General features: G+C 65.1%; 52 protein-coding genes and 4 pseudogenes (2 of these 56 running past the window's edge). 22 read left to right on the forward strand and 34 right to left on the reverse strand.

All coding sequences use genetic code 11. The features are described from left to right. Both ACVWW1_RS25870 and ACVWW1_RS25875 read right to left on the reverse strand, forming a co-directional pair. On the reverse strand, positions 1–85 hold the beginning of the coding sequence (locus ACVWW1_RS25870; protein WP_456657879.1) for a propionyl-CoA synthetase. The gene continues 1,826 nt to the left of window position 1, outside the view; 85 of the gene's 1,911 nt are visible here — the first part of the coding sequence; it begins with the start codon at positions 83–85; its stop codon lies beyond the left edge, outside the window. 124 nt (positions 86–209) lie between these two features. Then, complete coding sequence (locus tag ACVWW1_RS25875) at positions 210–992, reverse strand: hypothetical protein (RefSeq protein WP_456660678.1); 783 nt, start codon at positions 990–992, stop codon at positions 210–212. 148 nt (positions 993–1,140) lie between these two features. On the opposite strand from ACVWW1_RS25875, the gene ACVWW1_RS25880 reads away from it, so the two are divergent. Beyond that, positions 1,141–2,685 (forward strand): cation:proton antiporter, encoded by a 1,545-nt coding sequence (locus ACVWW1_RS25880; RefSeq protein ID WP_456657880.1) that lies wholly within the window; start codon positions 1,141–1,143, stop codon positions 2,683–2,685. A gap of 16 nt (positions 2,686–2,701) precedes the next feature. Here ACVWW1_RS25880 and ACVWW1_RS25885 read toward each other — a convergent pair whose 3' ends face one another. From ACVWW1_RS25885 to ACVWW1_RS25900, 4 genes are all read right to left on the reverse strand, one after another. Further along, complete coding sequence (locus ACVWW1_RS25885) at positions 2,702–3,508, reverse strand: SDR family NAD(P)-dependent oxidoreductase (protein WP_456657881.1); 807 nt, start codon at positions 3,506–3,508, stop codon at positions 2,702–2,704. A 119-nt stretch (positions 3,509–3,627) separates the two neighbouring features. After that, a complete protein-coding gene (locus ACVWW1_RS25890) occupies positions 3,628–4,041 on the reverse strand; it encodes a DUF1850 domain-containing protein (RefSeq protein ID WP_456657882.1) in 414 nt (137 codons plus the stop codon). Continuing rightward, positions 4,002–6,110 carry a TRAP transporter permease gene (locus ACVWW1_RS25895; protein ID WP_456657883.1) on the reverse strand — a complete coding sequence of 703 codons (2,109 nt, stop codon included), beginning with the start codon at positions 6,108–6,110 and terminating at the stop codon, positions 4,002–4,004. Before ACVWW1_RS25895 ends, ACVWW1_RS25890 begins: the two co-directional genes overlap by 40 nt. A gap of 194 nt (positions 6,111–6,304) precedes the next feature. After that, positions 6,305–7,252: a TAXI family TRAP transporter solute-binding subunit gene (locus tag ACVWW1_RS25900; protein WP_456657884.1), complete on the reverse strand. Its 948-nt coding sequence runs from the start codon at positions 7,250–7,252 to the stop codon at positions 6,305–6,307. 147 nt (positions 7,253–7,399) lie between these two features. On the opposite strand from ACVWW1_RS25900, the gene ACVWW1_RS25905 reads away from it, so the two are divergent. Next, a complete protein-coding gene (locus ACVWW1_RS25905) occupies positions 7,400–8,686 on the forward strand; it encodes an MFS transporter (protein ID WP_456657885.1) in 1,287 nt (428 codons plus the stop codon). Positions 8,687–9,036: 350 nt separating this feature from the next. Then, positions 9,037–10,251 (forward strand): EAL domain-containing protein, encoded by a 1,215-nt coding sequence (locus ACVWW1_RS25910; RefSeq protein ID WP_456657886.1) that lies wholly within the window; start codon positions 9,037–9,039, stop codon positions 10,249–10,251. 14 nt (positions 10,252–10,265) lie between these two features. Here ACVWW1_RS25910 and ACVWW1_RS25915 read toward each other — a convergent pair whose 3' ends face one another. Together ACVWW1_RS25915 and ACVWW1_RS25920 are read right to left on the reverse strand one after the other, a co-directional pair. Next, complete coding sequence (locus ACVWW1_RS25915) at positions 10,266–11,168, reverse strand: HpcH/HpaI aldolase/citrate lyase family protein (protein WP_456657887.1); 903 nt, start codon at positions 11,166–11,168, stop codon at positions 10,266–10,268. Between the two features lie 19 nt (positions 11,169–11,187). Then, a complete protein-coding gene (locus tag ACVWW1_RS25920; protein ID WP_092126210.1) occupies positions 11,188–11,667 on the reverse strand; it encodes a hypothetical protein in 480 nt (159 codons plus the stop codon). Positions 11,668–11,873: 206 nt separating this feature from the next. On the opposite strand from ACVWW1_RS25920, the gene ACVWW1_RS25925 reads away from it, so the two are divergent. After that, entirely contained in the window at positions 11,874–12,173 is a 300-nt protein-coding gene (locus ACVWW1_RS25925) for a hypothetical protein (protein ID WP_456657888.1), read from the forward strand. 115 nt (positions 12,174–12,288) lie between these two features. Here the strand turns inward: ACVWW1_RS25925 and ACVWW1_RS25930 are convergent, their stop codons facing one another. Further along, positions 12,289–13,485, reverse strand: coding sequence for a hypothetical protein (locus tag ACVWW1_RS25930; protein ID WP_456657889.1), 1,197 nt, complete (start codon positions 13,483–13,485; stop codon positions 12,289–12,291). Between the two features lie 370 nt (positions 13,486–13,855). Next, positions 13,856–14,485 (reverse strand): NUDIX hydrolase, encoded by a 630-nt coding sequence (locus ACVWW1_RS25935; RefSeq protein ID WP_456657890.1) that lies wholly within the window; start codon positions 14,483–14,485, stop codon positions 13,856–13,858. Positions 14,486–14,577: 92 nt separating this feature from the next. Here ACVWW1_RS25935 and ACVWW1_RS25940 point away from each other — a divergent pair, with 92 nt between their 5' ends. The 3 genes from ACVWW1_RS25940 to ACVWW1_RS25950 all read left to right on the forward strand — a co-directional run bounded on the left by ACVWW1_RS25940 (position 14,578) and on the right by ACVWW1_RS25950 (position 16,346). Then, complete coding sequence (locus ACVWW1_RS25940) at positions 14,578–15,003, forward strand: PaaI family thioesterase (protein ID WP_176528937.1); 426 nt, start codon at positions 14,578–14,580, stop codon at positions 15,001–15,003. Positions 15,004–15,015: 12 nt separating this feature from the next. Then, entirely contained in the window at positions 15,016–16,026 is a 1,011-nt protein-coding gene (locus tag ACVWW1_RS25945) for an aldo/keto reductase (protein WP_456657891.1), read from the forward strand. A 119-nt stretch (positions 16,027–16,145) separates the two neighbouring features. Then, positions 16,146–16,346 carry a hypothetical protein gene (locus ACVWW1_RS25950; protein WP_456657892.1) on the forward strand — a complete coding sequence of 67 codons (201 nt, stop codon included), beginning with the start codon at positions 16,146–16,148 and terminating at the stop codon, positions 16,344–16,346. Positions 16,347–16,464: 118 nt separating this feature from the next. On the opposite strand, the pseudogene katG reads toward ACVWW1_RS25950, so the two are convergent. Next, positions 16,465–18,631: pseudogene (gene katG / locus ACVWW1_RS25955) on the reverse strand (catalase/peroxidase HPI). Positions 18,632–18,749: 118 nt separating this feature from the next. Between katG and ACVWW1_RS25960 the strand changes: the two are divergent. Next, positions 18,750–19,707 (forward strand): annotated as a pseudogene (locus ACVWW1_RS25960) (LysR substrate-binding domain-containing protein). Between the two features lie 332 nt (positions 19,708–20,039). Here ACVWW1_RS25960 and galU read toward each other — a convergent pair. After that, positions 20,040–20,915 carry a UTP--glucose-1-phosphate uridylyltransferase GalU gene (galU, locus tag ACVWW1_RS25965; protein ID WP_456657893.1) on the reverse strand — a complete coding sequence of 292 codons (876 nt, stop codon included), beginning with the start codon at positions 20,913–20,915 and terminating at the stop codon, positions 20,040–20,042. Between the two features lie 137 nt (positions 20,916–21,052). Further along, positions 21,053–22,354, reverse strand: a complete 1,302-nt coding sequence (locus ACVWW1_RS25970) for an NADH:flavin oxidoreductase/NADH oxidase family protein (protein WP_456657894.1) — start codon at positions 22,352–22,354, stop codon at positions 21,053–21,055. 90 nt (positions 22,355–22,444) lie between these two features. Between ACVWW1_RS25970 and ACVWW1_RS25975 the strand changes: the two genes are divergently transcribed. From ACVWW1_RS25975 to ACVWW1_RS25985, 3 genes are all read left to right on the forward strand, one after another. Continuing rightward, the gene (locus tag ACVWW1_RS25975; RefSeq protein ID WP_456657895.1) at positions 22,445–22,864 is read left to right on the forward strand and encodes a MerR family transcriptional regulator; all 420 of its coding nucleotides are present in this window, start codon (positions 22,445–22,447) and stop codon (positions 22,862–22,864) included. A gap of 134 nt (positions 22,865–22,998) precedes the next feature. Continuing rightward, positions 22,999–24,378, forward strand: coding sequence for a lytic murein transglycosylase (locus ACVWW1_RS25980; protein WP_456657896.1), 1,380 nt, complete (start codon positions 22,999–23,001; stop codon positions 24,376–24,378). 326 nt (positions 24,379–24,704) lie between these two features. After that, positions 24,705–26,438, forward strand: a complete 1,734-nt coding sequence (locus tag ACVWW1_RS25985) for an SGNH/GDSL hydrolase family protein (protein WP_456660679.1) — start codon at positions 24,705–24,707, stop codon at positions 26,436–26,438. Between the two features lie 169 nt (positions 26,439–26,607). Here the strand turns inward: ACVWW1_RS25985 and ACVWW1_RS25990 are convergent, their stop codons facing one another. Next, the gene (locus ACVWW1_RS25990) at positions 26,608–26,982 is read right to left on the reverse strand and encodes a CsbD family protein (RefSeq protein WP_176528928.1); all 375 of its coding nucleotides are present in this window, start codon (positions 26,980–26,982) and stop codon (positions 26,608–26,610) included. 59 nt (positions 26,983–27,041) lie between these two features. Then, the gene (locus ACVWW1_RS25995) at positions 27,042–27,776 is read right to left on the reverse strand and encodes an SDR family NAD(P)-dependent oxidoreductase (protein WP_456657897.1); all 735 of its coding nucleotides are present in this window, start codon (positions 27,774–27,776) and stop codon (positions 27,042–27,044) included. Positions 27,777–27,970: 194 nt separating this feature from the next. On the opposite strand from ACVWW1_RS25995, the gene ACVWW1_RS26000 reads away from it, so the two are divergent. Both ACVWW1_RS26000 and ACVWW1_RS26005 read left to right on the forward strand, forming a co-directional pair. Continuing rightward, positions 27,971–28,750, forward strand: a complete 780-nt coding sequence (locus ACVWW1_RS26000; RefSeq protein WP_207834939.1) for an SDR family NAD(P)-dependent oxidoreductase — start codon at positions 27,971–27,973, stop codon at positions 28,748–28,750. A gap of 101 nt (positions 28,751–28,851) precedes the next feature. Further along, the gene (locus ACVWW1_RS26005; RefSeq protein ID WP_456657898.1) at positions 28,852–29,739 is read left to right on the forward strand and encodes a TauD/TfdA dioxygenase family protein; all 888 of its coding nucleotides are present in this window, start codon (positions 28,852–28,854) and stop codon (positions 29,737–29,739) included. Between the two features lie 130 nt (positions 29,740–29,869). Here the strand turns inward: ACVWW1_RS26005 and ACVWW1_RS26010 are convergent, their stop codons facing one another. Further along, entirely contained in the window at positions 29,870–30,553 is a 684-nt protein-coding gene (locus tag ACVWW1_RS26010; RefSeq protein WP_456660680.1) for a YqgE/AlgH family protein, read from the reverse strand. Positions 30,554–30,666: 113 nt separating this feature from the next. Between ACVWW1_RS26010 and ACVWW1_RS26015 the strand changes: the two genes are divergently transcribed. After that, positions 30,667–31,503 (forward strand): protein-disulfide reductase DsbD domain-containing protein, encoded by an 837-nt coding sequence (locus ACVWW1_RS26015; RefSeq protein WP_456657899.1) that lies wholly within the window; start codon positions 30,667–30,669, stop codon positions 31,501–31,503. 259 nt (positions 31,504–31,762) lie between these two features. After that, complete coding sequence (locus ACVWW1_RS26020) at positions 31,763–33,154, forward strand: oligosaccharide flippase family protein (protein WP_456657900.1); 1,392 nt, start codon at positions 31,763–31,765, stop codon at positions 33,152–33,154. Between the two features lie 114 nt (positions 33,155–33,268). Here the strand turns inward: ACVWW1_RS26020 and ACVWW1_RS26025 are convergent, their stop codons facing one another. The 12 genes and pseudogenes from ACVWW1_RS26025 to cysG form a co-directional block, all read right to left on the reverse strand. Further along, positions 33,269–34,057, reverse strand: a complete 789-nt coding sequence (locus ACVWW1_RS26025; RefSeq protein ID WP_092118875.1) for a 3-hydroxybutyrate dehydrogenase — start codon at positions 34,055–34,057, stop codon at positions 33,269–33,271. Between the two features lie 12 nt (positions 34,058–34,069). Further along, positions 34,070–35,254 (reverse strand): DUF3734 domain-containing protein, encoded by a 1,185-nt coding sequence (locus ACVWW1_RS26030; protein WP_456657901.1) that lies wholly within the window; start codon positions 35,252–35,254, stop codon positions 34,070–34,072. Positions 35,255–35,416: 162 nt separating this feature from the next. Next, entirely contained in the window at positions 35,417–35,914 is a 498-nt protein-coding gene (locus tag ACVWW1_RS26035) for a CAP domain-containing protein (protein ID WP_076860877.1), read from the reverse strand. Positions 35,915–36,213: 299 nt separating this feature from the next. Continuing rightward, complete coding sequence (locus ACVWW1_RS26040) at positions 36,214–37,263, reverse strand: sulfate/molybdate ABC transporter ATP-binding protein (protein WP_456657902.1); 1,050 nt, start codon at positions 37,261–37,263, stop codon at positions 36,214–36,216. Beyond that, positions 37,253–38,215: a sulfate ABC transporter permease subunit CysW gene (gene cysW / locus ACVWW1_RS26045; RefSeq protein WP_456657903.1), complete on the reverse strand. Its 963-nt coding sequence runs from the start codon at positions 38,213–38,215 to the stop codon at positions 37,253–37,255. Before cysW ends, ACVWW1_RS26040 begins: the two co-directional genes overlap by 11 nt. A gap of 8 nt (positions 38,216–38,223) precedes the next feature. Then, positions 38,224–39,030, reverse strand: a complete 807-nt coding sequence (gene cysT, locus ACVWW1_RS26050; protein ID WP_176534823.1) for a sulfate ABC transporter permease subunit CysT — start codon at positions 39,028–39,030, stop codon at positions 38,224–38,226. Positions 39,031–39,093: 63 nt separating this feature from the next. Next, positions 39,094–40,083 carry a sulfate ABC transporter substrate-binding protein gene (locus ACVWW1_RS26055; protein WP_456657904.1) on the reverse strand — a complete coding sequence of 330 codons (990 nt, stop codon included), beginning with the start codon at positions 40,081–40,083 and terminating at the stop codon, positions 39,094–39,096. 196 nt (positions 40,084–40,279) lie between these two features. Beyond that, positions 40,280–41,008: a phosphoadenylyl-sulfate reductase gene (locus ACVWW1_RS26060; RefSeq protein ID WP_456657905.1), complete on the reverse strand. Its 729-nt coding sequence runs from the start codon at positions 41,006–41,008 to the stop codon at positions 40,280–40,282. Beyond that, positions 41,005–41,520 (reverse strand): DUF934 domain-containing protein, encoded by a 516-nt coding sequence (locus ACVWW1_RS26065; protein WP_229172086.1) that lies wholly within the window; start codon positions 41,518–41,520, stop codon positions 41,005–41,007. The genes ACVWW1_RS26060 and ACVWW1_RS26065 overlap by 4 nt, the downstream gene beginning before the upstream one ends. Continuing rightward, positions 41,507–43,162 carry a nitrite/sulfite reductase gene (locus ACVWW1_RS26070; protein WP_456657906.1) on the reverse strand — a complete coding sequence of 552 codons (1,656 nt, stop codon included), beginning with the start codon at positions 43,160–43,162 and terminating at the stop codon, positions 41,507–41,509. Before ACVWW1_RS26070 ends, ACVWW1_RS26065 begins: the two co-directional genes overlap by 14 nt. Positions 43,163–43,189: 27 nt before the next feature. After that, positions 43,190–43,507 (reverse strand): DUF2849 domain-containing protein, encoded by a 318-nt coding sequence (locus ACVWW1_RS26075; RefSeq protein ID WP_456657907.1) that lies wholly within the window; start codon positions 43,505–43,507, stop codon positions 43,190–43,192. Further along, positions 43,504–44,956: pseudogene (gene cysG, locus ACVWW1_RS26080) on the reverse strand (siroheme synthase CysG). The gene ACVWW1_RS26075 and the pseudogene cysG overlap by 4 nt, the downstream one beginning before the upstream one ends. A gap of 248 nt (positions 44,957–45,204) precedes the next feature. On the opposite strand from cysG, the gene cysD reads away from it, so the two are divergent. The 4 genes from cysD to ACVWW1_RS26100 all read left to right on the forward strand — a co-directional run bounded on the left by cysD (position 45,205) and on the right by ACVWW1_RS26100 (position 51,004). After that, positions 45,205–45,999, forward strand: a complete 795-nt coding sequence (gene cysD, locus ACVWW1_RS26085; protein ID WP_207834927.1) for a sulfate adenylyltransferase subunit CysD — start codon at positions 45,205–45,207, stop codon at positions 45,997–45,999. A 24-nt stretch (positions 46,000–46,023) separates the two neighbouring features. Further along, complete coding sequence (cysC, locus tag ACVWW1_RS26090) at positions 46,024–47,943, forward strand: adenylyl-sulfate kinase (protein WP_456657908.1); 1,920 nt, start codon at positions 46,024–46,026, stop codon at positions 47,941–47,943. Between the two features lie 161 nt (positions 47,944–48,104). Continuing rightward, a complete protein-coding gene (locus ACVWW1_RS26095; RefSeq protein WP_456657909.1) occupies positions 48,105–48,683 on the forward strand; it encodes a hypothetical protein in 579 nt (192 codons plus the stop codon). A 158-nt stretch (positions 48,684–48,841) separates the two neighbouring features. Further along, entirely contained in the window at positions 48,842–51,004 is a 2,163-nt protein-coding gene (locus ACVWW1_RS26100) for a malate synthase G (protein WP_456657910.1), read from the forward strand. Between the two features lie 504 nt (positions 51,005–51,508). Here the strand turns inward: ACVWW1_RS26100 and ACVWW1_RS26105 are convergent. The 3 genes from ACVWW1_RS26105 to ACVWW1_RS26115 all read right to left on the reverse strand — a co-directional run bounded on the left by ACVWW1_RS26105 (position 51,509) and on the right by ACVWW1_RS26115 (position 53,377). Beyond that, complete coding sequence (locus ACVWW1_RS26105) at positions 51,509–51,664, reverse strand: Thivi_2564 family membrane protein (RefSeq protein WP_061880958.1); 156 nt, start codon at positions 51,662–51,664, stop codon at positions 51,509–51,511. A gap of 115 nt (positions 51,665–51,779) precedes the next feature. Further along, entirely contained in the window at positions 51,780–52,409 is a 630-nt protein-coding gene (locus ACVWW1_RS26110) for a DUF2865 domain-containing protein (protein WP_456657911.1), read from the reverse strand. Between the two features lie 125 nt (positions 52,410–52,534). Continuing rightward, positions 52,535–53,377, reverse strand: a complete 843-nt coding sequence (locus ACVWW1_RS26115; protein WP_456657912.1) for a L,D-transpeptidase — start codon at positions 53,375–53,377, stop codon at positions 52,535–52,537. Between the two features lie 211 nt (positions 53,378–53,588). On the opposite strand from ACVWW1_RS26115, the pseudogene ACVWW1_RS26120 reads away from it, so the two are divergent. Both ACVWW1_RS26120 and ACVWW1_RS26125 read left to right on the forward strand, forming a co-directional pair. Next, positions 53,589–54,702 (forward strand): annotated as a pseudogene (locus ACVWW1_RS26120) (AI-2E family transporter). 76 nt (positions 54,703–54,778) lie between these two features. After that, complete coding sequence (locus ACVWW1_RS26125) at positions 54,779–55,150, forward strand: DUF883 family protein (RefSeq protein ID WP_456657913.1); 372 nt, start codon at positions 54,779–54,781, stop codon at positions 55,148–55,150. Here the strand turns inward: ACVWW1_RS26125 and ACVWW1_RS26130 are convergent. Then, complete coding sequence (locus ACVWW1_RS26130; RefSeq protein WP_456657914.1) at positions 55,147–55,269, reverse strand: hypothetical protein; 123 nt, start codon at positions 55,267–55,269, stop codon at positions 55,147–55,149. The genes ACVWW1_RS26125 and ACVWW1_RS26130 overlap by 4 nt on opposite strands. Here ACVWW1_RS26130 and ACVWW1_RS26135 point away from each other — a divergent pair. Beyond that, positions 55,269–55,718 (forward strand): hypothetical protein, encoded by a 450-nt coding sequence (locus tag ACVWW1_RS26135; RefSeq protein WP_176528906.1) that lies wholly within the window; start codon positions 55,269–55,271, stop codon positions 55,716–55,718. The two genes, ACVWW1_RS26130 and ACVWW1_RS26135, sit on opposite strands and share 1 nt — an antisense overlap. A 183-nt stretch (positions 55,719–55,901) precedes the next feature. On the opposite strand, the gene ACVWW1_RS26140 is transcribed toward ACVWW1_RS26135, so the two are convergent. Continuing rightward, positions 55,902–56,294, reverse strand: coding sequence for a hypothetical protein (locus tag ACVWW1_RS26140; protein ID WP_173643741.1), 393 nt, complete (start codon positions 56,292–56,294; stop codon positions 55,902–55,904). Between the two features lie 342 nt (positions 56,295–56,636). Continuing rightward, a protein-coding gene (locus ACVWW1_RS26145; RefSeq protein WP_176528905.1) for a hypothetical protein crosses the window boundary here: on the reverse strand, positions 56,637–56,803 show its 3' portion. Its footprint extends 7 nt past the window's final position; only the last 167 of its 174 coding nucleotides appear in the window; the start codon falls outside the window, past its right edge; its stop codon occupies positions 56,637–56,639.

Raw genomic sequence — 56,803 nt, forward strand, 5'->3', positions numbered from 1 at the left:
GCGCCGCCTCCGTCCAAAAGCCCTCGGGGTCTCGAAGCGAGCGGGCATACACCTCATGATACCGGCTCTTCTGCTGGACGTTCATTGCGCTTCTCCCTCGCCTCCATCGTCGCGGTCGAGCATGACGACTTCGGATGGTTGGCTCTCTTTGGCGGCCATTGTCATGGACGCGACCGATAATTCAAGCCAGAAACTTACCGACGTTGGCACTAGTAGCCGTCGACGCCGTTGATCTGCCGCAACCGCTCGCGCATCGCCTTTTGCAGGTCATAGGCAGGCGTGCCGAATTCCGCGTTGCGGCGGGCGATGAACTGATCCTGCTCGCGCTGCAGCTCGCGCGCCTGGCGCGGATCCTTTGCCTCGCGCACGGCGCGAAAGGTCGATGCGCCGATCTCGCGATCGAGATCGGCAAGCTCGGGATTGGCGCAGATCGCCTTCTCCACCGGCCGGCGCGCCTTGCGGCAATCGAAGCTCGGCTTGCCGGCGACCGCCATCATGGCGCCGATCCGCTCCAGTTCCAGCGACAGCGATTTGTAGTTGGCCTTGGCGGCGGCGTGGTCTGGATTGAGCTTGACGGCGGCGCCGAAATCCATGATCGCCTTTGGCCGGTCGCCCTTGCGGCGCCAAAGCTCGCCGCGCGCATTGTGGGCGTCGGCAAGCGAAGGATCGAGCCGGAGCACGGTGTCGTAATCTGAGATCGCGCGATCGATCATCTGCTTGCGGTCATAGGCGCTCGCGCGTGCCATCAGCGCCTTGACGCGATCCGGCTTGGCCGCCTTCTCATTGTCGATCAGCGCGCCGCAAGCCTCGATGGTCTTGTCGTCATCCGTTGCCGCAGCCGCAGCGATGCAGGACCCGGCATCGGCCTGCACATCCTTGCCGGGCTCGCTGCCGGCCGCGCGCGCAACGCCTGACGTCAGCGCGACCGACAGCCAAACGCACAGCAGCGCCAGAACCAGATTGAAGGCCAGGTTTGCAGCTTTTCGTCGCATTCCGATTGCCGACAAGACATCCCTCTCCCGCACCCGAACCACCGGCCCCTGATATCCAGCAGCGCGCCCATTTGCCGCAAAACCACATGCTGGATTATACGTCAATTGCGACGATCGGCTGCACTTGGAGCCGTACTTGGGGGTTCGCGTGCTGACATTCGAATGGATCATCGGCCTGCTGCTCGCGGCGGTGGCGCTGTCGGCGCTGGCGCGGCGGATCAAGGTGCCCTACCCCACCTTTCTTGCGCTCGGCGGCGTGCTGCTGACCCTGCTGCCGTGGGCGCCGACCTGGGCCCTCGAACCGAAACTGGCGCTGGCACTGTTCGTAGCACCAGTGCTGCTCGATGCGGCCTACGACACCTCGCTGCGCGATCTCCGCAACAACTGGCTGCCGGTCTCGACGCTGGTGGTGGTCGCGGTCGGCGTCACGACGGCAGCCGTCGCCGTGGTCGCGCACTGGCTGCGCCCGGACATGCCCTGGCCGGTCGCAATCGCGCTCGGTGCCATCGTGGCGCCACCGGACGCGGCTGCGGCCACCGCGATCCTGCGCCAGGTCAACCTGCCGTACCGGATCCAGAAGATCCTCGAAGGCGAAAGCCTGCTCAACGATGCCTCCGCGCTGTTGATCTATCGCGTCGCGGTCGGCCTGGTTGCCGCCGAGCACATGAAGATTCGCGAATTCGTGCCGTCGATCACGGTCGCGCTGGTCGGCAGCCTCGCCGCCGGCTACCTGTTCGCGCAGGTCTGGATGATGATCACGCGCCGCATCACGGAGGCGCCGAGCGCGATCATCACGCAATTCGGCGGCACCTTCATGGTGTGGATCGTCGCCGAGCATCTCGGCCTGTCCGGCATCCTGACGATCATCGCCTATGCGATCACCATCGCCCGCACCGCGCCGGCCCGCACCTCGGCGCGGCTGCGCGTATCGTCCTATGCGGTGTGGGAAACCGTCGTCTTCGTGCTCAACGTGCTCGCCTTCATGCTGATCGGCCTGCAACTGCGCCCGATCTGGTCCGAGCTCGACGACGAGGTGCGGTGGAAATATTGCAGCTTTGCCGCCGCGATCCTCGCCGTCGTGATCCTCGCCCGCATCCTCTGGGTGATGCCCTACGGCGCGCTGCTGCGCACGCTGAAGGCGCGCAATTGGCTTCCCGCCCATGTGATGGAGGCCGTGCCGACCCTGAAGCGCGGCTTCATCGTGTCGTGGTGCGGCATGCGCGGCATCGTTACGCTGGCGGCCGCGTTTGCGCTGCCCGAGTATTTCCCATATCGCGATCTGATCCTGCTGACGGCGTTTGCCGTGGTGCTGGGCTCGCTCGTGATCCAGGGACTGACCCTGCGGCCACTGATCCTGGCGTTGAATTTCGATGACGACGACCCGGTCGGGCGCGAGGCGGCCCATGCCCGCGGCGTGGTCTTTCGCGCAGCGCTCGAGGAAATCGACGCGGACCCGTCGGAAGAAGCCGAGATCCTCCGGCTCGAATACCGCGCCGTGCTGCTGCGCGCCGAGAATGACCCGGATGGCGGCCTGACCTCACGCGAGCTGCCGTCGGATCCGCTACGCCGCCGCGCCATCGCGGCCGCGCGTCAGGCGCTGCTCAATCTGCGGCGCACCGAGACCATCGGCGACGACGCGTTCCATCTGGTCGAGGAGGAGCTCGACCGCGCCGAGCTCAGCGTCGAGGCCTAGTTCCTTCAGCGACCTCTCAAGCGCCCGACTTCGAGGTAATGCCGCCGTCGACCACCAGCTCGATGCCGGTGACATATTTCGATTCGTCCGACGCCAGGAACAGCGCGGCATTGGCGACGTCCCAGGCGTCGCCCATGTGCCCCATCGGCACCTGCGCGTCGCGGGCGCGCCACATCGCCTCCACATCGCCCTTGGCATAACTCTGCGCCAGCCCCGCCGAATGTTCGACCATCGGCGTCTTCATCAACCCCGGCAGGATCGCGTTGACGCGCACATGTTTGGAGGCGAACTCGACCGCGGTCGAGCGCGTCATCTGGTTCATCGCCGCCTTGCTCGCATTGTAGCTGACATAGGAAATGCCGACATGGCGGATCGAGGCGATCGAGGAGATGTTGATGATCGAGCCGCCCCCCTGCTTGATCATCACCGGAATGACGTGCTTCATCGAGAGATAGGCGCTCTTGAGGTTGACCGCGAAGACGCGGTCCCAGTCGGCTTCCGCGACTTCGACCACGCTGCCGACCTCGGCGATGCCGACATTGTTGTCGAGCACGTCGATACGGCCGTAAGTCTTCAGGCAGGCCGCGACCATCGCCTCGACCTCGCTGGCGCGCGAGACATCAGCGGTGAATGCGGCCGCCTTGCCGCCCTCGCCGGTGATGATCTTGACCGTCTCCTCGGCCGCGGCGTCGTTGCGATCGACGCAGAACACGCTGGCGCCCTCGCGCGCGAAGGTGACGGCGGTCGCCTTGCCATTGCCCCAGCCGGGCCCGATCGAGCCCGCGCCGACCACCATCGAAACCTTGCCCTTGAGCCGATCCATCGTTTGTTCTCCCGTTTGTTGTTCTTGCAGCTTGACGTAATCCGTAGCCCGGATGAAGCGAAGCGCAGTCCGGGAACACTGGCCCCGGATTACGCTGGCGCTCCATCCGGGCTACGGAGCTACGGATCCTCGCAAACACTCATCGTTGTGACATTAGCACCGATCGGATGGCCGAAGATCTCCGATAGCTTCTGGCAGCTTCCCGCGTGGCACAGGTGCCATTCGCCCGCCGCGCCGGAATTGCCAAGCACGACCTCCGCCCTCGGCACAGGCGGCGGCGACCATTGAAACCAGCCGTCAGTGAGGCGCGCTTCCGGCGGCGGCTCCATTCCGGCGCCAGTGCCCTTGATGCGCGCCTGCTGCAGCGTCAGCCCGGCCGGCGTGACCAGCCAGTCCTCCTGCCACGCGGTCTTCTCGATCGAATGCGTCCAGGCGAGCGTGAAGGCCGCGATCGACAGCGCCTTCACGACACCCGCGGATGCAAGGCAGAGGCTCAAGCCGCCGCCACCGCATTGCGCGGGCGCTGACGCCATTGCCACAGCACGACAGCGGCGGCGAGCGTGAACCCCGCCGTATCCGAGAAGCGGAAATCGCCAAGCAGGCAGAGCGCGGCGCCGAAGGCGACCACGATCTCGATCAAGGTCAGCCGCGTGAACAGGAAGCCGATCGCGACGATGCCGAACAGGGCGATCGCCACCAGCGCCTTGAAGGTCGCCAGCGCCACCGCGCCGTAGAAGCCGAGCTGGGCGGCCATCGGATCATTGCCTTGCAGCATCAGTGCCGGCGAGTAGACGAAGATGAAGGGGATGACGTAGCCGGCAAGCGCGATCCGCATCGCCTCCCAGCCGATCTTGTCCGGATTCTCCTTGGCGATCGGCGCCGCCGCCAGCGCCGCGAGCGCGACCGGCGGCGAGAGGTCGGCCATGATGCCGTAGTAGAACGCAAACATGTGGCTTGCGATCAGCGGCACGCCGAGCTTGGCGAGCGCAGGCGCGGCGAGCGCCGCGGTGATGATGTAGGTCGGGATCGTCGGAATGCCGGTGCCGAGCAGGATCGACAGCAGCATGGTCATGATCAGCGCCAGGAACAGGCTCTTGGCGCCGAGCCCGATGATCCAGCTGCCGAAGATGGTGCCGACGCCGGTCTGCGTCATCATGCCGATGATGGTGCCGACGATGGCGCAGGCCATGCCGACGGTCAGCGCCGACTTGGCGCTGTCGGCAAGCGAGTCACGGCAGGCTCGGAGCGTTGCGCGACCTCCACGGGTGATCGCCGCAATCACGATCAATCCTGCGACGACGCTGGCGACCGGGACGATCTCGAGCCCGTGGCGCGAGACCGCGGCAACCACCAGCGCAAGGCCGATCCAGAAGATGTAGCGCACGACGGTGTTGGAGAAGCCGAGCGTGATGCTGGCGCCGAGGATCAGCGCGACCGTCAACGCAAGCCCCATGCTGCCGGCATAGAGCGGCGTGAAGCCCTCGAACAGCATGTAGACCAGCGCCGCGAGCGGCAAGACGAGATACCAGCGGGCGACCAGCGCCTTCCAGGCGCTCGGGATCTCCGAGCGCTTCATGCCGACAAGGCCATGCTTGCCGGCTTCCAGGTGCACCATCCAGAACGCCGAGGCGAAATACAGGATCGCCGGAATCACGGCAGCCTTGACGATCTCCGAATAGGGAACGCCAAGCGTCTCGGCCATGATGAAGGCGACCGCGCCCATCACCGGCGGCATGATCTGGCCGCCCATCGAGGCGGTGGCCTCGACGCCGGCGGCGAACGCGCGGCGATAGCCGAACTTGATCATCAAGGGAATCGTGAACTGGCCAACGGTTACGACGTTGGCGACGCCGGAGCCGGAAATCGTGCCCATCATGCCCGAGGCGAACACCGCGACCTTGGCCGGGCCGCCACGGGTGCGGCCGAACAGGCCGAGCGAGACGTCGGTGAACAGCTGGATCATGCCGGCACGCTCGAGGAATGAGCCGAACAGGATGAACAGGAAGATGTAGGTGGCCGAGACATAGATCGGCACGCCGTAGAAGCCTTCGGTGCCGAACGAGAGATGGGTGACGATCTGGTCGAAGTCATAGCCGCGATGGTTGAACGGCGACGGCAGATATTGTCCGAAGAACCAGTAGAGCAGACAGGCGCCGCACATCAGCGGCAGCGCCGCTCCCATCAGCCGCCGCGTGCCCTCGAAGATCAGGATCGCGAGCAGCGTGCCGACCGCAAGGTCCATATTGGTCGGGTCGCCGTCGCGGGCGATCAGGTCGGCATAGAAGATCCACTGATAGAGCCCGCAGAGGAAACCGGCGGCGCCGACGATCCAGCTCACCGCACGGCCGAAATCGGTCCTGGCGGTAAAGTTGCCGATCAGGCCGAAGGTCAAGAGGATCAGGAAGCCGACATGGACGCCGCGTACCACCTGGCTCGGCAAATAATTGAAGGCCGCGACATAGAGCTGGAACACCGCAAAGGCGAGACCGATGGCATAGGCCAGATGGCCCCAGGCGCCCGGACCGAAGCCTTCCGGAAAGCCGTGCTCGAAATTGTCGAATTCAACCTTGATGGGCTGCTCGCCCGCAACCTGCTGCTGCATATGATTAGTCCCCCGCCGTGCCCGCGACGCTTATAGCATTTGGGCCGCCGCCCAATACGTCATGGCCGGGCTTGTCCCGGCCATCCACGTCTTTGAGCGACCGTTGCCCAAGAACGTGGATACCCGGGACATCTGCGCGAAGACGCGCTTCGCGCTTTCGCCCCGGGCATGACGGCGAATATGTCTTTCGAGCCCTACTTGATCAGGCCCTTTTCCTTGTAATAGCGGATCGCGCCGGGATGCAGCGGCACCGGGCTGCCGGTCGCGGCGGCCGCGAGCTTGATCTCCTTGCCCGCGGCGTGGGCATTGGCGAGTTCCGGCAGCGATTCGTAGACCAGCTTGGTCATCTGATAGGCCAGATCGTCCGACACCGCGCTCGAGGTGACGAGGTAGTTCACGACCGCCGCGGTCGGCACGTCCTTGTCCTGGCCGGTATAGGTGTTGGCCGGAATGATCACGGAGACGAAGGGCGGGCCGATCTTGTCGACGGTCTCCTTCGGCACGGCGACCACGGTGATCTCGCTGGAGGTCGAGAGGTCCTTCAGCGAGGCGACGCCGAGGCCGGCAGATTGCAGCGTGGCGTTGAGCTGGCGGTTCTTCATCAGGTCGACCGATTCGGCGAACGGCAGATACTCGACCTTGCCGAGATCCTTGTAGCTCATGCCGGCGGCCGCGAGGATCGCGCGCGAGTTGAGCTCGGTGCCGGACTTCGGCGCGCCGACCGACAGGCTCTTGCCCTTGAGATCGGCGAGCGTCTTGATGCCGCTTTCGGCGGTGGCGACGATCTGGATGTAATTCGGATAGATCGCGCCGATGGTGCGCAGCTTGTCGAGCTTGTTCTTGAAGCCGGCCTCGGCGTCGCCTTCCCAGGCGGCCTTCAGCGAATCGCCGAGCGTGAAGGCGATCTCGCCGCGGCCCTGCTGCAGCAGCACTAGGTTCTCCACCGAGGCCTTTGTCGCCTGCACCTGAGTCTTCACATCAGGGATCTTGTCGCCGTAAATCTTCCCGATCGCGACGCCGAGCGGATAGTAGACGCCCGAGGTGCCGCCGGTGAGCACGTTAATGAACTGCTGGGCCTGTGCGACAGGCGCGGACAAAACACTGGCGGCCACGATCGCGGCGGCCATCAACCTTGAATTCATGAGTATTATTCTCCCCTAAGCCGGGCCGGAAATTGGCCGCACGCCCCTGCCAGGTCAACCCATCCAAATGACGCATGCAGGGCCGAAATCCCTGATAGCAGCGCCACTTTACCTGCACGGGAACTCTGCGCGCGCCGCCGGGTTGAGATGCGCAATCTCGCCGCGAGGTATCACTTGCAGCCGTCCGGGACGCCCGTTGAGCGCGCGCTTGATGCGTTGAACTTCTTCCTCGCCGACGTGCGGGACGGGCTCGGCCCTTATCTGGCGATCTACCTTCTGACCGAACGGAGGTGGGACGAGGCTTCGATCGGGTCGGTGATGTCGATCGCGGCGATCGCCGGGATCGTCGCCCAGACACCGGCCGGCGCCCTGATCGACCGCAGCCGCGCCAAGCGCGCGTTGATGATCGCAGCCGCGCTCGCCGTGACCGCCGCCTGCCTGCTGCTGCCGCTGCTCGACCGGTTCGCGCTGGTCGCCGCGACCCAGGCGCTTGCGGCCGCATCGGGCTCGGTGTTCGCGCCGGCGATCGCCGCGGTGACGCTCGGCATTGTCGGCCCCAGGGCATTCGCGGCGCGGACCGGCCGCAACGAGGCCTTCAATCATGCCGGCAACGCGGTGGCTGCGGCGATCGCCGGCGGCACCGCCTACTGGTTCGGTCCCGTCGTCGTATTCTGGTTGCTCGCGGCAATGGCGCTCGCCAGCGTCGCCGCGACGCTCTCGATCCCACCCGCGGCGATCGATCATCAGATCGCGCGCGGGCTCGACGATAGCGCGGAGGAGCATGGCACGCTGCATGACCGACCATCCGGCTTTCGCGTGCTGCTGACCTGCAAGCCGCTGCTGATCTTCGCGGCCGCGACCGTGATCTTTCATTTTGCCAATGCCGCGATGCTGCCGCTGGTCGGACAGAAGCTCGCACTGGTCAACCGCAACCTTGGCACATCGCTGATGTCGGTCTGCATCATCGCGGCGCAACTGGTGATGGTGCCGGTTGCGATGCTGGTCGGACGCAAGGCCGACGTCTGGGGCCGCAAGCCGATCTTTGCTATGGCGCTCGCGGTGCTGGCTGTTCGCGGCGCGCTCTATCCGTTGTCGGACAACCCGTACTGGCTGGTATCGGTGCAATTGCTCGACGGCATCGGCGCTGGAATCTTCGGCGCGCTGTTCCCGCTCGTCGTCGCCGATCTCACGCACGGCACCGGACATTTCAACGTCAGCCAGGGCGCGATCGCCACCGCAACCGGCATCGGCGGCGCGCTGAGCACGGCGGTCGCCGGGTTCATCATCGTCCACGCCGGCTACGGCGCCGCCTTTCTGTTCCTTGCGGCCGTCGCTTGTGCCGGGCTGATCGGCTACTGCGCGTTGATGCCGGAGACGTTGCGAGCGCCAACGACGACATCACGCACGACTGCATTGGCATCACAGAACGGATGATCTGATTCGCGGTTGGTGCTCGGCGGCAACTCGATTTGATGTCCGACAATGGTGCAATTCCGCTTCGGCATCGACCCGACACCACAGTCATTAACGTCGTCTCGCGATGACACACGCGCACAATGTTTCCGGTGCGGTGCAAAGTCAGACACGATTACTCTCATGAACGCCAGATGACGCATTTGTTGCGCATGTAACCGCGGCAAGACGCGGCGATTCCGGGATCATTTGAGTCGAATTGAATCTTTTAAGGTTAGCGAACCAATCAATGTATGAACCAGAAATTTCCATGATTGCCGCCGCTCATGGATGTACGAGTCAGGCCGGGGTAATTACGGATAAGGCGGGGCATGAACCACATCAGTCACATCGGACAAACGCGAGCCGGCTGGTTCGGACATCGCAAGCTGACCCCACGCGCATGCATTGCGGACAGCAAAAAACACCTTCGGACCTTCCTCGCGGAGGCGCTGGAAGACCTCGGCTTCATCACCAGTGAATGTGGCCAGGCTTTGGAACTCGACACCGTGCTGGACGCGGAACGGCCCGATCTTCTGGTGCTCGGCGTGTCCGTGGACGGCATCGAAGTCAGTAAAATTCTCGAGACTTTGGTGAGAAAGGACTACGGCGGCAAGGTCCTCGTCATCGGCCAGCCGGACTCCATCATCGTAAAAGCGGTTCGGCAGATCGGCGATGAGTACGGCATCGCCATGCTGCCGGCCCTCTCCACCCCGTTCAGCGCCGGAACCCTTCGTGACAGTCTTGCGTCATTGATGCCGCTCGAGCCCGCACCGAGCCCGGCAGTGGATGTGCCCGAAGCGCTGAAGGCCGGCTGGCTTGAGCTGTGGTATCAGCAGAAAATTCATCTCCGGACATTGGTTCCGAGCGGCGCCGAGGCGCTGATCCGGATGCGCCATCCCGCATGGGGCGTCGTGCCGCCTGCCTACTTCATCCCCGACGAAAGCGACCCGCATTTTCATGCGCTGTCCGAGTTCGTGATCGAGCGCGCCATCGAAGACTGGCGCTATCTGCTCGAACAGATCGGACCGGTCGATCTCTCGATCAACCTGCCGATCTCGTTTCTCGCCGACGATGCTGCGGTGCGCGAGCTTTGCTACCGGATTCCGGATCATGCCGCCTTCGCCGGCCTGCTGATCGAGATCGACAGCGCCGAGGTGGTCGACAATCTCGATTTGGCGATCGATGTCGCCCGGCGCGTTCGCCTGCACAATATCGGCATCTCGATCGACAATGTCGGCGCGAACTGGCCATCCTTGCTGGGATTGCCGAACTTTCCGTTCGTCCAGCTGAAGGTCGACCATCAATACGTCACCGGTTGCGCGGATCAGCGCCTGAAGCAGACGGTGTGCCGGCGTATCGTCGAGCTCGCACACGACGCGGGCGCGCAGGTTATTGCGCAGGGGGTCGAGACGCGCGCGGACTTTCTTGCCGCGCACGAGATGGATTTCGATCAGGTCCAGGGCTACCTGTTCGGCAAGCCGATGGGCGTCAAGAAGTTCGCCCGCTCGCGCATGCACTTCTCGGAGAAACAGCCGGCGTCCTGAGGCATGCCCTTCGGTCAGGCTCGAGCGTTGTGATCGATCGCGCGCAGCGCTTCGCCGCGCGCGATCAGGCGCTTTGCGTTGGAATAGGTCGGGACTTCCAGCAGCGAGCCGTCAAGTTCGACGCGCCCAAGGCCCTGTGCCCGCGCCGCTTCGAACGCCGCGACGATCCTGGCCGCCTGCTGCAACTCATCATCGCTCGGCGTGAGGACGCCGTTGACGATGGCGGCATGCGCAGGATCGACCAGGCTCTTTGCAGTGTAGCCCAGCCGTCGCGCCCAGATCGTGTCGCGTTCGACGCCGGCGACGTCGCTCCAGGTGTAGGGACAGTCGACCGCGACGACATTGGCGGCGCGACATTCGACGATGAAGCGCTGCCGCGCGTAAGCGAGCTCCAGGCCATCGCTGCCGCGCTCGGCGCCGAGATCGGCGGCGAGGTCTTCGGAGGCCATCAGGCAACCGATGGTGCGCCGGCTCGCCGCAGCGATCGCGCCGGTCTGCACCAGGCCGCGCGCGAACTCGATGTTCGGCAACAGCGACGTCGATCCCTCGGCGATGCCATAGTCGCGCTCGAACCGCGTCACCGCCTCGTCGAGTCTCGCGACATGATGCGGCTCGGCGACCTTCGGCAGCGCGACGATGTCAGGATGGCCGCGCATCACGGCGGCAAGATCGTCCATGCCGTCCTGGTCCAACGGATTGACGCGGACCGCGACCACCACGCCCTGGTCACGCCAGGCCGCGTAGAGCTCGGCCGCCAGCGCCCGCGCCCTCGGGCGCAGCGGCGGCGGGGTAAAGTCCTCGAGCTCGTGGATCAGCACATCGGCGCCGCAGGCGGCCGCGCTCTGCAGGATCGCCTCGTTGGCGCCTTCGAGAAACAGCCAGGAGCGGCACAGCGGGGCCGGGCGCAGCTTGCGCATCACGCCGCCCGCACCGCCGTCACTGAAACGTCATGTCGAGGCATTTCGAGATGTCGGAGCCGAGACCGGACGAGATGGTGATGCAGCCGCGGATCTTCTGGGTGTTGGTGTCGCTGGCCCAGATCGCATAGCCGCCCGGACCGAAGAACGAATTGGTGTTCGGCGGCTCGGTCTCGGTGGCGTCGAACGTGTAATTGCCGTCGGTCTCGAAGATGCGCGGCTTCTTGGTGCAGCCGCCGTCGGCCTGCACGTTGATGACCTCCTTGTTATCCCGCGTCAGCGCCAGCGAGACCTGGCAGCGGAAGTATTCGGAGGTCTTGGCGTTGAACAGATAGGCGTAGGACTTGCAGGTCGACGTGTTGAGCTTGCCGGCCGACAGGCCGCGGCTGCAGGAGATCCGCTGGTTGTTGGAGAGCTTGAACTCGTCCGCCTGCGCGACTGACGCCAGCGCCATGAACGACAGAGCGACACCGATACCGATCTTCATGACGTGGTTCATCCCGATCATCCCCAGGTAGTGTTTCCGGCAATCGAAGCGTTTGTAAACGGTAACGCGAAGATAGTCGCCAAGCTTGATGCGGGAAATCACAAAGTCGCTGATGGACGATAGCGGTCGCGCCGATTGTCGTATTGACGCGCAAATGCCGTTCGTGATTTGTTCAGAAACGTGGGGACGACGCCGTTTTTCTCGGCCGGAGGTGGATCATGACGCATTTTTTGACCAAGACCTTTGTTGCGACTGCGGCGTTTGCCGCGCTGACGACATGCGCATTCGCGCAGGAGGCTGCGCCCTGGGAGCTGAAGACCGACATGGGCTACGCCTATGACAAGGGAGGCAAGACCTGGGCCTACAAGATGGGGACCAACAATGCCAACACGCTGCTGAAGGGCGCCAAGAAGGTGCCGAAGGGGACGCTGTTCTTCATCGGCCACAACGGCCAGCTCTACATGCGCTCCGGGCCCTATCTCGAGGGCGACGGCAAGTTCATGTTCGGCTCGAATTAGAGCGTTTTCGAGCGAAGTGGACGCCGGTACGCGTGAAGAAAACGCGTCGAGAGAAGGGTCTAGAGCTTCGGTTCTGATTCAACCAGAACCGAAGCTCTGACGTCTTCAGCAGACCTCAGAACGCCGCGGCCAATTCCCTGGCACCGGGCTTGTTGCTGTTGAAATCCATCCGCTCGTTGGTGATGGCGAGCAGCTTGGCCACGGTGTTGTGACGGATCGCGACCGGATTGCGTTCGTAGCCGGAGCGCTGGAAGAAATTCGTGGTCGGCACCTGCTCGCGCATCGCCTGCGGCATGGTGACCATGTCGAGCCCGGTGCCGTCGCCGGTCAGGTTCATCATCTCGAGCTCGGCCGCGGTCAGCGGTCTTGTGTAGCCCTTGTTGCGGGCGAAGATCACCGAGGTCAGCAGCTTGTGGGTCTGCAGCATCGGGCCGATATCGATGTCGAGCACCATGGCGTGACACGCCCAACCCTGCGGCGTATCGGCGAGGCGCTGATGCGCCGACCAATCGTCGGGTACGGTCCGCGTGAACGCGACCATCTTCTTCAGCACCGCGAGCTTGTGCTCCATGGCCTTGCGCGCCGGCCCCTGCGTCGCCGCCACCCGCGCGGTCAGATCCCGTACGAATTCATGGCCCTGCTCGGCCAGGAGCTCGACGGTGTTGGTGGTGAGCAGCTGGTTGTAGCCCATCGCGGTGGAGATCGCGCGCTTGCCGCCGTGCTCAATGCCCGCCTGCACGTCGTAATTGCCGGTCCCGCCGGTCTCGAACGAATAGACCCGCACCGCCTGCTCCGGCGTCAGCCCCGCCGCGCGCGCGTAGCGGGCATAGGCACGCTTGAACTCGACCTCGCTCGACGGCCGCTGCGGCGTGAACTGGAACTGCTCGGCCGCCGCCCGGACGAGATCCGAGACCACCGGGATGGTTTTGGCCGGACGCGGCGGCTTGCCGCCCTCTTCTTCCGGCGCCGGGTTGACCGGCCGCTTCGGGCCCTCATAGACCGGCGGCTGCTGCAGCACGTAATCGTCCAGCGAGATCTGCACGCGGTCGCGGCGCTTGGCGTTGCGGCCACGCCGCTTGTCGGCGATCGCACTCCAATAGGCGTTGGCGTCCTGCTCGAAGGCATCGCGCGCCTCCTGATATTCCTGTAGCTTGCGGCGATATTCCATGATCGCCTGCGGCGAGGCCTGCGCCATCGCATTGGCGACGGACGGCGGCAACGCATCGGCCTCGCCGGCCAGTACGGGCGGCGCGCCGGCGGCGAGCGCGAGCGCGACAAATCCAGGAACGAAGCGAATCAATTGCGGGCGCATGACCTCGTTGTAGCAAGCGCCGCCACGAAGTCAGCCCGGAAATGTCCGGAGCGCAAGCGGCCGGATGCCGCGATCACGTCCAGAATTTTCGCCACAATGCGGTGTTCTCCGAAGAAACACCGTGGAGATCGCGATGAGAATGGCACTCTGGCTCGCCGCCGCTGGCGCGTTGACGCTCGCCGCACCCGCGCGCGCCGAACGTCCGGATTGCGGATCGTTTCCGGATACCCGTTCACGGTTCTCTTGTTACGAGAATGTGTCGCGGGCGCCGCCGGAACCCGGGACCGCAACGCATCCGCCTGTTGCGCAAGACAAGGCAATGAAGATGAACGCCCGCAGACGCCGTCACAAATAGCCGCATCGTTGCGACCTACTTCCACGCGAACACCGGCTGCTCGAGATCGGCGACGCGGGTGTTGCGTCCGGCGAGCACCTCGCGGAATTGATAGATCAGCGCGGCGGTCGGCGCATGGATCTGCTGACCACCGAGCCGAAAGCGGATCACGCGCCGCGAGCTCTCCGGAATCGTGACGAAGGTGAATGCATCGTCGAGCTCGACCGCATCGAGACCGATGCGATGCACGGACGCGACCTCGTCCGGGTTCGGCGTGATTGCCGCCTGCGCACCGGCCCAGACCACGACCGGCGTGATCAGATAGCCGGACCGTGTCGGATAGTCGTCGAGCATGCCGAGCACGTCGCATTCGGACAGCGCCAGCCCAAGCTCCTCGTGCAGTTCGCGCAGCGCAGCCTGGGGCCGTGTCTCACCGGCATCGCAGCGTCCACCCGGCAGCGCCCATTGCGCGCTGTGGGCGCGCAAGCGCGCGCTGCGGCGGGTCAGCAGGAAGGCCGTGCCGTTGCCGTCATCACTCTCGGTCAGCGCGATCGCGACCGCCGCGCGCTTCAGCGTCGGCGCCGCATCCGCCGGCGCGAGGCGCGCGAATGCGGCGCAGAGCTCTGCGATATTCCGCCGGGTGGCATCGTCAAATGTGCGGGCCATGGAGCTTGACTACAACACAACAGCGTTTGATGAAATGAGCGGAACGACATGCCTCCTGCGATCAATCATTTGCAAGCAAGGGATCCCTCCTCATGACGGCCAAGGCCGCGGACAAACTCAAATCCGACGGCTGGAAGATCGCCGACACCACGGGTTTCCTGACGCTGATCGGCCCGTTGTGGGAGCGGTTGAAGGACGGCGCGCTTGAGCTCGCGCTGATCACCGAGGACAAGCACCACAACCGCCGCGGCCTGGTGCAGGGCGGCGTGATCATGACCTTTGCCGACCGCGCCTGCGGCATGGCCGCGCGCTTCGTCTCGGGCAAGCCGACGCTTGCGACGGTACAGCTCGACACCCATTTCGTCGAGGCCGGCAAGATCGGCGAGATCCTGACGACGCGTCCGCGCGTGGTGCGCTCGACCCGCAGCCTGATCTTCATCACGGCCGAGGTGACCGTCGACAAGCGCTGCATCGCGATGGCCAGCGGCGTGTTCAAGATCTTGAAGACCGACAGCTAGGGAGCCTACCCGATGCAATATCGCCAGCTCGGCCGTAGCGGCCTGAAGGTTTCGCCGATCTGCCTCGGCACCATGATGTTCGGCGGGCCGACCGACGAGGCGACCTCGTCGCGGATCGTGGCGAAGGCGCGCGAGGCCGGCATCAATTTCATCGACAGCGCCGACGCCTATAATGGCGGCAAGTCCGAGGAGGTCGTCGGCCGCGCGATCTCGAACAGCCGGTCGAACTGGGTGCTCGCGACCAAGCTCGCCAATCCGATCGGCGACGATCCGAACCATCGCGGGCTGTCGCGGCGCTGGGTGTTCCAGGCCGCAGACGAGAGCCTGAAGCGGCTCGGCACCGACTTCATCGACGTCTACTACCTGCACAAGGAAGACCACGCGACGCCGCTCGACGAGACGGTGCGTGCGATGGGCGACCTGATCCGCGCCGGCAAGGTGCGCTATTTCGGCGTCTCCAACTACCGCGCCTGGCGCGTCGCCGAGATCTGCAACATCTGCGACCGGCTCGGCATCGACCGTCCCGTCGCGAGCCAGCCCTATTACAATGCGATGAACCGGATGCCGGAGGTCGAGCATTTCCCGGCCTGCGCCTACTACGGCCTCGGCATCGTACCCTACAGCCCGCTGGCGCGCGGCGTGCTGACCGGCAAATACGCACCCGATGCCGCGCCGCCTGCCGACACCCGCGCCGGCCGCAACGACAAGCGCATGATGCAGACCGAGTGGCGGCCGGAATCGCTGCAGCTCGCGCAGGAGATCAAGCGCCACGCCGAGAGCCGCGGCATCACCGCCGGGCAGTTCGCGGTGTCCTGGGTGCTGAACTCGTCGTTCGTCAGCGCGGTCATCGCAGGCCCGCGCACCGAAGCGCAGTGGGACGATTACATCCGCGCGCCTGATTATCACTTCACCGCCGAGGACGAAGCCCTGATCGATCGCCTCGTCGTCGCCGGCCATCCCTCGACACCGGGCTTCAACGATCCCGCCTATCCGATCGAAGGGCGCCGGGCGCGGACCGGATAGCGTCCAGCCTTCGGCGCTCCCCTCGGCTACGCCGAAGTCACGTTTCGTAGCTTCCGAATTGCCCAAGCGCCACACAGGCTGCACCATCAGCGCATGGAAATGCTGATGCTGGTGCTGCAATGACGGCATCCAATGTACTGGACTGGATCGTGGCTCTCCTGGTGTGCTGGGCGAGCCTGACCGCAATCCTCGAGCCTTCGCGCGGGGCCTCGCAGTGCGATGCTCCCATCGTGACGAGCAGCGCGCTGCAATCGCCACCGGCGATTCCGACGCAGGCGGAGTTCGAGGAGATGATCCGGGACATGAAGCTGCACGACTGAGCAAAGCTGCGGAAAGCCTTTCGTCTTCCAAATTGCATCCCCCAAATGAAACAGGGCGGCGCCGAAGCGCCGCCCTGTCGCTGATTGCCGTGACGTACCGGTCGCTTACTCGTCCAATTTACTTGGCGAGATCGAAGCGATCGGCGTTCATCACCTTGGCCCAGGCCGCGACGAAGTCGTTCACGAACTGCTCCTTGGCATCCGACGAGCCGTAGACCTCGGCGAACGCGCGCAGCTGCGAGTGCGAGCCGAAGATCAGGTCGACGCGGGTGCCGGTCCACTTCACCGCCTTGGTCTTGCGGTCGCGGCCTTCATAGACGCCCTGGCCGGCATCGCTCCACACCGTGCCCATGTCGAGCAGGTTGAGGAAGAAGTCGTTGGTCAGCGTCCCCGGCTTGCCGGTGAAGACGCCGTGCTTCGACTTCTTGGCATTGGCGCCGAGAACGCGCAGGCCGCCGACGAGGACCGTCAATTCCGGTCCGGTCAGCCGCAGGAGCTGCGCACGGTCGACCAATGCCTCCTCGGGCTGCAGGAACTGATGCTTGCCGCTGACGTAGTTGCGAAAGCCGTCAGCCCGCGGCTCGAGCGGAGCGAACGATTCGACGTCGGTCTGATCCTGCGTCGCGTCGGTGCGGCCCGGCGTGAAGGGGACCTTCACATGGGTGCCGCCGTCCCTCGCCGCCTTTCTCGATCGCGGCCGCGCCGCCGAGCACGATCAGGTCGGCGAGCGAGACCTTCTTGCCGAACTCCTTCTGGATGGCTTCGAGCTTGGCCAGCACACCCTTGAGCTGGGCCGGCTCGTTGACATCCCAGTCCTTCTGCGGAGCAAGGCGGATGCGCGCGCCGTTGGCGCCGCCGCGCTTGTCGGAGCCGCGGAACGTGGAGGCCGAGGCCCAGGCGGTCGACACCAGTTCGGACACCGAGAGGCCCGAAGCGAGGATCTTCGCCTTGAGCGCCTCGATATCCTTGTCGTCGATCACGGCGTGATCGAGCGCCGGAACCGGGTCCTGCCAGATCAACGTCTCCTTCGGCACCAGCGGGCCGAGGTAGCGCGCGATCGGACCCATGTCGCGATGCGTGAGCTTGAACCAGGCGCGGGCGAAGGCGTCCGCGAACTGATCCGGATGCTCGTAGAACCGGCGCGAGATCTTCTCATAGGCCGGGTCGAAGCGCAGCGACAGGTCGGTGGTCAGCATGGTCGGGACATGCTTCTTCGACGAATCGAACGCGTCCGGAATGACGGCGTCCGCGCCCTTTGCCTTCCACTGCTTCGCACCGGCCGGGCTCTTCGTCAGCTCCCATTCGTACTTGAACAGGTTCTCGAAGAAGTGGTTGCTCCACTTGGTCGGGGTCTGGGTCCAGGTCACCTCGGGACCGCCGGTGATCGCGTCGGCGCCGACGCCGGTGCCGAACTTGCTCTTCCACCCCAAGCCCTGATCCTCGATCGCGCTGCCTTCCGGCTCCGGCCCGATCAGCGACGGATCGCCCGCACCGTGGGTCTTGCCGAAGGTGTGGCCACCGGCGATCAGCGCAACCGTCTCCTCGTCGTTCATCGCCATGCGGAAGAACGTCTCGCGGATGTCCTTGGCCGCTGCAACCGGGTCCGGATTGCCGTTCGGGCCTTCCGGGTTGACGTAGATCAGGCCCATTTGCACCGCGCCGAGCGGCTCGGAGAGCTGACGCTCGCCGCTGTAGCGCTCGTCGCCGAGCCAGGTGCCTTCCGGACCCCAGTACAGTTCTTCCGGCTCCCACACGTCGGCGCGGCCGCCGGCAAAACCGAACGTCTTGAAGCCCATCGATTCCAGCGCGACGTTGCCGGCGAGGACCATCAGGTCGGCCCAGGAGATCTTGCGGCCGTATTTCTGCTTGATCGGCCACAGCAGCCGGCGCGCTTTGTCCAGATTGGCGTTGTCGGGCCAGCTGTTGAGCGGGGCGAAACGCTGCTGACCGGCACCGGCGCCGCCGCGGCCGTCGGTGATGCGATAGGTTCCCGCCGAGTGCCAGGCCATGCGGATCATCAGGCCGCCGTAATGGCCGAAGTCTGCCGGCCACCATTCCTGCGACGTCGTCATCAGGGCCGAGAGGTCCTTGATCACGGCGTTGAGATCGAGGGACTTGAATTCCTTGGCGTAGTCGAAGCCCTTGCCCATCGGATCGGACAGGTTGGAATTGTGATGCAGTACCTGAACGTCGAGCGTCTCCGGCCACCAGTCGCGATTCGCGTGCCCGCGGGGCCCGCCCGTGAATGGGCATTTGCCCGCGCCGTCGTCGGTTTTTGCGTCCATGTTTCTTCTCCGAGGTGATGGATTCTGGAATGCGCTGGAGCTCTTCCAAGAACGATTCTACGCGCCCCAATCCATCAGGTGAAATTGACTTTAGTGATCGCGTCGATAAGATAATCTGATGATAAATGTCACACTCCGGCAACTGAGGTATTTCGATGCGCTGGCGCAGCACGGGCATTTCGGGCGCGCCGCGGATGCCTGCGCGGTGTCGCAGCCGGCGCTGTCGATGCAGATCCGCGAGTTGGAACGAGCGGTCGGCGGCGTGCTGATCGAACGCAATGCCCGGCAGGTCACCCTGACGACCTTCGGCGAGGACCTGCTGCATCGCGTGCGCGACATCCTGCGCTCGGTCGACGAGCTCGGCGACTTCGCGCGCGCCTCGCGCGACAAGCTCGCCGGCCCGGCTGCGCGTCGGCATGATCCCGACCATTGCGCCATATCTGCTGCCGCGGGTGATCGAGACGTTGGCGCGGCTGCACCCCGAGCTCGACATCCATGTCCGCGAGACGCTGACGCCGAAGCTGATCAAGGCAGTCGCCGAGGGCCGGCTCGACACCGCGATCGTGGCGCTGCCGGTGCATGAACCGTCGCTGACCGAGGTCGCGCTGTTCTCCGAGAATTTCTTGCTGGTGCGGCCGGGCGAGGATGCCAAGACGCCGGTGCCGAGCGCCGAAATGCTGCGCGAGATGCGGCTGTTGCTGCTCGAGGAGGGCCATTGCTTCCGCGACCAGGCGCTGTCGTTCTGCAACATGCAATCGTCGTCGCCGCCGCGCGAGGTGCTGGATGCGAGCTCACTATCGACATTGGTGCAGATGGTCGGCGCCGGCATCGGCGTCACCCTGATCCCCGAGATGGCGGTGACCGTGGAGACGCGTTCCGCGCCGGTGACGGTCTCGCGCTTCAAGAACCCGCAGCCGTCGCGCACCATCGGCATGGTCTGGCGCAAAACCAGCCCGCTCGCCGCGCAGCTGCAGCAGATCGCCGAAGTGGTGAGCCTCGCCGCCCGGGAGTTGCGTGCGCCGAAGCAGGATGGGTTGAAGGACACGAAGCGGGCGGGGCGACGCAAGGTGGCGTGACGGCTCACGCGGCGCGGCGGAGATGCAGTTCTCGTTTGACGCACACATCGCGCCACACGCACACCCGTCGTCCTGGCTTTCGCCAGGACGACGATGAGGAAGGTTCTCGATTCAAGATCTCAAACATCGCGATGTCATCACGCGCGCATGCGGGTGATCCAGCATGCCAGAGACGCCAGTGCTTGAGCCGAGGCGTACTGGATCGCCCGGACGAAGCGAACGCGACGCGGGGCTAGTTCTCACCTCACCGTCATTTCGGGGCGCGCCTCTTGGCGCGAGCCCTCAGGTGCGCAATTGCGCACCGGAGAATGACGGGGCGCAGAACTCTCGGCTCACTCCCCCAGATACTTCTTCATCTCTGCAATCAATCCGTCGCGCAGCTCAGGACGCTTGAGGCCGAAGGCGATGTTGGCGCGGAGGAAGCCGGGCTTGGAGCCGCAATCGTGGCGCTCGCCCTCGAACTCGACGCCGTAGAACTTCTGCGTCTTGGCAAGCCCGATCATCGCGTCGGTGAGCTGGATCTCGCCGCCGGCGCCACGCTCCTGCGTGGCCAGGATGTTGAAGATCTCCGGCTGCAGGATATAGCGGCCGGTGATCGATAGATTCGACGGCGCGGTGCCCTTCGGCGGCTTCTCGACCATGCCGTCGACCTCGAAGATGTTGCCGGTGCGTTTGCCGACGCCGCAGATGCCGTATTGATGGGTGAGCTCGTCGGGCACCGCCTCGACCGCGATCACGTTCGACTTCTCGCCAAGCTTGTTGGCGGCGTCGATCATCTGCTTCAGGCAGCCCGGCGTGTTCAGCACCAGCTCGTCCGGCAGCACCACCGCGAACGGCTCGTTGCCGACGATGTCGCGCGCGCACCACACCGCGTGGCCGAGCCCCAGCGGCGATTGCTGCCGGGTGAAGCTCATCGCGCCGGCTTCCGGCTGGTTCTGCGCCAGGATGTCCTGCTCGGTCTTTTTGCCGCGTTGCGCGAGCGTAGTGTCGAGTTCGAACATGCGGTCGAAGTGATCCTCGATAACGCCCTTGTTGCGGCCGGTGACGAACACGAAGTGCTCGATGCCGGCTTCACGGGCCTCGTCGACCACATACTGGATCAGGGGCTTGTCGACGATCGTCAGCATCTCTTTCGGCATCGCCTTGGTAGCGGGCAGCACGCGGGTACCGAGACCGGCGACGGGAAAGACGGCTTTGCGGATCTTCATGGGATTATCGGAAGCCTTGAAACGGGTGGGACGGCGGCGCGAAATGTAATCGCTTCTTCGTACCCGTTTTGCAGCCGAGAACAAAGGCGGATGTGTGATGCGCACGGATCCGTCTTTTTTCCACCCATGCGTTTGGCTTACCGAGGCATCCCGACGGCCCGCACATTGGCGCGCGACGGCGCTGACGTGCCGTGAGACGCAGCCGTCGCGTTGGCAGATGACGCGATCCAGCGGCGATATTTGCGGGTGAGCAACGCCGTGCGCAACTGGGCGAGAACCAACGCCTTCAGCGGCGAAACGTTCGGATTGGCCGTGCCGCCCCGGCTCAACCGCCGCAGCTGGAATTTCACGACCGCCATGGCAGCAAGCGAGGCCATCGGCTTGCTCCTCCAGCGGATGGGCGCGACTTCTGGCCGCAGATCCTCACCCCTGCGCCAGGCGTTCGGCAAATCCGGCCTGATGGCGAGCGCGGTGCCGATGCCTGCGATAGCGACGCCGCTATCGAGCACCTGCTGCACGATGCCGATGCGGCGAATGCCGCCGGTGACCATGACCGGCATCCTGGCGACCCCGGCGATATCTTGCGCGAAGTCGAGGAAATAGGCCTCGCGCGCCAGCGTGCGGCCATCGCGTGCATCGCCCTGCATCGCCGGCGCCTCGTAGCTGCCGCCCGACAGTTCCACCAGATCCACGGGCAATTCATTCAGCATCTCGACGACGGTCTTCGCATCGGCTGCATCGAATCCGCCGCGCTGGAAATCGGCCGAGTTCAATTTGACCGCGACCGAGAAGCCCGGCGCCACCGCCGCACGGACTGCCTTGACGGTTTCGATCAACAGACGCGCCCGGTTTTGCAGCGAGCCGCCCCAGCGGTCAGTGCGCCGGTTGCTCAAGGGCGACAGGAACTGGCTGATCAGATAGCCGTGCGCCGCATGGATCTGCACGCCGGAGAAGCCGGCTTGCTCTGCGAGTTTCGCGGCCGTGACGAAGCGCGCGATCACCTCGTCGATGTCGTGCTCGGTCATCGCTTTGGGCATCGCAAACAGGTTCGAATGCTTGCCGAGATCGAGCGGCACCGCCGATGGCGCCAGCGTCTGCTGGCCCATGTTTTTCATCATCTGCCGGCCCGGATGATTGAGCTGCAACCAGACTTGCGCGCCCCTGGAGCGGCCAATCCGCGCCCAGTTCCGAAAGGCTTCAAGCGGCGTGCCGTCCTCCAGCACGACGCCACCCGGTCCGGTCATGGTGCGGCGATCGATCATGACGTTGCCGGTGATGATGAGACCGGCGCCGCCGTCGGCCCAGGCCTGATAGAGGCGCAGCAGCTCGGCCGACGGGAAATGCCCGGCGTCGGCCATGTTCTCCTCCATCGCCGCCTTGGCGATGCGGTTGGGAACGGTGCTTCCGTTGGGCAGAGTGAGGGAGTCGAACGGCGACATGAGCCAGGTTCCTTAATCGAGTTCCTTGTTGATCTGCGCGCACCCTAACCTTAAAGTAAACTTTAAGGTCAAGCAGCGAGGAGCACGGCAGTGAAGATCGGAGAACTGGCTCGGGAGTCGGGCCTCGCGCCGTCGCGCATCCGCTTCTATGAGCGAGAGGGTCTGATCGGGTCGATCGATCGCGGCCTGAATGGCTATCGGCAGTATTCGCGCGGAACCCGGCAGATCCTCGAGATCATCGTAATGGCTCAGCAGGCTGGATTTTCGCTCGACGAGATCCGAAACCTGCTGCCGCCGCACGGCAAGGGAGACTGGAGCCGCGACACGCTGGTGGCCGCGCTCAAGGCCAAGGTGGTCGAGGTCGCAGCCTTGCAGCGGCGATTGTCCGAAACCCAGGCTGGGCTCGAGGCCGTGATCGCCCGGATCGAAGCCGCGCCGCCGGGCGGCGACTGCTTCGAGAACGCCGAAGCCGTCCTGGCTGGTCTCAGGGAACAGGCCAAAGCCGGTTGACGACGCCGGACAATTTGTCCCGGTCAATCCATCACGCGCGATTTCGTCACGCCCCAAATGCTGCGCTTTGTTAAGCTATTGGAAACCGTGACGGGGCCTTCTGGGACGGCACGATTTTGACAGGCACACGACACATGCGCGCGACCGGAACAACAAGGACCAGGCTTTGCAGCGCGAGCCTGATCGCGCTGGCCCTGCTGATGCCCGGCAGCACGCAAGCGCAATCGGCCGGCAACGGCCTGACCAACCTCATCGACAGCATCTTCTCCCCGAACGCCGCGACGCCGCCGCAGGCCGCAACCGGACAGGACGGCGCAGCGCCGCCCTGGAGCGGGGAAGACGGCGCCTCCGGCCATCCCTTGATGACGGCAGCCGCGATCCGTCAGGCCGCATCCGACTTCCCGAACTGTATTGCGGCGATGTGGCCGGATGCGGCGCGACGCAACATCACCCAGCAGAACTTCGAGCGCTTCACCGCGGGCCTGCAGCCCGATCTGCGCATCATGGATCTCCTGGATTCGCAGCCGGAATTCACCAAGGCGATCTGGGACTATCTCGACATCCTCGTCAGCGACACCAGGCTCGCCAAGGGCCGCGAGATCCTCGCCAAATACAAGCCGCAGTTCGACGCAACCGAGAAGGCCTATGGCGTCGATCGCTACATCATCGCGGCGATCTGGGGCATCGAGTCGAACTACTCGACCCAGATGGGCGATCGCAGCGTGGTGCAGTCGACCGCGACGCTCGCCTGCATCGGCCGCCGCCAGGCCTATTTCAAGGACGAATTCCTGTCGGCGCTGGAGATTCTCAACCGCGGCGATCTCAGGCCCGAACAGATGCGCGGCTCCTGGGCCGGCGCGTTCGGCCCGACCCAGTTCATGCCGACCGCATTCAAGCGCTACGCCGTCGACGGCGACGGCGACGGCCGCCGCGACGTCGTCGACAATCCGAGCGACCTGATCGCCTCGACCGCCAACAATCTGAAGAAGGACGGCTGGCAGACCGGCGCGAGCTGGGGGTACGAGGTGGTGCTGCCGCAGGGCCTGAATTACATGCTGGCCGACCGCGCCAAGGCGATGCCGCTGTCGCAATGGGAGCAGCTCGGCGTCAAGCGGCCGGGCGGCCAGCCGTTTCCGCGGCCGTCCGACAAGGCCTATCTGCTGGCGCCCGCCGGTGCCGAGGGCCCGGGCTTCCTGATGCTGCAGAATTTCCGGGTGATCATGAAGTACAACCCGGCCGAGGCCTATGCGCTCGCGATCGGCCATTTCGCCGATCGGCTGCGCGGCGGCCAGCCCTTCGTGCAGCCCTGGCCGCGCCAGGAACGGGTGCTGTCACGCGCCGAGCGGCTGGAACTGCAGCAGCTGCTGGCCCAGCGCGGCTTCTACAAGGGCACACCCGACGGCCAGTTCGGCGGCCAGACCCGTGAGGCGCTGCGCGGCTTCCAGGTCTCGATCGGGGCGCCGGCCGACGGTTTTGCCACCTCCGAGGTGCTGGAGCGGCTGCGGGGGCGATAGGGCCGAGGCCACGACCTCCCTCCACCTCTCCCGCTTGCGGGGGAGGTCGGATTGCATCGGAGATGCAATCCGGGTGGTGGCTCTCTCCGCATAATGATCAGCCCCATCGCGGCAACACCCGCACCCCAACCCTCCCCCGCAAGAGGGAGTCCGGTTCCGATGCGGCAGCCGTTGAGCCCCTCCCCCAAAACTAACCGTGAAATCCGATATTTGCCCGGCGCCTTGACGGCGACCGGAGGCACCCGATTTATGGTGGAAAAGCTGCCCGCTTGCGGCCCGATTCCGCTAATATGCTCACGTACTTCCTGATCATTGCGACGAACTCGATGGCGAAGCCGAAATCCTTCCTGCGCCTATTCACCGAAGCCGGTCCGCTGGTCGCGCTGACGGTGGCGCTTGCGCTGTTGATCGGCATTGCCGAGCCCGCCTCGGCGCAGTTCTTCGGCTTCCCCGGCTTCGGTGGCGGACCGCCGCAACCGCAGCGCCGCGCTCCGCCGCAGCACGGCGGCGGTGGCGGTGGCGGCTGGTTCGGGGGCGATTTCTTCGCGCCATTCCAGCAGCAGCCGCAATCATCACAGCCGCAGCGGCCACGCGAGGATTTCTCGCGCGCTCCGCCGCCGGCGAAGCGCGAAGCCGCCGCCGAGCGCAACGTGCTCGTGATCGGCGACGCCATGGCCGACTGGCTCGCCTATGGCCTGGAAGATGCCTATTCCGACCAGCCCGACATGGGCGTGATCCGCAAGCACAAGACGGTCTCCGGCCTGATCCGCTATCAGCCCAAGGGCGATCCGGCGGATTGGGCTGCGGCCGCCAAGGGCATTCTCGCCGCCGAGAACCCCGACGCCATCGTCGTGATGCTCGGCCTCAACGACCGCACCTCGATCCGCGAACCGGTCGCGGAGAAGAAGGTCGACAAGAAGGACGAGAAAAAGGACGCGCGCGGCAAGCCGGACGCAAAGCCCGGCGACAAGCCCGATGCCGCCGCCAAGACGGACGGCAAGACCGATAGCAAGAGCGACAGCAAGCCGGTCGATGCCGAGCTGCCGGCCGACGACGCCGACACGGACTCACAGGCCGCGCCGGAAAAGACCGCGCGCTCGCCCAATGGCCTTTATGACTTCCGCGACGACCGCTGGGTCGAGCTCTACGGCAAGAAGATCGAGGAGCTGATCAACGTGCTGAAGAGCAAGGGCGTGCCGGTGCTGTGGGTCGGCCTGCCCGCGATCCGCGGCCAGAAGGGCACGTCGGACATGCTGTTCCTCGACGCGCTCTATCGCGACGGCGCCGGCAAGGCCGGCATCACCTATGTCGACGTCTGGGACGGCTTTGTCGACGAGGCCGGCCGCTTCATGCCGAAGGGCCCGGACTTCGAAGGCCAGCCGCGCAAGCTGCGCTCCGATGACGGCGTGTTCTTCACCAAGGCCGGCGCGCGCAAGCTCGCGCACTATGTCGAGCGCGAGGTGACCCGCCTGCTCGCGGTGCGCACCGGTCCGATCGCGCTGCCGAGCGAACCGGCAACGCCCGAGACCAGCACCGAGCCCGGCAAGCCCGCGCCGCGGCCGCTGGCAGGGCCCGTGCTGCCGCTGGTCGCCTCCACGGTCGGTACCGATCAACTGCTCGGCGGCCCCGGCTCACGCCCCGCCGCGGTCGACGCGCTTGCCGCACGCACGCTGGTGAAAGGCGAGGCCTTGGCGCCGCCGGCCGGCCGCGCCGATGATTTCGCCTGGCCGCGCCGCGAAATGGGGCGCGAGCAGGCCAAGGGCGACGTGCCGGTTGCCGCGACCACGCCGGCCGCCCCAGCGGGAGGCCCTGCGAATCCGCCGCCCTCGACCACGGCGATCGCGCCCGACGGCTCGATCATCACCGCGCCGAAGCCGCCAAGACGCGTGTTCCATCCGGCCCAGGCCCAGCCGCAACAGCAGCCACAGACGCAGCCCTGGCTGCGTGACATCTTCGGATTCGGCGCGCCGCAGCAGCAGCGCCCGCTGGTCGCCCCGCCGCCGCGCCCGCCGCGCAATGTCGGACAGCGTGCCGCGGTGCCGGGGAATCCCTGGCAGTAGGCGGCGCGCGCTCTCATCGAATTGAAGCTAGATCCACGTCATTGCGAGCCATCCGGTCGGCGCGAAGCGCCGCCGGACGACAGGCTCCGCGAAGCAATCCATCGATCCGCACGCGCGGACGGATGGATTGCTTCGTCGCTTCGCTCCTCGCAATGACCGTGAACGAATCTCAGCCGTAGTAGCGCCAGCGTGACGGCGGGCGGCGCGGCTGGCGCGTCATCAACAGCGCCAGCGCAAAGCCGATGCCGCCGGCGATCAGGAGCGATCCGAGCGGATTGTCCTGCACCGTTTGCGCCATCGCCCTCTGTCCGCTGCGAACGGTCTCGCCGCGATTCTCATAAGCATCCTTGGCGTAGTTGACCGCGGTGTCGGCGGCGTCGCGCGCAGCGTCCTTGGCCTGGCCGTAGAGATCCTGCACCGCGCCTGCGGCTTCGCGCGCGCGGCCCGAGGCTTGGGTCTGCGCATCGCCGGCCGCATCGCCGACGGCGCCTTCGGCCTTGCCCACGAATTCCTTCGCCGTTCCGAAAATCCGATCCTTGTCCATCACGTGCTCCCTGAAACTGTCAGGAGGCCAACCGCGGAACCTCGCACAAGTTCCTGGAGCTAAAGAATGAGCCCGCCATCGACGATGATGGTCTGGCCGACGACGTAAGAGGCGAGCGGCGAGGCCAGGAACAGCGCGGCGCCGGCCATGTCGGCGGGCGTGCCGAGACGCTTCAGCGGAATGCGCTCGAGCGCGCCTTCGAGCCGCTTTGGATTCGCCGTCGTCGCCTTGGTCATCTTGGTGTCGACGAGGCCGGGCGCGATGCCGTTGACGCGGATGCCGTTCTCGGCCCAGGCCTCGCCGAGCGTGCGCGTCAGGCCGACTGCGCCGGTCTTCGAGGCGTTGTAGGCCGGATTGCCCATGGTGGAATGATAGGCCGCGGTCGAGCTCACGATGATCAGCGATCCTTTGCTCGCGCTCAGCATCGCGTGGAATTTGGTGGCGCAGGCCATCAGGCTCATCAGGTTGACTTCCATCACCTTGCGGAAGCCTTCCATCTGGAATTCCCCGCGGCGGTAAATCACCGCGCCTTGCGCCAGCACCAGCACGTCGAGCCGATCGAACGACGGCGTGAGGCTTTCGATCGCCTGCGGATTGCTGACGTCGAGCTGCGCATAGGCAAGGCCCTCGAGATGCGAGCCTTCCTCAGCGGAATAGTCGCTCGCCTGCGCGCGGGTGCCGTACACGGCAACGCGCGCGCCCTTGGCGCGGAAGGCCTGCGCGATGCCGTTGCCGATGCCGCTGGAGCCGCCGACCACCAGTACTTGCTTGCCGCCGAAATCGAGCTCGTTCATCGCGTTCCTCTCCGGTGTTGTTTTCTTGATTGAGCATGATCCTTTTCGAAAAGCCAACGCAAAAGCCAACACAGAACTTGCGTTAACGCGCTGCGCGCGCGGCGATAGCGGATCACCGGTTTGACGTCTTTACGGATCGGTGCCAGCGTTGCCGGTCTCACAACGCGCCAAATTTCATCTCGCGAGAATCCGTCATGTCCGAATTCAAACAGCTCAGCCGCTCGGTGAAGGGCCTCACCGTTCTCGTCACCGGTGCCGCCAGCGGCATGGGCCGCGCCACCGCGCGCGTGTTCGCCGATGAGGGCGCCAATGTCGCGGTCACCGATCTGACCGAAGAGGGCACGCAGGCGGTGGTGAAGGAAATCGCAGCAAGCGGCGGCTCGGCAAAGGCCTGGACGCTCGACGTCAGCGACCGCGACGCCATCACCAGGGTCGTCGGCGATGTCGCGGCGCATTTCGGCGGGCTCGACATCATCGTCAACAATGCCGGCATCTCGGTGCGGGTGCCGATCGACGATCCCGGTTACGAGGACGCCTGGGCCAAGGGCATCGCGGTGATGCTGACCGCGCATCCGCGCATCATCCGCGCCGCACTGCCATACCTGCGCAAGTCGCGATCGCCGCGCATCGTCAACATCGCTTCGACCGAGGCGCTCGGCGCGACCGGGATGCACAGCCCCTACTCCGCGGCCAAGGGCGGCGTCACCAGCCTGACCCGCTCGCTCGCGGTGGAACTGGGACGCGAAGGCATCACCGTGAACTGCATTTGCCCGGGCCCGATCCGCACCGCCATCACCGACCGCATCTCCGAGGAGCACAAGACGATCTACGCCAAGCGCCGCACCGCGCTCGGCCGTTACGGCGATCCGGAAGAGGTCGCGCACATGACGCTGAGCCTGTGCCTGCCCGCCGCATCGTTCCTGACCGGCGCGGTGATTCCGGTCGACGGCGGGTTGATGGCGCGGAATGCCTGACCCGCATCTGGTCGCGAAGCGTTGACAGGGCGCGCGTCGGGAGTAGCCTTCTCGTCAAACGAAGCGGGACAACCGCCCGCGCGATACGGGGAGATGCGCCAATGACGGTCCTGATCCGGCAGCTTCACAAGCATTTCGTCGGCGAGGTCTCCGGCGTCGATCTGCGCAAGCCGCTGACGAAGCAGGAAGCGATCGACATCGAGGCCGGCATGGACAAATACGCCGTGCTCATCTTCCACGGCCAGGACATCACGGACGAGCAGCAGATGGCGTTCGCGCTGAATTTCGGCGAGCGCGAGAACGCGCGCGGCGGCACGGTGACGAAGAAGGAAGACTACCGCCTCTCCTCCGGGCTCAACGACGTCTCCAATCTCGGCAAGGACGGCAAGCCGCTGCCGAAGGATCACCGCACCCATCTGTTCAATCTCGGCAACTGCCTGTGGCACTCCGACAGCTCGTTCCGGCCGATCCCGGCGAAATTCTCGCTGCTGTCGGCGCGCATCGTCAACCCGAAGGGCGGCAACACCGGGTTCGCCGACATGCGCGCGGCCTATGACGCGCTCGACGACGAGACCAAGGCCGAGATCGACGACATGATCTGCGAGCACTCGCTGATGTATTCGCGCGGCTCGCTCGGCTTCCTCGACTATACCGACGAGGAGAAGGAGATGTTCAAGCCGGTGCTGCAGCGCCTGGTGCGCACCCACCCGGTGCACGGCCGCAAGTCGCTGTATCTGTCCTCGCATGCCGGCGCCATCAGGGGCATGAGCATGCCGGAGGCGCGGCTGCTGCTGCGCGATCTCACCGAGCACGCCACGCAGCCGGAATTCGTCTATGTGCACAAATGGACGGTGCATGACCTCGTGATGTGGGACAACCGCCAGACCGTGCACCGGGTGCGCCGCTACGACCAGTCGCAGCCCCGCGACATGCGCCGCGCCACGGTGGCCGGCACCCAGCCGACGGTCGCGCAGGAAGCGGCCGAGTAGCGGCGCTGCCAAATCCCGTCATCGCCCGGCTGATCCAGTATTCCAGAGGCGTCTGTGGATGACCGATAGGCCGCGGCTTACTGGATGCCCCGCCTTCGCGGGGCATGACACCGGAAGAATGGCGAACGCGCTACGCGTGCCCGGCGTCGTTCGACAGCATGCCGGCTTCGATGCCGATCTTGCGCAGGGCGCGCGCGTATTTCTCGTCGACATCGGTGCCGAAGATCAGCTCCGGATCGGCATCGCAATGCAGCCAGCCATTGTGCTGGATCTCGTTCTCGAGCTGGCCCGGCGCCCAGCCGGCATAGCCCAGCGCGAGGATCGCGTGCTTGGGACCGGAGCCCTTGGCGATCGCCTTGAGGATGTCGACGGTCGCGGTGAGCGAGATGCCGTCGTCGATGTTCAGCGTCGCATCCTGGATGTAGAAGTCGCTGGAGTGCAGCACGAAGCCGCGGCCGGTGTCGACCGGGCCGCCCTTCATCACCTTCATCATCTCGGCGTTTTCCGGCAGCGTGATCTGGTCCGACTTCTCGATGATGTCGAGCTGCACCAGCAGCCCCGGGAAATCGATGCTGCCGGCCGGGCGATTGACGATGATGCCCATCGCGCCCTCCGACGAATGGGCGCACATGTAGATCACGGAGCGTTCGAAGCGCGGGTCGTTCATCACAGGCATCGCGATCAGCATCTGGCCATCGAGATAGCCATCTTCGGTGGCATGGGGACCGACGGCCGGGCTTCCGCCGGCGGCGGTCTTGCGAGTCTTGCCTGTTTTGCCTTCAGGGCGGCATCCGCAAAGGCCTCTCCTGCTGATTTGGCATCCTGATATTGGGTCGCGGTTCTGTCAATCAACCTTCGGCCGCCGTGCGGCGATGCATCACAAGCAATTCAATGGTTTGCAACGAAAGTTGCAGGTAAAGACGTCTCATGATCGTCACAGTTCCCATGCGTGCCGCATTTGCCGTCGCCGCCATATTTTCCGTCGCATCCGTGGCAACGGAGGTTCGCGCCGACGACGCCTCGCCGTGGCAGCAGGATACGCATTCGGCGGTCAGGCTGCTGGCGGGATCGCGCAGCGGCGCGGTGCTGCTCGGCGGCATCGCCTTCCAGTTGCAGGACGGCTGGAAAACCTACTGGCGCACGCCAGGCGATTCCGGCGTGCCGCCGCGGTTCGATTTCTCCAGGTCGGACAATGTCGATGCGGTCACGGTGATGTGGCCGGCGCCGCGCCAGTTCGACGACGGCGCCGGAGGTACCTCGCTTGGCTACAAGCACCAGGTGGTGCTGCCGCTGCGCATCGTGGCGAAGAACCCCGACAAGCCCTTGGTGCTGCGCGCCGACATCAGCTACGCGGTGTGCGAGAAGCTGTGCGTGCCGGTGGAAGCGAAGGCCGAGCTGGCGTTCGCGAGCGTAGCCTCGACCGAGGACGCCGCGCTGTCGGAAGCGCTCAACGCGGTACCGAAGCCCGCCAATATCGGCGATCCCACCCCGTTCACGATCCGCGACGTCAAGCGCGACGGCAACAACGTGCTGGTCGATGTCGCCGCGCCGGAGAGTAAGGACCTCAGCCTGTTCGTCGAGGGGCCGACGCCCGACTGGGCGCTGCCCGTGCCCAAGCTCGTCGAGCACGCGCCGCCGGGCGTGAAGCGCTTCTCGTTCGAGCTCGACGGGTTGCCGCCGGGTGCCAAAGCGGACGGCGCCGCGCTGAAGCTGACGCTGGTCGGCGGCGACAAAAGCTACGAATTCAATATCAATTTGAACTGACGCCAAAAAGGTCGTTCCAATAGCGTCGTCGCGGCCTGGTGCGCAATTGCGCACGGGAGCCGGGCCCCATACTCCGCGGCTGCCGTGTGAAGCACGCTGGGGTTCAAGGTGTGCGCACCAATTGTTCCCTGTGGTATGGTCCCGGCTTTCGCCGGGACGACGCCTGGGTTGAGAGCATCCGTCACCCAACCCAATCTTAACGTTTCGTTGATAGATCGGGAGCCATTGCCGCCTTGCGGCGCTTTAGGAATTTTCCGCCTTGGCTGTGATGGAGACACAATCCGCAACCTCCGCGCCATCGGGGCCGGCCGCACGCCTGCGCGGCCTCGCCGCGCGCCTGCTCGGCGGCACCAAGGAGGCCTCGGTCACCAAGCGCCTCGCCGGCATGATCTTCGTCATCCGCGTCATCAGCGCCGCCATCGCCTATCTCGCGCAGATCCTGCTGGCGCGCTGGATGAGCGGCTCGGACTACGGCATCTATGTCTATGTCTGGACCTGGGTGCTGCTGCTCGGCAGCACGATGGATTTCGGCATCGCGCCGTCCTCGCAGAAGATCATCCCGGAATATCGCGCACACGGCGACCTCGCCGCGCTGCGCGGCTTCCTCTCCGGCGGCCGCTGGGTGGTGCTTGCCGCGTCGAGCACAGTGGCACTGCTGCTCGCCGGCGTGATCCACCTCGCCTCGCCCTGGATCGACCCCAACGCGGTCGTGCCGCTCTATATCGGCTGCCTGACCTTGCCGCCCTTCGTGGTCGCCAACACCCAGGACGGCATCTCGCGCGCGCATGACTGGATGCAGCTCGGCCTGATGCCGCAGTTCATCGTGCGGCAGGGACTGATCATCGCGCTCACCGCCGGCGCGCTGGCGCTCGGCCTCAATCTCGGCGCGACGGCTGCGATGATCGCGAGTGCCGCGGCCGTGTACATCGCGGCGATCGGCCAGATGATCGTGCTGAACCGCCGCCTCGCCGCCCATCTCGGGCCGGGCGAGAAGACCTACGACGTCAGGGGCTGGTTCGCGATCTCGCTGCCGATCATGCTGGTCGAGAGCTTCTATCTGCTGCTCGGCTACACCGACGTGCTGATGCTGCAGCAATTCCGCTCCTCCGAGGAGGTCGGCATCTACTTCGCCGTGGTGAAGACGCTGGCGCTGGTGTCATTCGTCCACTACGCGATGTCGGCGACGACGGCGCACCGCTTCGCCGAATACAATGCGCTCGGCGACAAGGATCGGCTGTCGGCCTATGTCGCACACGCCATCAGCTGGACGTTCTGGCCCTCGCTGCTCGCGACCATCGCCCTGCTCGCGTTCGGCAAGCCGCTGCTGTGGCTGTTCGGCCCGAAATTCGTCGACGGCTACAGCATCATGTTCGTCGCAGCGATCGGGCTCGTGGTACGCTCGGCGATCGGGCCGGTGGAGCGGCTGTTGAACATGCTGGGACACCAGAGCATCTGCGCCACGGCCTATGCGGTGTCGTTCTTCATGAATGTCGGGCTCTGCATGACGCTGGTGCCGCGCTATGGCGGCATGGGCGCGGCGGCCTCGACCTCGCTGTCGCTGATCTTCGAGACGATCCTGCTGTTCGTCGTGGTGCGCTCGCGCCTCGGGCTGCACGTGTTGGCGTTCGGGAAGGCCCGGTCGGCGCCGTAGCATTGAGGCGGGCCGGATGACTCACCGCCGGCGGCGATCATCAGATCGAAAGCAAAAGCCGGCCCTGATCGGATCAGGGCCGGCTCATTCTTCGGCAAAAATCCCGCCGGAAAACTACTCCGCCGTCCAGCCGCCGTCGATCGAGAGATTGGCACCGGTGATCTGCGCGGCATCGTCGCCGCACAGGAACAGCGCGAGTGCGGCGACCTGCTCCGAGGTGACGAACTCCTTGGTCGGCTGGGCGGCGAGCAGCACGTCCTTGATGACCTGCTCCTTGGTCATGTTGCGCGCCTTCATGGTCTCCGGAATCTGGTGCTCGACCAGCGGCGTCCAGACATAGCCCGGGCTGATGCAGTTGCAGGTGATCTTGAACTGCGCGAGCTCGAGCGCCGCGGTCTTGGTGAGGCCGGCGATGCCGTGCTTGGCCGAGACATAGGCCGACTTGAACGGCGAGGCGACCAGCGAGTGCGCCGATGCGGTGTTGATGATGCGGCCCCAGCCGCGCTTCTTCATGCCGGGCACCGCGGCGCGGATGCCGTAGAACGCCGACGACAGATTGATCGCGATGATCGCTTCCCACTTCTCCGGCGGGAATTCCTCGATCGGCGAGACGAACTGGATGCCGGCATTGTTGACGAGGATGTCGACCGAACCGAAGGTCTTCTCACCGAGCGCGATCATGTCGGCGATCTCGGCCGGCTTGGTCATGTCCGCTGGCGAATAAGCCGCCTTGACCTTGAAATCGGTCTCGATGCCGGAACGCTCCTTCTCGATGTCGGCCGGCACACCCATGCCATTGAGCACGATATTGGCGCCGGCGCCGGCGAAGGCGCGCGCATAAGCCAATCCAATGCCGCTGGTCGAGCCGGTCACAACGGCGGTCTTGCCTGTCAACGTACCCATTGTTCTTCGCTCCTATTTGCTTGCAGGGGACTTCGTTTCAGGGGGCGTGGGTTCGTCCCCCGTGAGGTCGTAAGTCACCATGGTTTCGCCGGACTGTGGCCGTTCTAGCCATTCTTTGTGACGCATCGACAAATGCACGTCGCGGACGCCCGCGCCCCAGTGCTCGACCATCGCAACATGGGAGAAGTCGTAGTCCTTCGACGAGCTCTCGTAATTCTTGCTCTTGTAGATCAGGTGAACCACCGTGACGGTGTTCTCCTTGGACGCCTTGCGCAACAGTTCGACCGACGGATCGTTCTTCAAATAATCGGGCAGCTTGCTGATCAGGTCGCGCACCGCCATGCGGGCGTTGTGGATCTGCCTGTTCTTGTCGGTGTTCATCCGCGTCCGGCTGGAAAAGCGGATGTCCTTTTCGCGCTCGGCGGCCTCCAGCAGCGTCTCCGGCACCGGCCCGCGCGCGCTGAACAGGTCGACCTGGAAGATCAGGAGATCGCGGCCGGTCTCCTCGTCGAGCACGAAGTCGAGCGGCGTGTTGGAGGCGATGCCGCCGTCCCAGTAATGCTCGCCCTCGATCACGACGGCGGGAAAGCCTGGCGGCAAAGCGCCCGAGGCCATGATGTGCTCGGGGCCGATCTTCTTGCCGAGCTTCTTGAACTCGTAATTGTCGAAATAGCGGAAATTGCCCGAGGTGACGCCGACCGCGCCGACCGACAGCCGCGTCTTCAGATCGTTGATGCGATCGAAGTCGACCAGCCGCTCCAGCGTCTTCTTCAGGGGTGCCGTGTCGTAATAGCTCAGCGACTGCGAACTGCCGGGCGGCCACAGCGGCGCCGGCGGAATCCGCGGCGTGAAGAAGCCGGGCACGCCGAAGGTCGCGATGATGGCGGCGCTGGTCTCGTTGAACAGCGAGCGGGCGCGCTCATGCTTGGAGACCGGATTCCAGGGCACCGGCGCCGACACCATATCCCAGAATTCCTTCAGCCGCGGCACGCGGTTGGCCGGCTCATTGCCGGCGATGATCGCGGCATTGATGGCGCCGATCGAAATGCCGGCGATCCATTCCGGCTCGAAGCCTGCATGGCAGAGCGCCTGAAAGGCGCCGGCCTGATAGGAGCCCAGCGCACCGCCGCCCTGAAGAACCAGCACACGCTGCCCTTGCGCCGGCGTCGAGCCGGGCGCGGAATCCGAAGTATCCATTCGTAACCGTTCGGTTCAAATGACTTGAAGGCGCACCGTGGCGGCTGTTCGCAGCCGCGTCAATCAACGAGATGGAGGGCTCTCTGTTTGAGCATGATCTTCTCGGAAAACCGCTTCACACTTTTCCGGATCACGCTCTAGATCACGCGGAATTTATCGAGATCAGGTTGCCGCCAAAATGAGCGTCCAGAACACCTTGTATTTGGTATTCGGAGCATAAACGGCCGCGATGCCCATTTTTGTGACACCGCTCTTGAGCATATTGGCCTTGTGCGGCGGCGAATCGCGCCACCCCGAAAAGGCTTCCGCCAGCGTGTGGTAGCCGGCCGAGATATTCTCGACCGCCACGGTCGCCGGATAGCCGCCGGCCTCGAGCCGCTTGCCGAGCGGGGCCTTGACGTCATGGTCCATCTTGTTGCGGGCGGCCATCGCCTGCGACTGCTGCTCGGCGAGCCTAGTCAGGTCCGGGTCCACCACCACGGTGCCGAGACCGTTGTTCTGGCGGTACTGCGAAAACATGATCGCGGCGGCTTGGCTGTCCAGCACGGCACCGGGCTGCGCCATGTTGAGATACATGGCCGGTTCTTCCGGGATTTTGGTGTCTGTACCGCAGCCGGCAAGCACCAGAAGCCCGAACAGGGCGACCGTCGTCCGTTTCACTACTGAAAACCCCCAAGGTTGGCCCGCCGTTGTTGCATACCAACCGTGGCTGAATGGTGAACAGGGGCTAACTTTTGGCCATCAATAGCCACCGATCTCCGGGAACAGTCGATTCGCCGAGCGAAGTCCCGGATTTCGCTGCGCTCCATCCGGGCTGCCGAGCTTCTCCCTCCCCTGAAAGGGGAAGGTCGGGATGGGGGTCGGCCACAGGCGACACTGGATGTGGAGAGCCCCACCCGCTTTGCTCTGGCAAGCAAAGCGACCTCCAAGGGGAGGTTTGAGCATCCGTGCTACGGAGCCTACTCTTGGGCGGCAAAGATCCGGTAGCGGCGGGGCTGCAGCGAGACGATTTCGCCGGCCTGGAGCTCGCGGTCGCGGGGGGCGTCGATCTCGATCACGGTCTTGCCCTCGCCCCCCGACAGGGCCACCTCGGCGCGCTGGATCGGACCGAACGAACGGACATGCCGGATGGCGCCTTCCAGCGCCCCGGTTCCCGCCGGGCCGACCGCCATGTCGTGGCGGCGGACGAACAGCTTGGCCGCGCCGGACGCGGCACCCAACGCCGGAATGTTCAGCGGACGGCCGTCGAGCCGCACCGCGTCGCCGGCCACATCGACCGGCAGCACGATGGATTCGCCGATGAAGCCGTGCACGAAGGCGGTCGCCGGATTGTCATAGACCTCGCCGGGCGAGCCGATCTGCTCGATCTTGCCCTTGTCCATCACAACCACGCGGTTGGCGACTTCGAGCGCCTCCTCTTGGTCGTGGGTGACGAAGATCGAGGTGACGTGGATCTCGTTGTGCAGCGAGCGCAGCCATTGCCTGAGCTCCTTGCGCACCTTGGCATCGAGCGCGCCGAACGGCTCGTCGAGCAGCAGGATCCGCGGCTCGATCGCAAGCGCACGCGCCAGCGCGATGCGTTGACGCTGGCCGCCGGACAACTGGCTCGGATAGCGATTGGAGAGCCAGTCGAGCTGCACCAGATCGAGCAGGTTCTTGACGCGGGCGCGGATCGTCGCCTCGTCCTTGCGGATCGCGCGCGGCTGCACGCGCAGGCCGAACGCGACGTTCTCGAACACCGTCATGTGGCGGAACAGCGCGTAGTGCTGGAATACGAAGCCGACCTGACGCTCGCTGGCACCGCGCGAGAGCGCATTCTCGCCGTCGATCGCGACCTCGCCCGAGTCAGGCCAATCGAGGCCTGCGATGATCCGCAGCAGCGTCGTCTTGCCGGAGCCGGATGGGCCGAGCAACGCCAAGAGCTCGCCGTCGGCGACCTTGAGATCGACATTGTCGAGCGCGGCAAAGCTGCCGAACTTCTTTACGATATTCGTGACTTCAATCGCCATCGGGCACCTCTGGCTCGTCGAGCCGCCGCTCGAGAACGGTTTTCGCCACCAGCGTGATCAGCGCCAGCATCGCCAGCAGCGACGCGATCGCGAACGAGGCGACGAACTGATATTCGTTGTAGAGAATCTCGACCAGGAGCGGCATCGTGTTGGTCTCGCCGCGGATGTGGCCGGAGACGACGGACACCGCACCGAACTCGCCCATCGCGCGCGCGTTGCAGAGCAGGACGCCGTAGAGCAATCCCCATTTGATGTTGGGCAGCGTGACGCGGAAGAAGGTCTGCAGGCCGGAGGCGCCGAGCGAGATCGCCGCCTCCTCTTCCTGGGTGCCCTGCTCCTGCATCAGCGGGATCAGCGCGCGCGCCACGAAGGGGAAGGTGACGAAGATCGTCGCCAGCGCGATACCGGGCACCGCGAACAGGATGTGAACGTTGTGCGCCTGCAGCCATGGCCCGAAATAGCCCTGCGCGCCGAACAGCAGCACGAAGACCAGGCCCGAGATCACGGGCGAGACCGAGAAGGGCAGGTCGATCAGCGTGATCAGGAAGGTCTTGCCGGTGAATTCGAATTTCGAGATCGCCCAGGCCGCGACCACGCCGAACACGAGATTGAGCGTGACCGAGATCGCCGCGACCAGCAGCGTCAGTTTGATCGCAGCGAGCGCCTCCGGCTCGGCCAGCGCCGCGAAATAGGCGACGATGCCTTTCGAGAAGGCCGACGCGAACACGACGACCAGCGGCAGCACGACGAAGATGCTGAGGAAGGCGATCGCCAGCGCAACGATGATCAAGCGGATCGGACCCGGCTCGGTGCGCGGGTTGCGCCGCGCCGCGACCGGCTCGGCGCGCGCGATCTCGAGCCGCGGCGCTGGGGCCGCAACGCTGACATCGGTCGCGGGCGCGTAGGTCCGCAGCTGCGTGGTCGAGGTCGCCAATCCCGTCTGCATCGACATCTCGAACCTCAATGCACGGGAATGCGGGCTTGCGCCCAGCGCTGCAGCCGGTTGATCAGGAAGATGATCAGGAACGAGGCCACCAGCATCACGACCGCGATCGCGGTGGCGTCGGCGTAGCGGAATTCGGACAGCCGGATCACGATCAACAGCGGCGCGATCTCGGAGACGTTGGGCAGATTGCCGGCGATGAAGATCACCGAGCCGTATTCACCGATGGCGCGGGCAAAGGCCAGCGCAAAGCCGGTGAGCAGCGCCGGGATCAGGCTCGGCAGGATGACGCGAAACACGGTGTGCCAGCGATTGGCACCGAGGCTTGCCGCCGCCTCCTCGATCTCGGGATCGAGATCGATCAGCACCGGCTGCACCGTGCGCACTACGAACGGAATGCCGATGAAGATCATCGCGATGAAGATACCGATCGGCGTGAACGCGACCTTGATGCCGAGCTCGGCGAGCGGCGCGCCGAGCCAGCCCTTCTGGGCAAACAGCTGCGTCAGCGCCACGCCTGCGACCGCGGTCGGCAAGGCAAACGGAATATCGACGATGGCGTCGAACAGCCGCCGGCCCGGAAAACGGTAGCGCACCAGCGCCCAGACGATAATGGTGCCCATCACCAGATTGACGCAGGCGGCCGCAAACGAAAGCCCGAACGAGATCTTCAGGGCGTTCAGGGTGCGGCGGCTGGTGACGATGGTCCAGAACTGATCGAGGCTGAGCTCGAACGTCTTGAGGAACAGCGCAGCCAGCGGAATCAGGATGATCACGGAGAGCCATGTCAGGGTCAGCCCCATGGTGAGACCGAACCCCGGCAGGGTGCTGCGCCTTGCAACCGCTGTGCTCACATATCCCCCTGTTCGACCCGCGCGATATCCCGTTCAGTTCTTGTAGATCTGATCGAAGATGCCGCCTTCGGCGAAGTGCTCCTTCTGCGCGTTGGTCCAACCACCGAAAACGTCGTCGATGGTGAAAAGTTCAACCTTGGCGAAGGATTTTTCGTACTCCTTGGCGATCTCGGGATCGCGCGGCCGGTAGGAGTTGCGCGCGGCGATCTCCTGGCCTTCCTTGCTGTACCAGTACTTCAGATAGGCTTCGGCGACGGCACGGGTGCCCTTCTTGTCGGCGACGGCATCGACGACGGCGACCGGCGGCTCGGCCAGGATCGACTGCGCCGGGGCCACGATCTCGAACTTGTCCGGGCCGAATTCACGCAGCGCCAGAAAGGCTTCGTTCTCCCAGGCGAGCAGCACGTCGCCGACACCGCGCTCGACGAAGGTCACGGTCGAACCGCGCGCACCGGTGTCGAGCACCGGGACATTCTGATAGAGATCGGCGACGAACTTCTTCGCCTTGTCGGCCGAGCCGAACTTCTTCTGGGCATAGCCCCAGGCGGCGAGATAGTTCCAGCGGGCACCGCCCGAAGTCTTCGGGTTCGGCGTGATCACGGCAACACCGGGCTTGATCAAATCGTCCCAGTCCTTGATGCCCTTGGGATTGCCCTTGCGGACCAGGAACACGATGGTCGAAGTATAGGGCGAGGCGTTGAGCGGCAGCCGCTTCTGCCAGTCCGCTGCGAGCAGGCCCTTGCCCGCGATCGCATCGATGTCATAGGCCAGCGCCAGCGTGACGATATCCGCCTGCAATCCGTCGATCACCGAGCGCGCCTGCGAGCCCGAGCCGCCATGCGATTGCTTGATCTCGACGCTCTTGCCGGTCTCCTTCTGATAGGCCGCGGCGAACGCCTTGTTGAAATCGACATAGAGCTCGCGCGTCGGATCGTAGGACACGTTGAGCAGCGAATAGTCGGCCGCGAAGGCCGAGCTCGCCCACAACAATCCCGCGACCAGCGGCAGCATACGACGGATCATTTCTGTCTCCATTCAACCTGAGAACGTCAGGGAACACGCAAGACATCACTCACGGTGAAGCGGCCTCAAGTCAACGAAACCGGTTTTCTTTGTTTTCAGCGGCGCAGCGCGCTTGTGCTACGAACTCGCCGCGCTGCGAAGGCTTTGTCGCGTCGCCAGATCGCGATGAAGCGTCATCGCGATTTGGCGCAGCGCTCTACGACAATTTCATTGTGTGGATGCCGCATTCCGTCTTCGCCCGGCCACGCCAGCGGCCGTCGCGCGCATCCTCGCCGGCCGCGGCCCGGCTGCTGCAAGGCATACACCCGACCGACTGATATCCCGATGCGACAAGTGGATGCGGCGGCAGCTTGCCGAGCGTGTAGATCGCCTCAATCTCCTCGCGCGAGACGTTGGCGAACGGATTGAACTTCAGCCTGACGCCATCGTCCTCGACAACAGGGATATCGGCGCGGGCACCGCCCTGGAAACGCTTGCGGCCGTTGATCCAGCCGGCGAACGGCTTCAGTGCGCGCGCCAACGGCTCCACCTTGCGGATGCGGCAGCAGGCGTCGGGATCGCTGAACCACAATTCGCGGTCGGGGTCCTGGCGCGACAGCGCCTGCTCATCGGGCTTGATCGAGCGCACATCGGTGAGGCCGAGCGTCTCGATCAGCGTATCACGATAAGCCAGCGTCTCCTCGAACAGCCAGCCGGTGTCGAGGAAGACCACCGGGATCGCCGGATCGACGTCCGCCATCACCTTGAGCAGCGCGGCGGCCTCGGTGCCGAACGACGACACCAGCGCCAGCCTCTCGCGGCCGACCGTCCGCAATGCGGCCGCGATCACCTCGGCGGGCGATGCTTTGCGCAGCGCGCGATCGAGCGCATCCGCTGCCGGCAATGCGACTGATGCCTCTGCGAGCTCTGGTGCAAGTGTGCTCACTGGCCGGCACTCTCCGAGTGACGCAGCTGCATGCGGCGGTTGAGCGCGGTGACGCGGCCGTCGCCGGTCGGCTGATAGAACACCGAATAGCGCTTCATGGTCTGGGCGAACGCGTCGGCGTCGGCATCCTTCTTCACCTCGAAGGCATCGAAGCCGGCGCGCGTCATGAACACGAACTGGTCGCGCAGGATCTGCCCGGTGGCGCGCAGCTCGCCGTCATAGCCGTAGCGCTCGCGCAGCAGGCGGGCCTGGCTGTAGGCGCGGCCGTCGCGGAAGGTCGGGAACACCAGCGCAACCGAGGCCAGCCGATCGAGATGCGGCACCAGTTCGTCGAGGTTGCGGTTGTTCGGCCAGATCACCCCCAGCTTGCCCGGGCGGCGCAGCAGCGCTTCCGGATCGGCGAGAAAGCGCTCGGCCGTCACCAGCACCGCGCCGTCACCCGGCAGCTCGGCGCCGTCGGCGACATGCACGAACAGATCGGTGGTCAGTCTTCCCTGCTTAACGAGTGGCATAGACGCGCTCCCTGAAAGGCTCGACGCCCAGACGCTTTACCGTGTCGACGAACAATTCCTCGGGACGGTCGCGCAGCGCGAGATAGGCTTCGACAATGTCTTCGATCACGTCGGCGACTTCCGCATAGGGAACGGCCGGGCCGATCAGGGTGCCCATCTGCGCGTTCTCGTCGGCGCGGCCGCCGATCGTGATCTGGTAGAACTCCTCACCGTTCTTCTCGACGCCGAGAATGCCGATGTGGCCGACATGGTGATGGCCGCAGGCATTGATGCAGCCGGAGATGTTGATGTGCAGCCGGCCGATCAGGTCGGCGGTGTCGTGGTTGGCGAAGCGCCGCGTTAGCTCCTGCGCGATCGGGATCGAGCGCGCGTTGGCCAGCGAGCAGTAATCCAGTCCCGGGCAGGCGATGATGTCGGTCACTAAATTGACGTTCGGCGTCGCGAGGCGGAGGCGGTCGAGCGCCTTGAACAGCTGTGGCAGGTCGCGCTTGGCGACGTGCGGCAGCGCCAGGTTCTGCTCGTGGCCGACGCGGATCTCGCCGAACGAATATTTGTCGGCGAGGTCGGCGACCGCGTCCATCTGCTCGGCGGTGGCGTCGCCGGGCGGACCACCGACCGGCTTCAGCGACAGCGTCACGATCGAATAGCCCTGCACCTTGTGCGCCGACACCGAATTCTTGCGCCAACGCTCGAACAGCTTGTCATGCGCGGCCTGCTTCAGCTCGTCCGGCATGTGCGGCAGCTTTTCGTAAGGAGGATAGGAGAAGCGCGAGCGGACCTCCTCGATGGCGGTGTGATCGAGCGTCAGCCCGACATCGCCCATCTGCTTCCATTCCTCCTCGACTTCCTTGGCGAACTTCTCGATGCCGAGCTCATGCACCAGGATCTTGATGCGCGCCTTGTAGATGTTGTCGCGGCGGCCGTACTGGTTGTAGACCCGCAGGATCGCCTCGATGTAGCTCAGGATATCGCGGCCCGGGACGAACGGCTTGATGGTCTTGGCGATGAACGGCGTGCGGCCGAGACCGCCGCCGACCAGCACCTCGAAGCCGGTCTCGCCGTCGGCGTTCTTGTGCAAACGCAGCCCGATGTCGTGGATCTTGATCGCGGCGCGATCGTGCTCTGCGGCGGTGATCGCGATCTTGAACTTGCGCGGCAGGAACGAGAATTCCGGATGCAGCGTGGTGTGCTGGCGGATCAGCTCCGACCAGATCCGCGGATCCTCGATCTCGCCCGGCGCGACGCCGGCCCACTGGTCCGAGGTGACGTTGCGCATGTTGTTGCCGGAGGTCTGCATCGCATGGATGCCGACCTCGGCGAGATCGGCCAGCGCGTCTGGCAGCTCGGCGAGCTTGATCCAGTTGAACTGGATGTTCTGCCGCGTGGTGAAGTGGCCATAGCCGCGGTCGTAGCGGCGCGCGACATGGGCGAGCCGCCGCATCTGCTTCGACGACAGCGTGCCGTAGGGGATCGCGACGCGGAACATGTAGGCGTGCAGCTGCAGATACACGCCGTTCTGCAGGCGCAGGATCTTGAATTCGTCCTCGGTGAGCTCGCCGGAAAGGCGGCGCTTCACCTGATCGCGGAATTCCGAAACACGCTCGTTGATCAGCGTGCGGTCGAGTTCGTCATAAGCATACATGTTCGATGAGCCTTACGCCGGCGCGTCTTACGCGGGGACCTGAAGATCGATGGTGACGCCCTTGGCGCGGATATGTTCGCGGAGATTGCCCGGCTTGACCTTGCCGCCATCCCTGAGCTCGACCGGCGCGATATAGGGGCCGACCGCGCCGACGTCGTCGGCGGTGGCTTCGGCCAACAGCGCACGGGCGTCGTCGGAGGTGCTGACGACGGCGGAATCGGAGAGTTCGGTGGACCAGCCTTGTTTGGCGGTTCGATACACGACGGCGCCGTCCCAGGTGCGGTTGGCGGTCACCACCGAGGGGCCTGTGATCCTGATTTTCTTCTGTTCGAGCGGAGAGGTCATTCGGCAGCCTTCAGCAGTTCGGAGAACATCTGGTTGGAGAACAATTGGGTGACGTTGGATCGGCTCCACGGCGCGGAATGTGCGACCACGTCGCCGATGATGAGGACAGCGGGACCGCCATCGACCTGTTCGACCAGCTCGGGCAGCCGCGCCAGCGTGCCGACCGCAGCCTTGGCGTCCGGCCGCGTCACGCGCGCGAACACGCCGACCGGCGTCTCCGGCGAGCGGCCCGCGGCGAGCAGACCTTCGCGGATCGAGGGCGCCGCGGTCATGCCCATGTAGACAACGACGGTCATCCTGGTGTCGGTCAGCACCGACCAGTCGACCACTTCGGCATCGCGCGCCTTGTGCGCGGTCAGGAAGGTGATGCGCAGCGCCTCGTGCCGGAAGGTCAGCGGCACCTCGAATTGCGCGGCCGCGCCGAGACCGGCGGAGATGCCGGGAATAATGGAGTAGGCGACGCCGGCGTCGCGCAGCGCCTCGATTTCCTCGCCGCCGCGGCCGAACACAAAGGGGATCGCCGCCCTTGAGCCGCACCGCGCGCTGGCCGGACTGCGCGGCCTCGATCATCAGGCGGTTGATGGCGTCCTGGCCGATGCCGGGCTTGCCGATGCGGCGGCCGACCGGAATCCGCGCGGCATCGCGCCGGATGCGGTCGAGAATTTCCGGTGACACCAATTCGTCATAGAACACGACGTCGGCGTCCTGCAGCGCGCGCAGCGCCTTCACGGTGAGCAGATCCGGATCGCCGGGACCGGCGCCGACCAGCGTCACATGACCGACAGCCTTGCCTTCCGTATCAGCGCCGGCGAATGCGGCGGGATCGCCGATCGCGTTCAGCGCGTGCTCGGCCTCGTCCTTGCGGCCGGCCAGCACCAGCGCGCCGATCGGGCCGTCGACGATGCGCTCCCAGAAGCGGCGGCGCAGCGGAAATTCTTCAATCCGCGCATGCATCGGTTTGCGGAAGCGGCCGATAAAGCCGGCGAGATCGCCGATCCGCGCCGGCAGCACCGCCTCGATCTTCTCGCGGATGCGACGCGCCACAACCGGCGACGTGCCGCCGGTTCCGACCGCGACCACGACATCGCCGCGATCGACGATCGCAGGCATGATGAAGGTGGAGTGCACGAGGTCGTCCATCACGTTGACCGGCAGGCCAATCGCCTTGGCGCGCACCGACATCGCAACACCGACCTCGCCTGCACCGGCGCAGAGCACGGCGATGACATCGGAGAGATCGGCTGCGAGCGGATCGCCCTCGGCGCGCTCGATGCGCGCGGCGTCCTCCGCCGCGATGCCGGCGAGCTCATGATCGCCGTCGGTCGCGTACCAGCGAACCGCGGCGCCGGCAGCTGCAAGCAGCCGCAACTTAGCGCGCACGAGCTCGCCCGCTCCAACGAGCAGCACCTTGCCGCTTTGCAGATCCAGAAACACCGGCAGATATCGCATCAGACACTCGCTTCCCCAACTTGGGGGTTGACTGAAATTATTTTCTATTTATCTCTCGATCAAGGCCAAGCAAAGAGAAAATTATTTCTTCTCTATTGCAGCGCAACTTTAGAATTTTCAACTCCACAGGCCAAGGCCAAGAGATGCATCTTCTCGACAACGAATCCGCCGCTGCCGGAACGCGGTCCGCAGCCCTTCGCAGTGCATCTTCCGTGCCGGGGATTCCTGCCAATCAGGCCCCCCCGTCCATGGATCATCTCGATGAGCTGGAGGCCCAGAGCATCTACATTTTGCGCGAGGCGTTCGCCCGGCTGAAAAAGCTCGCGCTGCTGTGGTCGCTCGGCAAAGACTCCAACGTGATGATCTGGCTGGCGCGCAAGGCATTCTTCGGCCGGGTTCCGTTCCCGGCGCTGCATGTCGACACCGGCAAGAAGTTTCCGGAGATGTATGCGTTCCGCGATCGCTTCGGCAAGGAATGGGATCTCGACCTGCGCGTCGAGCCCTGCCCGCCGATCGACAGCGTCGACCCGACCCTGCCGCCGGCCGCGCGTTCCGCCGCGCGCAAGACCGAGGGTTTGAAGCTCGCGCTCAACAAATTCGGCTTTGACGGATTGATCGCCGGCATCCGCCGCGACGAAGAGGCAACGCGCGCCAAGGAGCGCGTGTTCTCGCCGCGCGGCCTGGAAGGCGAATGGGACGTGCGCGACCAGCCACCGGAATTCTGGGATCACTTCAACGCCTCGCCGCCGCAAGGCGCACACTTGCGCATCCATCCGATCCTGCATTGGACCGAAGCCGACATCTGGGCCTACACCAAGCGCGAAGGCATTCCGATCATCCCGCTCTATCTCGCCAAGGACGGCAAGCGCTATCGCTCGCTGGGGGATCAGGACATCACCAACCCGGTGGCTTCGACCGCATCCAGCATCGATGAAATCCTGGATGAGCTCGATAACACCAAGATCCCGGAGCGCGCCGGCCGCGCACTCGATCACGAAACCGAGGATGCGTTCGAGCGACTGCGTGTCGCCGGCTATCTCTGATCCCAGTTTGGCGTGAGTGCTCTGATGAACATGATTCTTCCCACCGCCTCGATCTCGGCGACCCCCAACGGCACCACACGTCCCCAGGTGCGAATCGTCATCGTCGGCCATGTCGACCACGGCAAGTCCACCCTAGTTGGCCGCCTGCTGCATGAGACCGGCAGCCTGCCGGACGGCAAGCTGGAGATGCTGAAGGCGGTCAGCGCGCGGCGCGGCATGCCGTTCGAATGGTCGTTCCTGCTCGACGCGCTGCAGACCGAACGCGACCAGGGCATCACCATCGACACCACCCAGATCCGCTTCCGCACCCGCTCGCGCGACGTCGTGCTGATCGACGCGCCCGGCCATGCAGAGTTTTTGCGCAACATGATCACCGGCGCCTCGCAGGCCGACGGCGCGGTGCTGATCATCGACGCGCTCGAAGGCGTCCGCTCGCAGACGCGGCGGCACGGCTATCTCCTGCATCTGCTCGGCGTGAAGCAGGTCGCGGTCGTCGTCAACAAGATGGACCGGGTCGATTTCAGTGCTTCCCGGTTTGACGAGATCAGCGACGAGATTTCCGCGCATCTGATCGGTCTCGGCGTAACGCCGACCGCCGTGGTCCCGATCTCCGCGCGCGACGGCGACGGCGTTGCCGAACACACGCCGCGGATCGGATGGTACAACGGACCGACCGTGGTCGAGGCGCTCGATGCGCTCGAGCCGGCACCGCCGCTGGCAGAGCTGCCGCTGCGGCTGCCGGTGCAGGCGATCTACAAGTTCGACGACCGCCGCATCGTGGCGGGCCGCATCGAGTCCGGCAGCCTGAAGGCCGGCGACGAGATCGTCATCATGCCCACGGGCAAGATCGCGAAGATCAAGACGGTCGAGAGTTGGCCGGTGACGCCGGTCAAAGGTCCGCAGGGCGCGGGGCGCTCGGTCGGCATCACGCTCGACCGCGAGTTGTTCCTCGAGCGGGGCGACATCATCGGACATAGCGGGCAGAGCCCGCGCGACACCCGCCGCATCCGCGCGCGGATCTTCTGGCTGCACGACAAGCCGCTGACCACGGGCGAGCAGATCCTGATCCGGCTCGGCACCAAGGAAAGCCGCGCCACCGTGGTCGCGATCGAAAAGGCGATCGATCCCGGCGCGCTGTCCAACGAAGAGAACACCGCGATCGCGCGCAACCATGTCGGCGAGATCGACATCTCGCTGGCGCAGCCGGTTGCGACCGATCCCTACACCGACAATCCGCGCACCGGCCGCCTCGTGATCGAGGTCAACGGGCGCATCGCCGGCGGCGGCCTCGTGCTGTCGGTCGATGCCGGCCGGCCTGCGGTGCCGATCGACATCGTGCCGGTGGAATCCGCGCTGCGGCCGGACGAGCGCTCGGCGCGCCACCATCACAATGGCGCGGTGGTCTGGCTGACCGGCCTGCCCGGCTCGGGCAAGTCGACCCTGGCAAGGGCGTTGGAACGGCGCCTGTTCGGCAATGGCGGCTCGCCGATCCTGCTCGATGGCGACACATTCCGCGCCGGGTTGAACAGCGACCTCGGCTTCTCGCCGCAGGATCGCACCGAGAACATCCGCCGCCTCGCCGAGGTCGCGACCCATCTGGCGCGCAACGGCCATATCGCCATCGTCGCCGCGGTGTCGCCGTCGACCGCCGACCGTGCGGCCGCACGCCGCATCGCCGACAGCGCGTTCCGCGAAGTCTACGTCGCCACGCCCGCCGAGGTCTGCGAGACCCGCGACCCCAAGGGCCATTACGCCAAGGCACGCTCCGGCGGATTGCCGTCCTTTACCGGCATCACCAACGACTACCAGCCGCCGACCGGCAACGAACTGACGATCGACACCTCGAACCGCTCGGTCAGCGATGCCACCGACGCGATCGAGCGGATGCTGGTCACGACCGGCATCCTGTTCGACGAACTGACCGACCTCGCGGCGAATATCTGACCTTGCTCAACTGTCATCGCCCGGTTTGCCGCCTTCGCTAAAGCTTCGGCGAGCCAAGCCCCGTCGAAGCCTTGGCGTAGACGGGACCGGGCGATCCAGGGCGGTTTCAACCGGTCGCTGGCGCTCCGTGTTCCTGCTCGCGACGGCATTTGGGCGCAGCGGTGTTCGTCGTCCAGGCGCTGGCTTTGCCGCGTCTGGCCCCGAAGGGAGAAGCCGGGCTCGGCATCCTGATCGACATCCTGACACGGCCGGGGATCGGTGCCGGCATCTTCGCGGCAACCTTGGTCTTCACCGGACACTTCGGCTATTTCGGCTATATCCGTCCCTTCCTTGAAAGCGTGACCGGGCTTGGCGCCGCCGGCGTCGCGGCAACGCTGCTCGCCTTCGGCGTCGCCAACTATATCGGCTCCTTCGCGAGCGGGCTGATGGCCGAGCGCAATCTCAAGCTTACGCTGATCGCGATGCCGCTGGCGATCAGCGTGCTCGGTCTGTTGCTCTCGGTCTATGGCAAGGACGTCATTCCCGCGCTGGTGCTGGCCGCACTCTGGGGATTTGCTTTCAGCGGCGTACCGGTCGCGACGACGACCTGGATCACCCGCATGGTGCCCGATGAGACCGAAAGCGGCGGCGGGCTGGTGCTCGATTTGATGGGCGCGGCAGCCGTGTTTGCGGCGGGCGCAATTCCCTTGTTGCTCGCCGCATTGCTGATCGCCACCAAGGTACGGACCAGGGCGCCGTGACCGCGCTCTCTGCCGGTGCCGCGCCCGGGGGAAAGGGGGCCTTCTCAGAGCCGCGGCTTTAGGGCAAAAAGGGCCGTGAACGCCGCCTTTGGCGCGTTTTTTGCTGATTTCTTGCGAAAGCAGCCCCTAAACGCCCCATTTCTTTGAGAAAGCCCATCATGACTCGTGTCGATGCCCATGGATTGAAGATCGCCCCTGTCCTGTTCGATTTCATCGCCAAGGAGGCGACGCCGAAAACCGGGATCGCGCCCGACGCGTTCTGGGCAGGACTCGCCGCCATCATCCAGAAGCTCGGCCCGAAGAACCGCGAACTGCTCGCGGTCCGCGACGCGCTGCAGGCCAAGATCGACGACTGGCATCGCGCCAACAAGGGCAAGCCGTTCGACATCAACGCCTACACCGCGTTCCTCAAGGACATCGGCTATCTGCTGCCCGAGCCCGCGACCCATAAGGTCGAGACATCAAATGTCGATGAGGAAATCGGCAAGATCTGCGGCCCGCAGCTCGTGGTGCCGCTCACCAACGCCCGCTACGCACTGAACGCCGCCAACGCGCGCTGGGGTTCGCTGTACGACGCCTTCTACGGCACCGACGCAATCCCGCATGATCCGAGCGAGAGTGGCAAGGGTTACAACAAGGCCCGCGGCGACAAGGTGATCGCGAAGGCAAAGGCGTTCCTCGACGCCGCTGTGCCGCTCGCGACCGGAAGCCACACCGACGTGACCTTCTACGGCGTGATCGCGGGCCAGCTGTCGGTCAAGCTGAAAAGCGGCAATTCGACCGCGCTGAAGAATGGCGCCCAGTTCGCCGGCTATCTGGGCGATGCCGCCCAGCCCACCGCAATCCTGCTCGTCAACAACGGCATGCATGTCGAGGTCAAGATCGACCGCAGCAACGTCATCGGCAAGGACGATCCGGCCGGCGTCGCCGACATGATCCTGGAGTCGGCGGTCTCGACCATTCTCGACATGGAAGACTCGGTCGCCGCCGTCGACGCCGAGGACAAGGTGCTGGTCTATCGCAACACGCTCGGCCTGATGAACGGCACGCTGTCGGCCGATTTCGAGAAGGGCGGCAAGACGCTGACGCGATCGCTCAATGCCGACCGCGTCTACAAGAAGCCCGACGGCGGCGAGCTGAAGCTGCACGGCCGCAGCCTGCTCCTGATGCGCAATGTCGGCCACCACATGTTCACCGACGCGGTGCTCGACGCCAAGGGCGAGGAGATCCCCGAAGGCCTGCTGGACGCCGCGGTCGCCGGCCTGCTCGCGATCCACGACCTCAAGGGCAATTCGAAGGTCAGGAACAGCCGCACCGGCTCGGCCTATATCGTCAAGCCGAAGATGCACGGCCCCGACGAGGTGACGCTGACCTGCGACCTGTTCGCCGAGGTCGAGAAGATGCTCGGCCTGCCGGAGAACACGCTGAAGGTCGGCATCATGGACGAGGAGCGCCGCACCACGGTGAACCTCAAGGCCTGCATCCAGCGCGCCTCCAAGCGCATCATGTTCATCAACACCGGCTTCCTCGACCGCACCGGCGACGAGATCCACACCTCGATGGAAGCGGGTCCGATGATCCGCAAGAACGACATGAAGGCGCAGCCGTGGATCAAGGCCTATGAGGACTGGAACGTCGACAACGGCCTGATCGACGGCCTGCCCGGCCATGCCCAGATCGGCAAGGGCATGTGGGCGGCGCCCGACAAGATGGCCGACATGCTGGCGCAGAAGATCGGCCACCCGCAGGCCGGCGCCACCACCGCCTGGGTGCCGTCGCCGACCGCGGCCACGCTGCACGCCCTGCACTATCACCAGGTCAACGTGATCGCCCGGCAACAGGAGCTCGCCAAGGGCGGGCCGCGTGCAAAACTCTCCGACATCCTCACCATTCCGGTGTCGCAGTCGAACTGGGCGCCCGATGACGTGAAGCAGGAGATCGACAACAACTGCCAGGGCATCCTCGGCTACGTCGTGCGCTGGATCGACCAGGGCGTCGGCTGCTCCAAGGTGCCCGACATCCACGATGTCGGCCTGATGGAAGACCGCGCGACGCTGCGCATCTCGAGCCAGCATCTGGCGAACTGGCTGCATCAGGGCGTCATCACCAGGGATCAGGTAATGGAGTCGCTGAAGCGCATGGCCGTCGTCGTCGACAAGCAGAATGCCGGCGATCCCCTGTACAAGCCGATGGCGCCGGCGTTCGACGGCGTGGCCTTCAAGGCGGCCTGCGACCTCGTGTTCGAAGGACGCACGCAGCCGAACGGCTACACCGAATACATCCTCACCGCGCGCCGCCGCGAGGCCAAGGCCGCGGGCTGATCTGCGAGCGATCGCAACCAAAAGCAAAAGCCCCGGCGATAAGCCGGGGCTTTTTTGTTGGCGCCGCAGGTGGCGCTAGAGGAGCCGGATGCGATAGCCTGCCGTCGCAGGGGCGTAGTGCCAAAATATCGAAAACAACCCCATGCAAAGTAGCCGGCGGCGGCTGGCGGATACGGCAACTTGACTCGTCGGGCAAATCAGCGATATTCTTCTATTTTTCAGAAATCCTGCGGACGCCCCTCGCAGCGTCATCACCCGCGCATGCGGGTGATCCAGTATTCCAGAGACGTCTGTGCTTGAATCGAGGAGCCGCAGCGTACTGGATCGCCCGGTCGAGCCGGGCGATGACAGCGGTGGACGAGGATATGCGCCTTGTTTCGCGGCTGAACTGTAGACCCTCATGGTGCTGCATCGACGTCGTTGCGAGGAGTGAAGCGACGAAGCAATCCATTGCTCCACTCGCGCGGTGAGATGGATTGCTTCGCTTCACTCGCAATGACGAAGCTAGAACACCGCCAAATATTTCAGCAGCGAGACGATGCCGATGATGATGACGACGACGCGCGCGATCTGCTTGGCGCGGCCGTCGAGCGGCAGCATGTTGATGAGATAAAGAACCAGAATAACGACAAGGAAGGTGACGAGTACGCCGACGAGCATGCGGGGCCCCCTGATGGCATCGGTGAATGTGCTGTTCGCCCGTTGCTAACGTGCGAGCGCAAGGCCGGTTCCAGCGAACGGAACCGAAAGTGGCCGACCTCTCGCATGAGCGACGCTACTCGCGCGCCAGCACCGGCGCGCGCTGATACTTGGCGCGGATGCGATCCGGCGCCGGCGTGAAGTTGAGAGATGCCCCGCGTCGGTCCGGGCGGCCGACCGACATCAGCCCGTCCTTGCCGGCGACGATGTCGCCCTTGCGCAAGGTCGGATCGTCCTCGATCTTCACCGCGGCGAGCCCGACAGTGTCCTTGCCGTTGCAGGTGCAGCCCGAGACGATCTCGTCGCGATAGCGGAATGCGTTCGGCAGTTCGGAATACGGCTTGCCGTCTTCGGTCGCGGCGTTGTCGATATTGCCGCCATAGACCACTTCGGTCGCGCTCGCCGGGCAGAAGCTGTTGCAGCTCTCAGCCTTGCTCTGGCTGCCGGTCGCAGCCAGCGGGAAATAGCGGCCGTCGCAGGTGCGCACGCAATAAGCCTGGCCGACATCATAGCGCGCGCGCCGCTCGGACCGCGGCACAGGCGCCGGGCCGTCATCGAACGGCATCCGGATCACCGGCGGACGGCCCTGCATGAAGCCGCCAAACAGTTGCGAGAAGAAATCCTGGGCTTGTGCCGCGGACGCAAGCGACAGGCCAAGCACCGCCGCCGTCCCGAACGTCCATCGCCTGACGTGCCCCTTCACCATTACCGACCCTCAGTCCAATGCCGATCCCTGGAGCCCCGTTCCGATTGAATCGGAACGCGGCTCTAGATTCTAGTTCTGACGCGTTTTCTTCACGCGAACCGGTATCCACTTCGCTCGAAAACGCTCTAGTACAACGAGGAAGCCGCCGGAACGTTCAACGCCTGACGGCCGGAAGGCAGCGTCATCACCGCGGGGCGCGGCTGCATCGGCACCGGCCGGACCGAGATCTGCGTCGCGGCCGGGCCGAGCTCGCGGGCGGCGATATGCGGTCCGCTCTTCGGCAGCACCACGACCCTGGTGCCGACATTGACCCGGTTGAACAGGTCGGTGACGTCCTCATTGGTCAGGCGGATGCAGCCCGACGACACGAACTTGCCGATCGTCGACGGATCGTTGGTGCCGTGGATGCGGTACTCGCTCGAGCCGAGATACATGGCGCGGGCACCGAGCGGATTGCCGGGGCCGCCGGCCATGAAGCGCGGCAGATAGGGCTGGCGCTTGATCATCTCGGCCGGCGGATGCCAGTCCGGCCATTCCGCCTTGTTGCTGATGGTCTGCACCCCGGCCCAGGTGAAGCCTTCGCGGCCGACGCCGACGCCGTAGCGGATCGCGCGGCCGCCGCCGAGCACGTAATAGAGCGCGGTATTGCCGGTATCGATAATGATGGTGCCGGGCGCCTCAGACGTGTTGAGCGCGACGGTGGTGCGGCGCAGCCGCTCCGGCAGTGCGCCGTCCTCGGTGGCCGCGGTCGAGGGATCGGTCATCACCTCGTCGGAGGGGAATCCGCCCGGCTGCGTCGACGCATAGCCGAGCGCGGACGAGCGGACCTGAGAGCTGACTTGCGCGCTGGCCGAGGTGGCGACAACGAACGGCGTCACGAGCAGGACGCCGGCGAAGGCAAAAGTGCGGACATGAGTGCGCGCGGCGCGCGACGCAAGCCGGCGGCTGGAGAGAGACTGCTGTGTCATGTGCTGCCCCTGGACGGGATGCGCATCATGGTGATGCGATGACCACCCAACGCGCGTAACCATCAGACAGTTCCGCTGCGAATCGTCGCAAAGTCGCGATTGTCAACCCGCCATCTCTCACGAGCGCGCGATGGAACCTTTGCCGGGGACAAGGCCGTTGTCGTGCGCAATTTGACACGAAATTCATTTGTCCCCATTCGGGAGGAGTCTGGTGCGCGCCTTTCCGGGTGAACGTATGCTTGGCAATCCGACCGAAGGCACGCCCCTCCCCGACAGCACAGCCGAAACGCCGCCGATTGTCAGCCGCGCCGAGGCCGTCGCCTTCGCGCTGGTCGCACTGCTGGTGATCGTCATCGTCGGGGTGCTCTATCTCGCACGGGCCTTCTTCCTTCCGATCACCATGGCCTTCATCGTCGGCACCATGCTGTCGCCGGCGGCGAGCCTGCTCGAGCGCTACCGGATCCCGCGCGCGCTCGGCGCAGTGCTGATCGTGATCGCGGTCGGCGCCGCCGTCAGCTTCATGGTCGGACTAATCGCCTCGCCTGTCATGGACTGGAGCTCGCGGCTGCCCGAGCTCGGCGCGATCCTGAGGGAGAAGCTGCATGTGTTCGACCGGCCGCTCGCGCTGTGGCAGGAGCTGCAGAGCATGGTCGGCGGCCCCGACACGCTCGCCAACCTCCAGCTGCCGAAATTCGAATGGGTGCAGCCGACGCTGGAATTCGTGTCGCCGACCTTCGCCGAATTCCTGCTGTTCATCGCCACCCTGATCCTGTTCATCGCGAGCTGGAAGGATCTGCGCCGCGGGCTGGTGATGACCTTCAGCGACCGCGCGGCACGATTGCGCACGCTGCGTATCCTCAACGAGGTCGAGACCCATCTCGGCAATTATCTGCTGACGGTGACGATGATCAATGTCGGCATCGGCATCGTCACCGGTGCGATCTGCGCGGCGACGGGAATGCCGAACCCGGCGGGGCTCGGCGCGCTCGCCGCGACGCTGAACTTCATTCCGATCATCGGGCCGGTCGCGATGTTCGTGGTGCTGGTTGTGGTCGGCATCATCTCCTCGCCGACCATCGGCGCGGGGCTGCTCGCGCCGGCATGTTTTGCCGTCGTGACCTTCATGGAAGGGCATTTCGTGACGCGCGACGATCGTCGGCCGCAGGCTGTCGCTGAATGCGCTCGCGGTCTTCCTCGCGCTCGCGTTCTGGACCTGGCTGTGGGGCCCGATGGGCGCCTTCCTGTCGTCGCCATTGCTGATCGTGGCATTGATCGTCAAGGAGCATTTGATGCCGGTCAATTCGCCGCAGCTTCCCGAGGACTAACCTCGGTTTCGCATCTGGAACCTTGCGAGGTGCGAAGCGTTTTTCTCCGAACACGCACGTTCTCCGGGAGCTTTCGATGTCGAGCACGGACAGCGCATTTGGGATCAGGAACATGACGGACAAAGCGACCTACGAACGCCTCGAAAAGGATGTTACTGCCGTGAAGAACGATATCGCTGCCCTCACCGAACAGATCACCGACGCGCTCAACTCGTTTGCCAACAATGCAGGCAAGCAGGCCCGCAGCCGCTACAAGGATGTGCGCGCCAACGCGGAAGCGACGCTCGACGACATGTCGGAGCGCGGCACCGCGATGATGGGCGCGGCGCAGGATGCCGCCTCCTCGATCGAGGAATCGCTGGAAGAGGTGATCACGCAGCGGCCGCTGGCGACTGTCGGCCTTGCGCTCGGCCTCGGCTTTTTGATCGGCGTCACCTGGCGGCGCTAGGTCATGCGCAAACCACCGTTCTGGACGCGATGGCAGCGCTGGCGCGCCGCCGCCTCGTTTGTCGATGCGCTTTTCAAGGCAAGGTTCAAAGCAAAACTTTTCAGGGCAAGGCTGGTCAATGCTTCAGCGGCTGATCGATGACGTCAAGCAATCCACCGGCAGCGCGCTGCGGCTGACCTCGCTTGCGGCCGCCGCCGCGATCGCGCTGTTCATCACCATCGCCTTCCTGTGCGCGGCCGCCTTCGTCTATGTGCTGCAGCACTATGGTCCGGTGGAGGCGTGCCTGTCCGGCGCCGCGGTGTTCCTCGTCGTCACGCTGATCGCCATTGCTGTTTACATGGCGCGCAAGCGAGAGATGCGCCTCCGCGCGGAGAAAGCGGCCAAGGCCGCGAAATCGGCCGCGGCGACAATGCTTGCCGACCCCGCACTGATCGCCACCGGCCTGCAGATCGTGCGGGCCATCGGCGTGAAGCGGCTGATCCCGATCCTGGCGGTCGGCGGCCTCGCACTCGGCCTGATGGCAAGCCGCAGCGCCGCCGGCAGCAGCGAGCCGGACGAAGAGGAATAGCCCTCCCGGTCCGCCACCAACAAGCGCAGCCGTCATCGCTCGCCACCGGGTCGCGCGAATGCGCGCCCGATGACAGGCTCCGGCGGGCGATCCAGTACGCCGCGGCCTGTCGGCCAACGACAGCTGTCTCTGGAATACTGGATCGCCCGGACAAGCCGGGCGATGACACTGTTCAAGGGGTGCTCAGGTCACGCAGCGGCCGGGCTGCAGCAGCTTGGCCACTTCGGTCAGGACGCTGACCACGGGCTCGCAGGCCACCTTGCGGGTGTCGCCGGGCCGCGCACGCGCCGGCGCTGCGGGGTGATTGCGGGCCTCTTCCCGCGCCACGGGAACACGAACCAGGACGGACGTATCGGGAAGCCGATCGACCTTCAGCGCGACGGTCCGGCTCGGCAGGCCGGTCATCGGAACCGCGGCACGGTCGGTCTTGGCGGCGCGATTGACCGCGCTCTCCGGCGCTAATTGGGTGGTGACCTGCTGTCCGCCAATGAGATCATGGCCGGACGCCAGCTGGACCGCGCCAAGCGTCAATCCAGCCGCCAACGCAGCGAAAATTCCCTTTTGAATCTTTGACATGGTGATGTCCCTCGCCCCATGGAAATTCCCGTTGGCGATCACGGACACAACGCGAGCGAAACCTGTGGGGTTCTCGCGTCCGGCCATCACTTAACCGTGTACGAAAAAATTTTGATTCGCGCGGAACGAGTCCGGGGGGCTGCGAGTCATTGGAAGAGCCGGTTATTCCCCCTGCCCCATTGACCGGCGACGTAGGGCGCGACCGTGGTGATGCCGGTCGCGCCCTGCTCTTTTTTCGGCGGTCCCGCGAACGATGCGTCAGCCGGCCTGTCACTCAGCCGTCGCAATTGAAGCCCGACGCTGAAGGAGCGGTCCTTCCGCCGAGCGAGAGGACTGTCTGCTTCAGGCATTATCGTTTGATGGCATGTCCTGGGATCGAACGACCGTCACTTCACGGCAGGACAGGCAACGACCGACATGAAACTTGATTCCAGTCGTCTGGTCGTCGACGAGCATCAATTCACTCAAGGGCTCGCCGCATTTGCAAGTGACCGTTTTCTTATCGGCAA

The organism is Bradyrhizobium sp. JR3.5, from assembly GCF_054057015.1.

Coding starts and splice junctions, on each gene's coding strand:
- ACVWW1_RS25875 (WP_456660678.1), bottom strand. CDS start 992: ATGCGACGAAAAGCTGCAAACCTGGCCTTCAATCTGGTTCTGGCGCTG.
- ACVWW1_RS25885 (WP_456657881.1), bottom strand. CDS start 3,508: ATGGATCGGCTCAAGGGCAAGGTTTCGATGGTGGTCGGCGCGGGCTCG.
- ACVWW1_RS25890 (WP_456657882.1), bottom strand. CDS start 4,041: ATGGCGTCAGCGCCCGCGCAATGCGGTGGCGGCGGCTTGAGCCTCTGC.
- ACVWW1_RS25895 (WP_456657883.1), bottom strand. CDS start 6,110: ATGCAGCAGCAGGTTGCGGGCGAGCAGCCCATCAAGGTTGAATTCGAC.
- ACVWW1_RS25900 (WP_456657884.1), bottom strand. CDS start 7,252: ATGAATTCAAGGTTGATGGCCGCCGCGATCGTGGCCGCCAGTGTTTTG.
- ACVWW1_RS25905 (WP_456657885.1), top strand. CDS start 7,400: ATGCGCAATCTCGCCGCGAGGTATCACTTGCAGCCGTCCGGGACGCCC.
- ACVWW1_RS25910 (WP_456657886.1), top strand. CDS start 9,037: ATGAACCACATCAGTCACATCGGACAAACGCGAGCCGGCTGGTTCGGA.
- ACVWW1_RS25915 (WP_456657887.1), bottom strand. CDS start 11,168: ATGCGCAAGCTGCGCCCGGCCCCGCTGTGCCGCTCCTGGCTGTTTCTC.
- ACVWW1_RS25920 (WP_092126210.1), bottom strand. CDS start 11,667: ATGAACCACGTCATGAAGATCGGTATCGGTGTCGCTCTGTCGTTCATG.
- ACVWW1_RS25925 (WP_456657888.1), top strand. CDS start 11,874: ATGACGCATTTTTTGACCAAGACCTTTGTTGCGACTGCGGCGTTTGCC.
- ACVWW1_RS25930 (WP_456657889.1), bottom strand. CDS start 13,485: ATGCGCCCGCAATTGATTCGCTTCGTTCCTGGATTTGTCGCGCTCGCG.
- ACVWW1_RS25935 (WP_456657890.1), bottom strand. CDS start 14,485: ATGGCCCGCACATTTGACGATGCCACCCGGCGGAATATCGCAGAGCTC.
- ACVWW1_RS25940 (WP_176528937.1), top strand. CDS start 14,578: ATGACGGCCAAGGCCGCGGACAAACTCAAATCCGACGGCTGGAAGATC.
- ACVWW1_RS25945 (WP_456657891.1), top strand. CDS start 15,016: ATGCAATATCGCCAGCTCGGCCGTAGCGGCCTGAAGGTTTCGCCGATC.
- ACVWW1_RS25950 (WP_456657892.1), top strand. CDS start 16,146: ATGACGGCATCCAATGTACTGGACTGGATCGTGGCTCTCCTGGTGTGC.
- galU (WP_456657893.1), bottom strand. CDS start 20,915: ATGAAGATCCGCAAAGCCGTCTTTCCCGTCGCCGGTCTCGGTACCCGC.
- ACVWW1_RS25970 (WP_456657894.1), bottom strand. CDS start 22,354: ATGTCGCCGTTCGACTCCCTCACTCTGCCCAACGGAAGCACCGTTCCC.
- ACVWW1_RS25980 (WP_456657896.1), top strand. CDS start 22,999: ATGCGCGCGACCGGAACAACAAGGACCAGGCTTTGCAGCGCGAGCCTG.
- ACVWW1_RS25985 (WP_456660679.1), top strand. CDS start 24,705: ATGGCGAAGCCGAAATCCTTCCTGCGCCTATTCACCGAAGCCGGTCCG.
- ACVWW1_RS25990 (WP_176528928.1), bottom strand. CDS start 26,982: ATGGACAAGGATCGGATTTTCGGAACGGCGAAGGAATTCGTGGGCAAG.
- ACVWW1_RS25995 (WP_456657897.1), bottom strand. CDS start 27,776: ATGAACGAGCTCGATTTCGGCGGCAAGCAAGTACTGGTGGTCGGCGGC.
- ACVWW1_RS26000 (WP_207834939.1), top strand. CDS start 27,971: ATGTCCGAATTCAAACAGCTCAGCCGCTCGGTGAAGGGCCTCACCGTT.
- ACVWW1_RS26005 (WP_456657898.1), top strand. CDS start 28,852: ATGACGGTCCTGATCCGGCAGCTTCACAAGCATTTCGTCGGCGAGGTC.
- ACVWW1_RS26015 (WP_456657899.1), top strand. CDS start 30,667: ATGATCGTCACAGTTCCCATGCGTGCCGCATTTGCCGTCGCCGCCATA.
- ACVWW1_RS26025 (WP_092118875.1), bottom strand. CDS start 34,057: ATGGGTACGTTGACAGGCAAGACCGCCGTTGTGACCGGCTCGACCAGC.
- ACVWW1_RS26030 (WP_456657901.1), bottom strand. CDS start 35,254: ATGGATACTTCGGATTCCGCGCCCGGCTCGACGCCGGCGCAAGGGCAG.
- ACVWW1_RS26040 (WP_456657902.1), bottom strand. CDS start 37,263: ATGGCGATTGAAGTCACGAATATCGTAAAGAAGTTCGGCAGCTTTGCC.
- cysW (WP_456657903.1), bottom strand. CDS start 38,215: ATGTCGATGCAGACGGGATTGGCGACCTCGACCACGCAGCTGCGGACC.
- ACVWW1_RS26055 (WP_456657904.1), bottom strand. CDS start 40,083: ATGATCCGTCGTATGCTGCCGCTGGTCGCGGGATTGTTGTGGGCGAGC.
- ACVWW1_RS26065 (WP_229172086.1), bottom strand. CDS start 41,520: ATGCCACTCGTTAAGCAGGGAAGACTGACCACCGATCTGTTCGTGCAT.
- ACVWW1_RS26070 (WP_456657906.1), bottom strand. CDS start 43,162: ATGTATGCTTATGACGAACTCGACCGCACGCTGATCAACGAGCGTGTT.
- ACVWW1_RS26075 (WP_456657907.1), bottom strand. CDS start 43,507: ATGACCTCTCCGCTCGAACAGAAGAAAATCAGGATCACAGGCCCCTCG.
- cysD (WP_207834927.1), top strand. CDS start 45,205: ATGGATCATCTCGATGAGCTGGAGGCCCAGAGCATCTACATTTTGCGC.
- cysC (WP_456657908.1), top strand. CDS start 46,024: ATGAACATGATTCTTCCCACCGCCTCGATCTCGGCGACCCCCAACGGC.
- ACVWW1_RS26100 (WP_456657910.1), top strand. CDS start 48,842: ATGACTCGTGTCGATGCCCATGGATTGAAGATCGCCCCTGTCCTGTTC.
- ACVWW1_RS26105 (WP_061880958.1), bottom strand. CDS start 51,664: ATGCTCGTCGGCGTACTCGTCACCTTCCTTGTCGTTATTCTGGTTCTT.
- ACVWW1_RS26110 (WP_456657911.1), bottom strand. CDS start 52,409: ATGGTGAAGGGGCACGTCAGGCGATGGACGTTCGGGACGGCGGCGGTG.
- ACVWW1_RS26115 (WP_456657912.1), bottom strand. CDS start 53,377: ATGACACAGCAGTCTCTCTCCAGCCGCCGGCTTGCGTCGCGCGCCGCG.
- ACVWW1_RS26125 (WP_456657913.1), top strand. CDS start 54,779: ATGTCGAGCACGGACAGCGCATTTGGGATCAGGAACATGACGGACAAA.
- ACVWW1_RS26135 (WP_176528906.1), top strand. CDS start 55,269: ATGCTTCAGCGGCTGATCGATGACGTCAAGCAATCCACCGGCAGCGCG.
- ACVWW1_RS26140 (WP_173643741.1), bottom strand. CDS start 56,294: ATGTCAAAGATTCAAAAGGGAATTTTCGCTGCGTTGGCGGCTGGATTG.